This is a genomic window from Actinomycetospora sp. NBRC 106375 (genome assembly GCF_030269665.1).
Classification (GTDB): Bacteria; Actinomycetota; Actinomycetes; order Mycobacteriales; family Pseudonocardiaceae; genus Actinomycetospora.
In genome coordinates, this window is sequence record NZ_BSTS01000021.1 from 1 (window position 1) to 55,593 (window position 55,593).

General features: G+C 71.5%; 54 protein-coding genes and 1 tRNA gene (1 of these 55 only partly in view). 19 read left to right on the forward strand and 36 right to left on the reverse strand.

The genetic code is table 11. The features are described 5' to 3' along the window. Positions 1-519: 519 nt before the first annotated feature. Complete coding sequence (locus QSK03_RS26990; RefSeq protein WP_285658520.1) at positions 520-726, forward strand: hypothetical protein; 207 nt, start codon at positions 520-522, stop codon at positions 724-726. 117 nt (positions 727-843) lie between these two features. On the opposite strand, the gene QSK03_RS26995 is transcribed toward QSK03_RS26990, so the two are convergent. Next, positions 844-1,170 (reverse strand): hypothetical protein, encoded by a 327-nt coding sequence (locus tag QSK03_RS26995; RefSeq protein ID WP_285658522.1) that lies wholly within the window; start codon positions 1,168-1,170, stop codon positions 844-846. A 335-nt stretch (positions 1,171-1,505) separates the two neighbouring features. On the opposite strand from QSK03_RS26995, the gene QSK03_RS27000 reads away from it, so the two are divergent. Beyond that, positions 1,506-2,237, forward strand: coding sequence for a TIGR02391 family protein (locus QSK03_RS27000; RefSeq protein WP_285658524.1), 732 nt, complete (start codon positions 1,506-1,508; stop codon positions 2,235-2,237). A 92-nt stretch (positions 2,238-2,329) separates the two neighbouring features. Here QSK03_RS27000 and QSK03_RS27005 read toward each other — a convergent pair whose 3' ends face one another. Further along, on the reverse strand, positions 2,330-2,842 hold the full coding sequence (locus QSK03_RS27005) for a hypothetical protein (protein ID WP_285658526.1): 513 nt from the start codon (positions 2,840-2,842) through the stop codon (positions 2,330-2,332). A gap of 181 nt (positions 2,843-3,023) precedes the next feature. Here QSK03_RS27005 and QSK03_RS27010 point away from each other — a divergent pair, with 181 nt between their 5' ends. After that, the gene (locus tag QSK03_RS27010; protein WP_285658527.1) at positions 3,024-3,707 is read left to right on the forward strand and encodes a hypothetical protein; all 684 of its coding nucleotides are present in this window, start codon (positions 3,024-3,026) and stop codon (positions 3,705-3,707) included. A gap of 521 nt (positions 3,708-4,228) precedes the next feature. Here the strand turns inward: QSK03_RS27010 and QSK03_RS27015 are convergent. After that, a complete protein-coding gene (locus tag QSK03_RS27015) occupies positions 4,229-5,089 on the reverse strand; it encodes a hypothetical protein (protein WP_285658530.1) in 861 nt (286 codons plus the stop codon). A 1-nt stretch (position 5,090) separates the two neighbouring features. Next, a complete protein-coding gene (locus QSK03_RS27020; RefSeq protein ID WP_285658532.1) occupies positions 5,091-6,002 on the reverse strand; it encodes an HTH domain-containing protein in 912 nt (303 codons plus the stop codon). Between the two features lie 428 nt (positions 6,003-6,430). Here QSK03_RS27020 and QSK03_RS27025 point away from each other — a divergent pair, with 428 nt between their 5' ends. From QSK03_RS27025 to QSK03_RS27040, 4 genes are all read left to right on the forward strand, one after another. Continuing rightward, positions 6,431-7,588: a hypothetical protein gene (locus tag QSK03_RS27025; RefSeq protein ID WP_285658535.1), complete on the forward strand. Its 1,158-nt coding sequence runs from the start codon at positions 6,431-6,433 to the stop codon at positions 7,586-7,588. 416 nt (positions 7,589-8,004) lie between these two features. Continuing rightward, positions 8,005-9,792: a caspase family protein gene (locus QSK03_RS27030; RefSeq protein WP_285658538.1), complete on the forward strand. Its 1,788-nt coding sequence runs from the start codon at positions 8,005-8,007 to the stop codon at positions 9,790-9,792. 993 nt (positions 9,793-10,785) lie between these two features. Further along, positions 10,786-11,055 (forward strand): hypothetical protein, encoded by a 270-nt coding sequence (locus QSK03_RS27035; RefSeq protein ID WP_285658541.1) that lies wholly within the window; start codon positions 10,786-10,788, stop codon positions 11,053-11,055. A gap of 344 nt (positions 11,056-11,399) precedes the next feature. Next, positions 11,400-11,822 (forward strand): hypothetical protein, encoded by a 423-nt coding sequence (locus tag QSK03_RS27040; protein WP_285658543.1) that lies wholly within the window; start codon positions 11,400-11,402, stop codon positions 11,820-11,822. A gap of 9 nt (positions 11,823-11,831) precedes the next feature. On the opposite strand, the gene mobF is transcribed toward QSK03_RS27040, so the two are convergent. From mobF to QSK03_RS27100, 12 genes are all read right to left on the reverse strand, one after another. Continuing rightward, positions 11,832-16,301 carry a MobF family relaxase gene (gene mobF / locus QSK03_RS27045; protein ID WP_285658545.1) on the reverse strand — a complete coding sequence of 1,490 codons (4,470 nt, stop codon included), beginning with the start codon at positions 16,299-16,301 and terminating at the stop codon, positions 11,832-11,834. 289 nt (positions 16,302-16,590) lie between these two features. Further along, positions 16,591-17,403 (reverse strand): hypothetical protein, encoded by an 813-nt coding sequence (locus QSK03_RS27050; protein ID WP_285658547.1) that lies wholly within the window; start codon positions 17,401-17,403, stop codon positions 16,591-16,593. A gap of 6 nt (positions 17,404-17,409) precedes the next feature. Further along, positions 17,410-17,817, reverse strand: coding sequence for a hypothetical protein (locus QSK03_RS27055; RefSeq protein ID WP_285658549.1), 408 nt, complete (start codon positions 17,815-17,817; stop codon positions 17,410-17,412). Then, positions 17,814-18,554, reverse strand: a complete 741-nt coding sequence (locus QSK03_RS27060) for a hypothetical protein (RefSeq protein WP_285658550.1) — start codon at positions 18,552-18,554, stop codon at positions 17,814-17,816. Before QSK03_RS27060 ends, QSK03_RS27055 begins: the two co-directional genes overlap by 4 nt. Beyond that, the gene (locus tag QSK03_RS27065; RefSeq protein WP_285658552.1) at positions 18,551-19,417 is read right to left on the reverse strand and encodes a hypothetical protein; all 867 of its coding nucleotides are present in this window, start codon (positions 19,415-19,417) and stop codon (positions 18,551-18,553) included. Before QSK03_RS27065 ends, QSK03_RS27060 begins: the two co-directional genes overlap by 4 nt. Then, positions 19,414-21,330, reverse strand: a complete 1,917-nt coding sequence (locus QSK03_RS27070) for a type IV secretory system conjugative DNA transfer family protein (RefSeq protein WP_285658554.1) — start codon at positions 21,328-21,330, stop codon at positions 19,414-19,416. The genes QSK03_RS27065 and QSK03_RS27070 overlap by 4 nt, the downstream gene beginning before the upstream one ends. Then, the gene (locus QSK03_RS27075; RefSeq protein ID WP_285658556.1) at positions 21,327-21,665 is read right to left on the reverse strand and encodes a hypothetical protein; all 339 of its coding nucleotides are present in this window, start codon (positions 21,663-21,665) and stop codon (positions 21,327-21,329) included. Before QSK03_RS27075 ends, QSK03_RS27070 begins: the two co-directional genes overlap by 4 nt. 52 nt (positions 21,666-21,717) lie before the next feature. Then, complete coding sequence (locus tag QSK03_RS27080) at positions 21,718-22,266, reverse strand: hypothetical protein (RefSeq protein WP_285658558.1); 549 nt, start codon at positions 22,264-22,266, stop codon at positions 21,718-21,720. Beyond that, a complete protein-coding gene (locus QSK03_RS33255) occupies positions 22,263-22,742 on the reverse strand; it encodes a WhiB family transcriptional regulator (RefSeq protein WP_352232057.1) in 480 nt (159 codons plus the stop codon). Before QSK03_RS33255 ends, QSK03_RS27080 begins: the two co-directional genes overlap by 4 nt. Further along, positions 22,735-23,172, reverse strand: coding sequence for a single-stranded DNA-binding protein (gene ssb, locus QSK03_RS27090; protein WP_285658561.1), 438 nt, complete (start codon positions 23,170-23,172; stop codon positions 22,735-22,737). Before ssb ends, QSK03_RS33255 begins: the two co-directional genes overlap by 8 nt. 304 nt (positions 23,173-23,476) lie before the next feature. Beyond that, on the reverse strand, positions 23,477-23,707 hold the full coding sequence (locus QSK03_RS27095; protein ID WP_285658563.1) for a hypothetical protein: 231 nt from the start codon (positions 23,705-23,707) through the stop codon (positions 23,477-23,479). Then, a complete protein-coding gene (locus QSK03_RS27100; protein WP_285658564.1) occupies positions 23,707-23,910 on the reverse strand; it encodes a helix-turn-helix domain-containing protein in 204 nt (67 codons plus the stop codon). The genes QSK03_RS27095 and QSK03_RS27100 overlap by 1 nt, the downstream gene beginning before the upstream one ends. A 265-nt stretch (positions 23,911-24,175) precedes the next feature. On the opposite strand from QSK03_RS27100, the gene QSK03_RS27105 reads away from it, so the two are divergent. Both QSK03_RS27105 and QSK03_RS27110 read left to right on the forward strand, forming a co-directional pair. Next, positions 24,176-25,204: a hypothetical protein gene (locus QSK03_RS27105; protein ID WP_285658565.1), complete on the forward strand. Its 1,029-nt coding sequence runs from the start codon at positions 24,176-24,178 to the stop codon at positions 25,202-25,204. Next, positions 25,188-25,940, forward strand: a complete 753-nt coding sequence (locus QSK03_RS27110) for a class I SAM-dependent methyltransferase (protein ID WP_285658567.1) — start codon at positions 25,188-25,190, stop codon at positions 25,938-25,940. The genes QSK03_RS27105 and QSK03_RS27110 overlap by 17 nt, the downstream gene beginning before the upstream one ends. A 47-nt stretch (positions 25,941-25,987) precedes the next feature. Here the strand turns inward: QSK03_RS27110 and QSK03_RS27115 are convergent, their stop codons facing one another. The 4 genes from QSK03_RS27115 to QSK03_RS27130 all read right to left on the reverse strand — a co-directional run bounded on the left by QSK03_RS27115 (position 25,988) and on the right by QSK03_RS27130 (position 28,883). Further along, the gene (locus QSK03_RS27115) at positions 25,988-27,361 is read right to left on the reverse strand and encodes a tyrosine-type recombinase/integrase (protein WP_285658569.1); all 1,374 of its coding nucleotides are present in this window, start codon (positions 27,359-27,361) and stop codon (positions 25,988-25,990) included. Between the two features lie 94 nt (positions 27,362-27,455). Beyond that, positions 27,456-27,529: transfer RNA gene (locus QSK03_RS27120), tRNA-Thr, on the reverse strand. A gap of 64 nt (positions 27,530-27,593) precedes the next feature. Then, a complete protein-coding gene (locus QSK03_RS27125) occupies positions 27,594-28,364 on the reverse strand; it encodes a thermonuclease family protein (protein WP_285658571.1) in 771 nt (256 codons plus the stop codon). Between the two features lie 147 nt (positions 28,365-28,511). Then, on the reverse strand, positions 28,512-28,883 hold the full coding sequence (locus QSK03_RS27130; RefSeq protein WP_285658713.1) for a hypothetical protein: 372 nt from the start codon (positions 28,881-28,883) through the stop codon (positions 28,512-28,514). A gap of 99 nt (positions 28,884-28,982) precedes the next feature. Here QSK03_RS27130 and QSK03_RS27135 point away from each other — a divergent pair, with 99 nt between their 5' ends. Then, positions 28,983-29,408, forward strand: a complete 426-nt coding sequence (locus tag QSK03_RS27135; RefSeq protein WP_285658572.1) for a TlpA family protein disulfide reductase — start codon at positions 28,983-28,985, stop codon at positions 29,406-29,408. Further along, the gene (locus QSK03_RS27140) at positions 29,405-29,824 is read left to right on the forward strand and encodes a DUF4395 domain-containing protein (RefSeq protein ID WP_285658575.1); all 420 of its coding nucleotides are present in this window, start codon (positions 29,405-29,407) and stop codon (positions 29,822-29,824) included. Before QSK03_RS27135 ends, QSK03_RS27140 begins: the two co-directional genes overlap by 4 nt. 1 nt (position 29,825) lies before the next feature. Here the strand turns inward: QSK03_RS27140 and QSK03_RS27145 are convergent, their stop codons facing one another. Next, on the reverse strand, positions 29,826-30,572 hold the full coding sequence (locus QSK03_RS27145; RefSeq protein ID WP_285658577.1) for an arylamine N-acetyltransferase family protein: 747 nt from the start codon (positions 30,570-30,572) through the stop codon (positions 29,826-29,828). A gap of 20 nt (positions 30,573-30,592) precedes the next feature. On the opposite strand from QSK03_RS27145, the gene QSK03_RS27150 reads away from it, so the two are divergent. Next, the gene (locus QSK03_RS27150) at positions 30,593-31,381 is read left to right on the forward strand and encodes a carbon-nitrogen hydrolase family protein (protein ID WP_285658579.1); all 789 of its coding nucleotides are present in this window, start codon (positions 30,593-30,595) and stop codon (positions 31,379-31,381) included. Between the two features lie 12 nt (positions 31,382-31,393). Here the strand turns inward: QSK03_RS27150 and QSK03_RS27155 are convergent, their stop codons facing one another. Then, a complete protein-coding gene (locus QSK03_RS27155; RefSeq protein ID WP_285658581.1) occupies positions 31,394-31,762 on the reverse strand; it encodes a hypothetical protein in 369 nt (122 codons plus the stop codon). 122 nt (positions 31,763-31,884) lie between these two features. Then, positions 31,885-32,715 carry an alpha/beta fold hydrolase gene (locus tag QSK03_RS27160; RefSeq protein WP_285658582.1) on the reverse strand — a complete coding sequence of 277 codons (831 nt, stop codon included), beginning with the start codon at positions 32,713-32,715 and terminating at the stop codon, positions 31,885-31,887. Positions 32,716-32,801: 86 nt separating this feature from the next. On the opposite strand from QSK03_RS27160, the gene QSK03_RS27165 reads away from it, so the two are divergent. Then, positions 32,802-33,338 carry a CGNR zinc finger domain-containing protein gene (locus QSK03_RS27165; protein ID WP_285658584.1) on the forward strand — a complete coding sequence of 179 codons (537 nt, stop codon included), beginning with the start codon at positions 32,802-32,804 and terminating at the stop codon, positions 33,336-33,338. 22 nt (positions 33,339-33,360) lie between these two features. On the opposite strand, the gene QSK03_RS27170 is transcribed toward QSK03_RS27165, so the two are convergent. Then, the gene (locus QSK03_RS27170; protein WP_285658586.1) at positions 33,361-33,843 is read right to left on the reverse strand and encodes an ArsR/SmtB family transcription factor; all 483 of its coding nucleotides are present in this window, start codon (positions 33,841-33,843) and stop codon (positions 33,361-33,363) included. Between the two features lie 12 nt (positions 33,844-33,855). After that, a complete protein-coding gene (locus tag QSK03_RS27175; protein ID WP_285658715.1) occupies positions 33,856-35,007 on the reverse strand; it encodes a serine hydrolase in 1,152 nt (383 codons plus the stop codon). An 88-nt stretch (positions 35,008-35,095) separates the two neighbouring features. Between QSK03_RS27175 and QSK03_RS27180 the strand changes: the two genes are divergently transcribed. Further along, entirely contained in the window at positions 35,096-35,644 is a 549-nt protein-coding gene (locus QSK03_RS27180) for an SRPBCC family protein (RefSeq protein WP_285658588.1), read from the forward strand. Here QSK03_RS27180 and QSK03_RS27185 read toward each other — a convergent pair. Together QSK03_RS27185 and QSK03_RS27190 are read right to left on the reverse strand one after the other, a co-directional pair. After that, entirely contained in the window at positions 35,622-36,827 is a 1,206-nt protein-coding gene (locus QSK03_RS27185; RefSeq protein WP_285658589.1) for a DNA polymerase III subunit delta', read from the reverse strand. The two genes, QSK03_RS27180 and QSK03_RS27185, sit on opposite strands and share 23 nt — an antisense overlap. Beyond that, positions 36,824-37,810, reverse strand: coding sequence for a GlxA family transcriptional regulator (locus QSK03_RS27190; protein WP_285658591.1), 987 nt, complete (start codon positions 37,808-37,810; stop codon positions 36,824-36,826). The genes QSK03_RS27185 and QSK03_RS27190 overlap by 4 nt, the downstream gene beginning before the upstream one ends. Positions 37,811-37,881: 71 nt before the next feature. Between QSK03_RS27190 and QSK03_RS27195 the strand changes: the two genes are divergently transcribed. Continuing rightward, positions 37,882-38,073, forward strand: a complete 192-nt coding sequence (locus QSK03_RS27195; RefSeq protein WP_285658594.1) for a hypothetical protein — start codon at positions 37,882-37,884, stop codon at positions 38,071-38,073. On the opposite strand, the gene QSK03_RS27200 is transcribed toward QSK03_RS27195, so the two are convergent. After that, positions 38,070-38,672 carry a TetR/AcrR family transcriptional regulator gene (locus tag QSK03_RS27200; RefSeq protein ID WP_285658597.1) on the reverse strand — a complete coding sequence of 201 codons (603 nt, stop codon included), beginning with the start codon at positions 38,670-38,672 and terminating at the stop codon, positions 38,070-38,072. The two genes, QSK03_RS27195 and QSK03_RS27200, sit on opposite strands and share 4 nt — an antisense overlap. Positions 38,673-38,738: 66 nt before the next feature. Here QSK03_RS27200 and QSK03_RS27205 point away from each other — a divergent pair, with 66 nt between their 5' ends. After that, positions 38,739-39,575, forward strand: coding sequence for an alpha/beta fold hydrolase (locus QSK03_RS27205; RefSeq protein WP_285658599.1), 837 nt, complete (start codon positions 38,739-38,741; stop codon positions 39,573-39,575). Here QSK03_RS27205 and QSK03_RS27210 read toward each other — a convergent pair. Both QSK03_RS27210 and QSK03_RS27215 read right to left on the reverse strand, forming a co-directional pair. Continuing rightward, positions 39,572-41,503, reverse strand: a complete 1,932-nt coding sequence (locus tag QSK03_RS27210; RefSeq protein WP_285658601.1) for a bifunctional MFS transporter/dTMP kinase — start codon at positions 41,501-41,503, stop codon at positions 39,572-39,574. The genes QSK03_RS27205 and QSK03_RS27210 overlap by 4 nt on opposite strands. Before the next feature lie 148 nt (positions 41,504-41,651). Continuing rightward, the gene (locus tag QSK03_RS27215) at positions 41,652-42,140 is read right to left on the reverse strand and encodes a MarR family winged helix-turn-helix transcriptional regulator (protein ID WP_285658605.1); all 489 of its coding nucleotides are present in this window, start codon (positions 42,138-42,140) and stop codon (positions 41,652-41,654) included. 102 nt (positions 42,141-42,242) lie between these two features. Here QSK03_RS27215 and QSK03_RS27220 point away from each other — a divergent pair, with 102 nt between their 5' ends. After that, positions 42,243-42,908, forward strand: a complete 666-nt coding sequence (locus QSK03_RS27220; RefSeq protein WP_285658608.1) for an FMN-dependent NADH-azoreductase — start codon at positions 42,243-42,245, stop codon at positions 42,906-42,908. Positions 42,909-42,960: 52 nt separating this feature from the next. Here the strand turns inward: QSK03_RS27220 and topA are convergent, their stop codons facing one another. The 3 genes from topA to QSK03_RS27235 all read right to left on the reverse strand — a co-directional run bounded on the left by topA (position 42,961) and on the right by QSK03_RS27235 (position 47,974). Next, positions 42,961-45,948 carry a type I DNA topoisomerase gene (gene topA / locus QSK03_RS27225; RefSeq protein WP_285658610.1) on the reverse strand — a complete coding sequence of 996 codons (2,988 nt, stop codon included), beginning with the start codon at positions 45,946-45,948 and terminating at the stop codon, positions 42,961-42,963. 215 nt (positions 45,949-46,163) lie between these two features. After that, complete coding sequence (locus QSK03_RS27230) at positions 46,164-47,066, reverse strand: hypothetical protein (protein ID WP_285658612.1); 903 nt, start codon at positions 47,064-47,066, stop codon at positions 46,164-46,166. 53 nt (positions 47,067-47,119) lie between these two features. Beyond that, positions 47,120-47,974: a helix-turn-helix transcriptional regulator gene (locus QSK03_RS27235; RefSeq protein WP_285658615.1), complete on the reverse strand. Its 855-nt coding sequence runs from the start codon at positions 47,972-47,974 to the stop codon at positions 47,120-47,122. A gap of 100 nt (positions 47,975-48,074) precedes the next feature. Here QSK03_RS27235 and QSK03_RS27240 point away from each other — a divergent pair, with 100 nt between their 5' ends. Then, positions 48,075-48,773, forward strand: a complete 699-nt coding sequence (locus QSK03_RS27240) for an SDR family NAD(P)-dependent oxidoreductase (protein ID WP_285658618.1) — start codon at positions 48,075-48,077, stop codon at positions 48,771-48,773. A gap of 69 nt (positions 48,774-48,842) precedes the next feature. Here the strand turns inward: QSK03_RS27240 and QSK03_RS27245 are convergent, their stop codons facing one another. Then, positions 48,843-51,161, reverse strand: coding sequence for a sodium-translocating pyrophosphatase (locus QSK03_RS27245; protein ID WP_285658620.1), 2,319 nt, complete (start codon positions 51,159-51,161; stop codon positions 48,843-48,845). Positions 51,162-51,465: 304 nt separating this feature from the next. Between QSK03_RS27245 and QSK03_RS27250 the strand changes: the two genes are divergently transcribed. Continuing rightward, positions 51,466-53,754 carry a DEAD/DEAH box helicase gene (locus tag QSK03_RS27250; protein ID WP_502872227.1) on the forward strand — a complete coding sequence of 763 codons (2,289 nt, stop codon included), beginning with the start codon at positions 51,466-51,468 and terminating at the stop codon, positions 53,752-53,754. Between the two features lie 572 nt (positions 53,755-54,326). Here QSK03_RS27250 and QSK03_RS27255 read toward each other — a convergent pair. Next, the gene (locus QSK03_RS27255; RefSeq protein WP_285658622.1) at positions 54,327-54,971 is read right to left on the reverse strand and encodes a bifunctional DNA primase/polymerase; all 645 of its coding nucleotides are present in this window, start codon (positions 54,969-54,971) and stop codon (positions 54,327-54,329) included. Positions 54,972-55,158: 187 nt separating this feature from the next. Further along, positions 55,159-55,593, reverse strand: the 3' portion of a protein-coding gene (locus QSK03_RS27260; RefSeq protein WP_285658624.1) for an Rv3654c family TadE-like protein. Its footprint extends 75 nt past the window's final position; only the last 435 of its 510 coding nucleotides appear in the window; the start codon falls outside the window, past its right edge — the gene reads right to left on this strand; it ends in the stop codon at positions 55,159-55,161.

Below are 55,593 nucleotides of genomic sequence, written 5' to 3' on the forward strand. Positions count from 1 at the left end.
AGGAGCGAGCGATCGCCGGATACGTCCGCTGGCACAACCGCCACGCCACCCCGAAACGCCGCTTCGCCGCCAACTCCAAGATCCGCAGGCCCGATTACCTACCCAACGTTGCCTGACGCAGCACTAGCGTTCGGCACGGACGTCCTCCTCGATGCGTGGGAAGCCAAGCCCGATCACCGCATCAGGAGGACGTCCCCGCCTCCGCCCGACGCGCCGTACCTGCAGGTCTGGGCCACTTACTACCGGGAGGGGCGGCCCGATCAAGCTCTCGGGGCCCTCCAGCACCGGCCGCCGCGAAGCGGCGTCCACCTCAGCGCCGCAGGCGCCCCGGCCACCCGGCCTTGAGGAGCTGCCCGAGACGAGGGCGCGCCGAGATCACGCGCGCGGGCGCCGGTGGGCGTGTCGTCTGCCCGGGGTGGGCACAGGACCGGCGCAAGGAACCGCACCGGGCTACCGGCCGCCGAGAGGCATCACCGTCGCGCGCGGCCGAAGCCGCGACTCCAGGGAAGGGAGCCAACGATGGGTGACATCGCCGGCAAGGTCGACAAGGCCTACGAGAACAAGAGCATCGCCGAGCTCGCCCACGCGCCGGTCGACGCGCTGCAAGGGGTCAGCGAGGGCGACGCCCAGCACCTCAAGGACGCGTTCAACATCAAGACTGTCCGCGACCTGGGCACCAACAAGTACTTCCTCTGGGCCCAGTCCATCGCCAAGCTCGCCGAATAGCCCGCGAGCAGTCAGCAAGCAGGTAGCCGGCCCGGTCCCCCGCGCGCGACGAGCGGGCGGGGGACCTGCCAGCCGCAGTCGGGCCGCCGGTCAGCCGCCGGTCGGCCGAGGCCCGGGTCAGTCGACCGGGAACCCCTTCTTCAGGTTCGGGTTCTCGCGGCCGGCCGGGGCCGGTCCCGGGAAGTACGGCGCCGGATCCCGGTCGCCCTCGGACACCCGGTCCGCCACCCGTGTGGCGGCCTCCCAGATACGGGGCGCGGCCGGCTTCTCTCGCCATCCAGCGGCGATCTCGACGAGCAGCTCCGAGACCGCGGCCGCCGAGGCCTCGTCGAGACCGGCGTAGCCGCCCGGTCCGCGGACCCGCACGGTCTCGGCCGCAGACCGCATCTGACCGGCCTGCGCCTCCCGTGCGGCCTGGCGATGTAGGTCACGGCGACTGCGCATCGCTCTCCTTGGAAACAGACATGCCGGCCTGCCGTGCGGGAAGCACGGCGAAAGGGACACTCTCGCACCGCTGGACCAGCCCGCCCGGCAGCCGACGGCTGTCACGGACACCTGCCGGCGCGCGCTGGTGGTCGAGGGTCGCCACCTTCCCGGCCGCCGCACCATCCTGCCCGCCAGACGTGACGGTCCTGGGGGTTATCGGATCGAGCCGGCCGACTGGCGCCTCGCGTCACGGTGACGACCGCTTGGCCCGGGACCTCCAGCAGCGAGAAGGTTCCGTGGAGCCACGCCGCGCAGCACAGGTGCTGTCGGAGCCGTGGGGCACGATCGTCGCCATGGCCATCGACACCCAGTGGGCGACCGAGGTGCTGGAGCATTTCCTTGGGCTTGCCGAGCTCTACCGCCCGCCGGACCCGCCCGGGATGACCATCATTGGACCAAGCCTCTCGAACCGGGGGACGCAGGCCGACATTACGAGCGAGGCGGCCGTGGTCGAGCAGATCCTCGACCGAACGCTGCCGGGCTGGCGCCAGAACGTGGAGCACGAGCCCAAGGTCAACCGGTGGTACCAACACCTCGAAGCCAGTCGGCGGGCCCTGGCGGTCATCCGCCGCCAGCCCGAGATTGACGCCGCGCTCGGTGATGATGCACCGCGACTCTCCGCGAGCAGCCTGCACCCGTGGGTGTGGGACGGTGCGCGGTCGCTTTGGCAGAGCGGGCACTTCCGCGAGGCCGTCGGCGCGGCGGCGCGCAAGCTCAACGCCGAGACGCAGAACAAGCTCGGCCGTCAGGACATCTCTGAGACCGACCTGTTCAATCAGGCGTTCAACACCGAAGCGCCCAAGCCGGGGACGCCGCGGCTCCGCCTCATGAAGGATGAAGACTCCAAGACCTTCTCGAGCGTGCACCGCGGCGCTCGAGCGCTTGCCGAGGCCTGCTACGCGGGCATCCGAAACCCGATCAGCCACCTCGAGGGCGAGCTACCCGAGGCGCTGGCCCTCGAGCAGCTCGCCACTTTCTCTGTGCTCGCACGCTGGGTCGACGGCGCCGAGGTTCTTACCATCTGAGTAGATCACAGAGCGACGTTGCGTCAACCCGCATACACCGCCTTGCAAAGATGGCCGACCACGTTCACCAGGCCCTATACCAGCAGCAACGTTCATGCGTCAGGTGTCTCGATGCTCCTCGTCGTCACCGCTGGCTCTCGTTTCGTGTCACGGGGCGTGCCATGTAGGACCGCGACCACGGATGTCGACTCCAACGGGCGGCAACGGTAGGGCCCGGCGTCGCGAGCTGTCCGGGAACGCGGGCTCAGTGCAGTGCGGCGGTGAGCCACTTGGTTGTGTCGGCGAGGAGCCCGTCGAGCTTTGTTGAACGCGCAGTGCGCGCCTCCACGGACGAGTTGCACGTCGGTGTCGGGGCGGCCGTCGAAGACGGTGGTGTCCGCGAGCGGGACGTGGACGTCCTCGTCTCCGTTGATCACCAGCATGGGGCTGTTGGTGTCCTGCGCCAGCAGGTCGTCGATCGCGAACGACGCGGCGACCTCGATGACCTGCTCGGTGGTGGGGACGGTCGTGAAGCCGACGGCGTTGCCGAAGATGTCCTGCATGCCGTGGAGCAGTGCGCGCGCGTGCTCGCTGCTGAAGGCCGGGGAGACCGGGCCGCTGACCACGACGGCGGCGTCGACGATCGCGGTGAGGCCCGCGTGGGCGGAGAGGTACGCCCGAGGGCTGCCAGACCGCCCGCCGCAGGATAGACCCCGCGCCGCCGAGGGAGAGACCCCAAGGGGCCATGCTCGCCGAGAATCAGGCGATCGCGTCGGGAACACGAGTCCGACTGTCTAGGGTCGCCCCGTGAGCCCGACAGCGACCTTCGTGTTGGCCCTCATCGGCGTCATTCTTGCGACCCTCAGCCTCATCGTAGCGAGTGCGAGCCTCGGATGGCAGGTACTGAACTTCTTGCTCACAGGGCCCCGTCCAAAGGTGACGATCAAGCTGGGAGTCGCAGGCGCGGACGGCGTGCCTGTCCTCTACTGGTCTCCCGACAACGGGCAGGGCAAGGAGGACATCGAGGCACTCGGTCTTCCGACCAGGGAGGTCTTTGTCGTGGAGGTGACCAACCGTGGTCGGAGCGACATCGTCCTGCTGACCATCGGGCTGTCGGACACGAGCTTCCCGTGGAGGACGCGCTACGCGACGGTCGTGAGCACTGGACGGGAGCCCGGGTCGAAACTCGAAGGCGGTGCCGTGCGCCGTTGGCATGCCGACGTGTGGCCCCTGCTCAATCAACTCCGCAACGCCCGCCCCAATGCGACCCTCCGCGTTCGGGGATGCGTTCGGATCGGCGCAGACAGAGTGGTCGTCTCGAGGGGCCCGCGCGGCCTTTGGAAGGTGCCTCCTGACGCACGCACCATGTTCGACAAGAGGCTGATCAAGGAACACAGCGGGAGCGCCACTCTTCGAGGCGTTGTGCGTCCTGGTATCGCAACCGTGGAGTCCGAGCACGAGGTGCCGAACCCGCCGAGCACCGATAAGTGAACCAGAGCGCCTCGCGATAGCGAACACTTGTTCGATGGACTCGGTATCGCTGGCGCGGCAACCTGCGTCGCCGTCGAGGATCTCCGTGGTCTCGCGTGGCCGGGTTCGCGCGGACGCCGACCACGGGCAAGGTCGGCCAGCTCGGCATGAGCTTCGGCGGCTGCGTCGTCGTGGGTGAGGCCCCGTCCCGACCACCACTCCCCCGCTACGGAGCTCGTCGCTGTCGGGGGCTCTCCTCAGGTCGGTGCCCTGGTCCAGGTCGGAGCGGCTGGCCGCCAGGGGCCGAGCCTCGTCCTGCGGCCGGTGCCCACCGGGGGTCCAGGTCGTCGCTGTCGTCGTCGGTGGCCGGGCCACGCCGGTCGCGCGAGCGCCGGCCCTGACCGCTGGTGGCGCCCGGTGAGCGGGTGGGTTCTCGGTAATGGACGAACAGGTCTTCACAGGACCAGGCATTGCTGAGCGCCCGGCGCATAGGTTGGCGGTTCGATTGGCTCACGCGGTCACCTACCGCGAAGGCCTAAGCACTAGATGAAGTCGCTGTAGTTCCATTCAATAGCGTCGTCCCATTGGCGCTCGAAATAACGTTCGAAGCCCCAATAGAATGACTTTGTCTCCTTGCTTGCATCCTTTGAGAAGAATAGCTGTGGTACGGCCATTTCATCTTCGGTGCCATAAACATTGTACGAAAATACACAGACGCGTTCGTTGATGAACATCAAGCGGAATAGCGTTGCGTTGTCGTAGAAGCGGACTTCGATGTCGAACTTGCGCTTCAACTTTAGGTCTGCAATTACTTGTAAACTTCCTTTCACGGCATCCGCGAATTGCTCCTCAGGCTTGTTGGCTCGCTGAGCAGCAGTTCGGAGATTGGCTGAATCGGGTCGACTCAACAGGAGACGTACCGTATTGCCGCTTGCGGTGCATGCCGCAACGGTCTGCGCGAACGTATCAGCGTTGCTGGTTAGTTTGCTCGCGCCTGTACCTAGAAACGATAGTCCACTGGTACACGAACGCAATGCCTTCTTTGGGTGCAGTCCAGTCCTCATCTTTAGGTCTACTCCACCCACACCGACCCACCAGAACTTCAAGTAAGGCCACGCTAGGCCGCCCGAGGTGACGAGAACCCCGGCGACAAGCAATACAATTCCGAGCCAGGGCGATTCGTTCCATCTCACGATTAGACTCGCGCTGATGGCGGACGCCAGGCCGAACACAACGAAGCCGAGCAGCTGAATGATCTTCGACCGACGCCGGCGGAGATTCTGGGTCCTACGCCTGCTTGTCCACAGGGCTCCAATTAGGAAGCCAATTAGGTTGCTGGCGAGGTTGACTATCAGCGGAATGGCAATGTCGCCGGCGACACTGACACCCTGTTGGGCGGACAAGTTAGCCGAGAGCCTCTCGTTCGTGTGTGTAGATGAGCTCCGACCAATTCTCGAAGTCCTCTATGCGAGCGTCGATCTCACCTAGCGTCTCGAACTTGCTGTTCAGGAAGTTGCCGCGCTCCGCCACCGTGTATTCGGCACCACGCAGCTGGGCTTTATAGACAATCGCAAGGTGTTGGCGGCTAACTTCCCGTCGGTCGTCATAGATGAGACCCAGATACTGGCAGGCAGGGACGTAACTGAGCGCCACCTCTTCTACTAGTTCGCGAGCAAGCGCAACGTATCCATCCCTAGGGTCGAAGGGATCGATCAGGCTTGATGCCGCCTCCGCCAGAGAGCCCGTTCGCGAAAGGTCTTCTGGCGTCACGTGACCGCCGAAGTTAAGCGAATACTGGCCCTTCAGCCGCTTCTCCGGTAGCCGACCACTACGCTGGAAAGTGAGGTAACGCCCTTCGAATTCGAGGACGAAGCTTGAGACAAGTTGGACTACCTCAGTGTCCCTCTCAGCATCCTCACGAAGAAGAGGCCTGCAATGTGACAACAGCTCGGAACCCGTCACTAAGGGCTCATGATTGAAGCCTGGCTGCTTGATGATGCTGTCGATCAATCCGATGTCGAAGACAACCGCGTCTTCCTCCAACGGCGACTTCGAGAATCTCTCGGCGTGGAACTCGACTAGGACGTCGTCCCACTTCCGAAGAGCGAAGACGTTAGGCGCCGTCCGCATGAAGGCGGAGTCGTCCCTTCTTGCAAGAATATCGTCACTCAGACGTGCCTTCATGGTGTTCTCAGGGGTCTTGCCCTCGCTGAGGAGGTCCCCCTCGTCTACCGCGATACGAGCTAACTCTCTAGGGTGCATTGGGCGACCATGACGCTCTAAGACTTGCTCGGCCGCCCTGAGAAAGGTGGACATCGAGGAAACCACCTCCCCCACGGGCTAGCCTTACAGTCGCCTAATTGGGTAAACCTACCCTATAGGCACCTACGGCCTGTCAAGCAGGCTCGCCGACTACCGCGACCCCAATCTGTAGCTGGTAGTGGCCCCTCGCTCGCTGACCCTTCGTGACAGGTCTCGGGTACGCGGAGGAGGACTCCTCCGCGCCTGGCGATCGAGGCTGGCCCGATGACTAGATGGGCTCCTCCGGGTGGTGAGGTGCGTAATGGGCGAACAGGTCTTCACAAGACCAGGTGCCGCCGGGGTGCCAACGAGCGACTGTCTCCGGGTGAGCGGGTGGCGCAGGCCCAGCACCGACGCGAGACACGGGGGCGCGCCGATCACAGCTGCGCAAGGTCACCAGCCTCCGCCGGAACTGCGGTGTGCCGCTGGACCGCGAGTGCGGGGTGACGCTCGCGGTCACCGAGAACACCGACGACACGAGGGCCGCCGGCTACTCGGGGTTGGCGCCGGGCGGGTCGGTATGGCGCTGCCCGCAGTGCGCCGCGAAGGTCGCCACACGACGGGCCGATGAGCTGTCGAAGGTGATGCGTGCGGTCGACGAGGCCGGCGGCTCGGCGTTCCTGCTGACCTTGACGATGCGCCGCGACCGTGGCGACCGGCTCGGGCTCACGAAGGACGAGCGGGCGCAGCTGCGCCAGCTCAATGAGACCGCGCCGGCTACGAGGCGGCGAACGCGAACCGGTGGGACTTCGACGAGCACCAGGCCGAAGCCGATGCGATCGAGGAGAACACCCTGCGTCAGCGCAAGAGCTGCTGGGACGGTCTTGTCCGACGCCTGCTCGGGTCACCTCCGGTGGCGCGTGGAAGGCAGACTGAGAGCTGCTCGGGTGGGCGCCGGTCGTGGAGGTCGCCGACGGCGACCACGGGTGGCACGTCCACATCATGCTCTGCTGTGCTTCGGCGATCCGGTCTCCGCCGAACTCGTCGCCGCTAGCGTGGGCGCGCGCAGGTTCTCCCGGTGGCGGTCCGCGTTGGAGCGCAAAGGGTTCGACGCCTCCGACGACCACGGGTGGGACCTGCGCCGCGTGCAGCTCGGGGACGGCGATCTGGCCGAGTACTTCACCAAGATCGCCCACGAGGTCACCGGCTCCCACCGCAAAGAGGGCCGGCGCGCCGGGGGCCGGACCCCGATGCAGCTGCTCGCCGACGCCGTCGACACGTACGAAAAGGCGGCGCTCGCGCGCTGCTGGGAGTGGGAACAGGCCTCCGAGCGCCGACGACAGCTCACCTGGTCCACCGGAGCCCAGGACCTACGCAGGCCGGCTGAGCTGGCGGCCGAGGCCAGCGACGAGGACGTTGCCGCGAGGAGTTTGGCACGGATACCCGCGACGCAAGACCAGTCGACGACTGGATATGGCTCACGAACGCGGGCTACCCGGCACTGCTTCTATCCGTCGCAGAGGCTGGCGGCGCAGGCGCGGCCCTTGCGTGGCTCGCGACGAAGCGAGCAGTCTCGGGTCGACAAGCGCGGTGCCGCTGCATCTCGGAGTGTCCCGACGGGCTGTCGAACGTTGATCGATAGGATGCTCCCTGTTATGTAACGGGGCCTTGCGAGGAGACCGATGGTGTCGACGACGATCGTCGTTCACGTTGAAGTTGTTGAGAACGATAAGCCGTTTCGCACTGTGGACCCACAGGACTTTCTTCAAGACGCACTCTTAAGCAAGATTGGGGACGTACGACGAGCTACTCGACGTCTTCCGCAGTCGCCTGGAGCGAAATCAGCGACCTACGACGTTGTCGCAACAGTCGCGGTCACACTCTCCACGGTAGGAGTTCCCGCGTTCGTCCGACTAGTACGAAACTATCTTGATCGACAGAAGGCGCGCCATATCAAGCTAACAGTAGATGGCAATACGATCGAGATTGATGCGTCAAGTAGACGGCAGCAGGACGCTGCTCTGCGAGCATGGATCGAAGCCAATCGAGCCGTTGAGAATGATTCGACAGAGACTCAATGAGCAATCGTCGCAAGGCCCTGCTTATCGCTTGCGACACCTTCGACGACGATGAGCTAGAGGATCTCCACTCCCCGGTGTCGGATGCCGAGCGCCTCAAAGCCGTTCTAGGAAGAGAGGATCTAGGGGATTTTGATGTACACCTCCTCTCGAATCCCCACCTGAGCGATCTTCACGAGTCGATTTACGACTTCTTCAATAGAGCGAGCCGAACTGATGTACTCCTCCTTTTTCTCTCCGGGCATGGCCTCCGGGATCACAGAGGTAGGTTCTACTTCGGTGTGCCCACTACCAAGCCCGGCGCCTTGCCTCCGACGGCTCTCCCTGGCAGTTTCCTCAAGGACCAACTAGAGGACACACTTTGCCAGCAGGTTGTTGTCATTCTAGATTGCTGCTACGCGGGTGCGTTCGCGAAGGATCTAGACGGCAAGTCCGCTTCAGACCTCTCGGCGGTGGCTGTCGAGGAGTTCGAGGGCCACTGTAGAGCAATCCTGAGCGCCTCTAGTGCGGTTCAGATCGCTCTGGAGGGGCTAGACGACGAGAGTGGCGAAGTCGTCTCAGTCTTCAGCGCAGCGCTCGCCGGAGGGATTGAGTCGGGAGACGCGGACCTTAACGGAGATGGTCTTGTCGGGGTCGAGGAGCTCTTCTCGTACACAAAGAGCGAGATCAAGCATCGGCGGGCCCCTCAAACTCCTGAGATCAGGGTTTCTGGTATCGACGCGAATCTGACGATATCGAAGGTTCCGTCGACGACTGGCGACATCACCAGGGACGAGTCGGTGCGTCACGCAATGACGAGCAAGCACCACGAGCTCCAACGCGCCGGCCTTATGGTCGTTCGACGACACTTGGCTGCTGGGGCTCAGATCGACTACCAGGCTGCGCAAATCCTAGTCTCTCCCATGGTCTCTAGCGAGAGCCGGGAACTCCGCAGGGAAGCGCATCGGACCTTGCAAGGCTTTCATGTCGCTCAGGCGGTGACCGTAGATCGAGTACCTCGCGAATTCCACGTGAAATCTCTCCGGGTAGACACCCAGAAGCTGAGGGCGGCATTGAATCGTGCCGAGGCGTTCGCCTCAGTTGACTATAAGCCAGATACCTTGGTGGTCAACGAAGTCCGCATCTTCTCTGGCTCCGGCCGCGGTGTCGTTGCGAGCGGTACGGACGGATTTCGAATGAGCCTTGAATTTGTCCCCGCACCTGGCGGCTCCTTCGTATTCGACGAGATTTTGCCCCGTGGAACGGCCGACATGATACATACGTCTTCGCCATACACGGTCATCTACAAGTATCGCGGAGTTCTCTTCTTGCTCGGAGAATCTGACCGTCACGGGGTATCCGTCCCTACCCTGAAGCACAGATTTCCTCGTCTTGCAAGGATTGTCGTTGGCCGATCGCGCCAGAATCCGGGATTTGAAGTAGAGGCCGCCGCTATCCGCGTCGCGCTTGAGCAGCTCGAGGCTCAGCGTAGTCCCGGGGATCGCAGCCTGGCTTCGACTGTACTCGCCAAGATCGACGGCGCGACCCTCAATTTGGAGATGGATAGGGGTCCAGTCTCAATAGCAATACCGGTCCTGTCTACATCAGAGGATGTCGAAGACGTCTACCTGAACATGAATTACTTGCACGATGTCGTCACGTGGTTCCCGAGTGACGGTCGCTTATGGTTTGAAGTCGTCGGCTCCGCACGCCCACTTGCGGTAAGAGATCGAGCGCTCTCAGGGCGTCGGGCAATATTGATGACTATGCAGCCGCCGGAAACGACCCTCACAAAGTTCAGATTCTGACGAGTGGTCACGGACTCGATCGTCGAGGCCGACACTTGCCCTCGACCTGGCTTCGCAAGCCTGAGCCCTCGAGGATCGGTCGAAGGCGGCCTCATCGCCAAGAGTCGCCGGAGACGGTCGACTATCACCATTAGGGACTTGGCGCCATGCGCGGCTTGCGATGATCTCGTCAGAGAGGCCAATTCACGTCGGCACCAATCCAACTCGACATCAGCCGGAAGCCTCGTCAGAAGAAGCCGTAGGCGATGCACCTCCGATATAATCTATGAGGTTCCACTGCACTGCAGTTTCCCACTGCCGTTCGAAGCACTCTTGGAACGCCCAGCAGAAGGACTTCGTCTCGTTGCTGGAGTCTTTCGAAAGGAAAGGCTGAGGCGCATCTATTCCATTGTCATCAACATGAACATTTGTACGAGAAGACGCAAACGTGCTCGTTGATGAAACATCAACCTGAACAGCGTCGCGTCGCCGTAGAACTGAACCTCGATATCGAGCTCTCGGCTCAATTTCAGATCGACGATCACCTCAAGATTGCCCTCCACAGCCTCCGTTAACTTGATCTCCGGTTATCCGCTCGACGGGCGGCGTTCTTCAAATTGTCGGAGTCTGAGCTGGCTCAGGAGTAACCGTCCCACTTCAAGCTCCAGCGCCCGCCCCGGCCCGACCGATGCCTCGCCGGCAGTGGCCAGCATCGGAGCCACCCGCGCGAGACCCGAACGCGGGGAGCTTCGCGGGCGGGACACCGCACCGGGTCTACACGACGACGCCCGAACGGGTCCGGCCGCAAAGTGCGGCTCACGCTGTCGGGTCCGGCGGCTACAACGGGCACGGCGTCCACAGCCCGCAGCCGGCGCCGGCCAGCACCTGGTGTGCCAACCTGGTCGTGCCGCGCTCCCCCGCGGCAGATCCCTGGCGTCTGTCCGAAGAGAGAACGGCGATGGCCACCACCGGGACCTGCGTCGGCGAGCGGAGCGCGAAGCCCAGGCCGCCGAGATGCGCCGGGCAGCCGAGAAGGTCCGCGTGCGCGGCCCCGGCGGTTTCGCCGGCCTCGACCGGGCGTCCGCCGCCGCCGTGTCCGAGCTGCTCGAAGAGCTCGCCTCGGGGTGGCGCGACAAGCCCACCGCTCCGCGGGTCTGGGAAGCCGCGACCCGCGTCGCCGACAAAGTGCTCGGACCCGAGTTCGACCCCGCACCTCAGTTCCCCAGACCGGCCCCGGTAGGGCACGAGAACCCGAACATCCGGCGAGGTCTCCTCGACGGCTGACCCGAGCGCGACGACTCGCCCGCCCCTGGAGGGTGAGTCACGCGCGGCGCAACCGTCCACTGTCGGACGGTCGACCTAGCGTCAGGTCGTGACCGACACCGACGCACCTCCGACGACTCCGGCAGCGGCGACAGTGCTCGACCGACTTCTGGCGGCCGGGCTCTCGGAGGACCGGGCTCGGAACGGATCGCCGGCGGTGGCACGCGGGTGGACGGTCAACCGGTCACCGACCCCGCCCATCCGGCCGCGTTTCCCGCCAAGGTCACCCTCCACCCCTGACTCGTGCCGAGCGGTGCCCGAAGCGTGACTTCCAGCTGTCGGTGCCAGGTGTCACCGTCGTGGGCGTGGACGTGACCGACGCGGATGTTGCGGCGATCCCGGTACGCAACGTCCGCGTGCCACGAAGCGAGTTCGTGGCCGTGTGGCGGGCTGCTTCGGAGCGAGACGTCCACGATTTCGCGCACGACGGCGGGGGCTGGTACGCGGCCGGCGTGGCTGCCACATGCCGCTGGCTCGCGACAGCGCCGTCCAGGCTGAGCAACGGCCTCACCGACCCGACGGCTTCCCCTGCTTCGCGTCGGACGGCGCTGGCTTACGAGGAGTTGATCGAGGCGGAGTTCCTGGCCGCCGAGCGGCTCGAGGAGCGGCGGCCCGACCTGGCGCGGTCCCGCCCCGGTTGGTGTGACGGGGTGCGGGCCACCTTGCAGTGGGCGTGGCGTCGGCAGGGTCCTCCGCCACTCGAGGTCGACCTGCTGGCCGACAGCTGACCGCAGCGGTTATGCGTCGACCTCGTCGAGGTCATCGACCTCGCCTGGGTTCGAATCGCCCACCGGCTCGCTCGAGTCGTCGGAGCTTTCCACTGCCTGGTCGCGGGCTTGCCATTGCGCGAGTTGCGCCTCGCGATGTTCGGATTCAGCTCTCGCGTCGCCGTCTTCGCGCGCACGCATCTCCGCGAGGGCGCGGTTGGCCTTCTCGACCGCGGCCGAGGTCTCGTCGGCGGTGGGTACGCGCACGTGGTCTTCGGCGACAGGGCTCGGCTCTGACGTGGCCACCTCGCGAATGTCGGGTTCCGACGGCTCGATATCCGTTGGCTCGTCAGATGCGGGATCGACCCGGCCGGTCTTGTCGTCGTGCTCCTCGGCGTCGGGTCCGAGCTCGTGGAGATCCTCTGGTCGGCTGGTGACGTCGTCCTCGGTGACGTCGCGATGGGCCTCGTCTTCCGAGATGGCGGCTCGGTGCGCGGCGAGCCACTCCGCGGCGGTGGTGCGTTGCTCGGGCTCGGCGTCGTCGACGTGGCGAGCGGCGAGCTCGGCCTTGGCGCGCTCCGCAGCGGACCGGGTGCCCGCGGTGTGGGCCAGCCACCGCGAGCGTGCCTCGTCGAGCGCGTCGAGCTCGGTAGCTCGCGCACTGAGGGTCGTGGCGAGCGTCGAGGTCTGGTCGGCTTCGGCGCTGAGCCTGTGTCGTTCGTCCGGGTCGGTGGCGGCGTCGGCTTCGGCGCGGCGGAGCTGGGCGTCCTGGTCGGCGCGCGTCGCGGCTTGGTGGGTGCCGGCGAGCTCGTTGGCGACGTAGCGGGGCGCCCATGCGGATTCGCGTTCGTGGGCGCGTACGCGGACGCGGAGCTGACCGTCCGACATTTCGAGTTCTTCGCGGTCGATCTCGGGACGTCCGAGCGCGCGCCAGGCGGCTCGGTAGGAGGCGTAGGCCTCGACCTTGCCTGGTCCGGGCGCGGCGCCGAGGGCGTCCTCGGCGTCGTCGTAGCCGCTGAGCTCGCGCCACGCAGCGACCGTGCTCGCGCGGTCCTGCCATTGATCGCGTTCGGCGAGAGACTCGGGTACCGGTCCGAGGGCGTCGGTCAGCCACGTCGGCGAAGTGGATGCGAGCTCTTCGCCGAGCTCGGCGCTGCGTCGGTCCGCCGCATCGGCAAGGGCGGTGAGGTACTGGTCCCAGTCGGCCCGCCCGGTGCTCGGGGTCCAGTCGGCCCAGCTGCGGCCGTCGGGATCGAAGGTGTGGGCGTCGCGGATGCGGCCGTGGACGACGTTGGTGAGGTTGCGGGCCCCGTCGAGCGGCCGATCGGTGACCGCTTCGCGCAGGACGTTCTCGGGGTCGCGACCTGCGATCTCAGCGCGGCGCAGGATGCGCGTCAGTGAGACGGCGCCGTCCTCAGCGGCGAGTCGGGCGCGGTCGTGGCCGGTGATAGTGCCCTCGGCGACGAGCTGGTCGAGCCAGCGTCCGGTGCGCTCGGTGGCGGCCAGGTGCGCGGCATCGCTGAAGAGCTCCCCGGCCGTGCGAGTGCTGCCCGACTCCGTCGCGGACTCGGTCGCGGTCGTGAGTGCGGAAACGGAAGCGCCGCCGTCGTCGCGGGTGACGATCCCGGCCATCACGGCGACCGGGTCGCGGTGCAGGGAGTGGTCTACGTGCGAGCCGTCGGCGGGGTCGACCGGCCCGTTGATGGTCGCCACGTGGGCGGTGTTGGCCTCGCGGCCGCGGGTGAGCCCGACGTAGCTCGCGGCTCGGCTGGTGCTGGGGCCGGCGACGAAGTGGCTGGTGTCGACGGTGAGGCCTTGGGTCGCGTGGACAGTGCCGGCGTAGGCGAGCGTTACGTCGGCGTCGACGTACTCGCGGGGCAGCACCATCGGGTCACCGAGCACTTCGCTGCCCTCGTTGTCGCGGCCGTGGACGGGGGCGACGGTCAGCGAGCCGTCGTCGCCGATACCGGTGACGCGGTAGGTCTCCCGGTTGATCGGGCCCCGTCGGTTGACGTGGTCGCCTGTGTCGGTCGTGGTGCGGTGTCCGGCAAGCTCCCAGCCGTTGCGGCGGGCGGCGACGAGGTCCCCGACGCCGGCGTCGTTGCCGTCCCGTCCGAGCACCACCCCGTGCTCCTCGACGCGTCCGAGGCGCACCAGTTCAGCGCGCAGCGCGCCGGCAAGGCGATCAGCCTGGTCGTTGGTGTCGACCACGAGCACCGAGCGGCGCCCGGCCAGGGTGTCAGCGAGCCAGGCGCGGCTGGCGGACGCCTCGGCGTCGTCGAGGGTGCCGGCGTCGATCAGGCGCCCGTGGCGTTGGTAGTCGCGCAGCACGCTCTCATCGCCGTCGCGCAGGCGCAGTGACGCCGGCCCTTCCCAACCTTCTCGGAAGCGGCGGGTCTCGGTGAGCTCGTAGCGGGCTCCGGCGTGGGCCAGCAGGTCCATCGCCCCGCCGGCTCCGACGGCGGCGAGCTGGCGGTGGTCGCCGACCAGCAGGAGCTTGGCGTCGGCGGCCTCGACGTGCTCGCAGATTGCAGCCAGGGCCGTCGTGTCGGTCATCGCGGACTCGTCGACCACGACAAGGTCGCCCGCTCGCAGCCGCCACGCCGAGGCGTCGTCGACCTTCGCACCCTGGGCGAGCCGGTCCTGTGTGTCGAGCCAGCGCTTGACGTTGCGGGCGTCAAGTCCCTCGTCGGCGAGGACTCCGGCAGCGATCTGGCTGGTGGCGAGCCCGAAGACCCGCCCAGCAGCGGCGCCGCGGAGCTCGGGATCGGACCATGCTCTGGCGAGGGTGCCGACGACGAAACTCTTCCCGGTGCCCGCGGGGCCGACAAGGGTCTCGATCCGCGCGCCGGAGGTGAGCACCCCGCGGACAGCGGCGACCTGGTCCACGCCGAGCTCGCGGCCGGATTCCCGAAGCTGACCGAGGAACCGGTCCGCGACAGCGGACGGGGTCGCGGCGGCGTCTCCGCGACGGGCGGCAGCGGTCATCGCGCGTTCGGTGTGGACGTGGTCGGGGGTGGCATAGAGCTTCGCGCCCGGGGCGTCGTAGGCCGGCCGGCCATTGGCCAGGCGCAGCTCGTCGGGCAGGGCGTCGTCGCCAGGACGGGCCGCGTCCAACGGGGTGGAGAGCGCGAGGCCCTCGTCGGTGAGCCAATCCAGCAGGCCCGCGACGTCCTCTCCGCTGGTCAGGCCGAGCGTGTCGGGCAGAGCGTCGTTCACCGCACGGGTCAGGTCGGCGCGGGTCCAGGCGGCCTTGCGGGTCTGCACATCGGCCAGGGCGGTCTCCAGGACCTCGCGCGGGGACCACTGTCCTGCAGCCGGCGGGTCCTGCTCGCGGGCACCGAGGACGGCCTCGGCGACGCCGCGCAGTCCGCCGGCGACCTCGTTCCGGAGCTGGGCGTCGATGCGGTCGAGGAACTGGGTGCGGGTCTCGCCCTCGTGCGACTTGGCGCGGCGGGTGGCCAGGGTGGCTTGGCGGGAGAGCCGGTCGCGTTCCAGGCCGTTGGCCTCGCGGCCGTGGTGGGCCTCGAACTCCGCGATCAGCTGCTCGGCCTTCTCCGACAGCGCACGTCGGCGCGACGAGAGCAGGTCAGTCACCGTGTCGTCGATGCCGATGACCTCGCGCGCTTTCCCGTCGGGACGCATGGCCAGCTTCAGGCCGAGCGCGTGAGCGAGGTGCTCCTCGGTGGTGCGCTCCCCCACCGCGGCCGCCGCCGGGCGGAACTTGTGGATCGCACGCGAGTCCAGGGTGCGCCACTCGTCGTCGGTGTCGCCCGGGGCTCGGTTGAGGATCGGGTTGTGGACGTGGAGCTGCGGGTCGTGGTCGCGGGAGTCGTGCTGGAAGAACGACGCCACGACCCAGCCGTGCGCGTCGACCCACCGCCCGGCGGCGCCGCCGTGATGTCCGACTCGGGCGTAGCCGGCCTTGTCCTGTAGGTAGGACAGGGCGGCGTTGTTGCCCGCCCAGATGGCGTCCTCGACCGCCTGGCGGTACTCGCCCCACGCCGCTGCCGTGTCCTCGTCGCCGGCGTCCCGGGCTGTGACCTCCTCGGCCTCGAACGCTGTATGCAGCACAGTGACGCTCTTCTGAATGCTGAACGTGGCGTCCAGGAAGTCGACGTTGTGGCGAGCCTGCTTGCCTGCCTCGACCTGGAGTTCAGCGCGTCGTTCAGCCGAGGCGTCGGGCTCGTGTTCAAGCGCTGAGGCGTACAACTCGTCCTCGGTCGCGTAGCGGCGCCCGGTGTGACCGAGGGTCGGGACCTCGTCCCATCGCTGCGGGTCGGCGAAGCCCTCGTGGCGGGGGTCGAGGAACCGCTCGTAGATCCCGCGCATGTCCTGGGCGTCGACGAGCCCGCTCAGACCGAGCTTCTCCGCGCCGGCGCCCCACCAGCGACCCGGCGGCTCGCCGTCGGTGACCGCACCGGTGTAGTAGGACTCGCGGCCCATCGCGACCTCGTTGAGCAGATAGTCCGGCGAGTATCCGGAGGCGACGCTCAGCATCCGGACGACCTCGCGAAGATCGACCGCGGCAACGCCGCGAGGGCGTCGATCGATTGCTGCTCTTCCGGCCGGCCGCAGGCCGGCCCGGACCCTCGGATCGTGATGCCTAGGTGTGCGTCTCTTGATCTTTCCCTTGATCTTTTCGTCTTGGTGTCTTGTTGGTCGTGTCTTGTCGTCTGTTCGGCGTAGTGATCGGTGTCGGGAAGTGGTCCTGGTTCTGTCGTTGGTTCTTGGCTCTTGTTCTTGCTCTGGTTGTTGCTCGTGGTCGTGGTGATCGGTGGCTGGGTGGTCATGGGTGGGCCTCGTCGGTCGTGTCGGTGGGGTCGGTTTCGGCGGTGTTGATCAGCCGGAGGGGCAGCGGCCGGTCGCGCAGCGCCTTGAGCGCGGCCGCCGCGGTGCCGCGAGAGACCTCGGCGGCAGTCTCGAGCTCGGTGACCGTCGGCCAAGCCCCGTGGCGCTGGGCATGGCGGGCGGCGGCGGTCTCGGCGCGGTCGCGGGCCGGTGAGGCCACCGGCCGCGGCGGCGGACCACCCGCCGCGTCGTCCCCATCGCCTTCGGGATGGTCGGGGCCTCCGGGCGCGCCGGGGCCGAGCTGAACAGCGCCCGCGAGGGTGTTCGGCTGAACGTCGGGGGCGTTGAACGACCCGGGCTGAACGCTGCCGGGCTGAACGGTGACCCGATGAACGTCGCGGGGGGGCTGGTCGACGGCGAGGAGGTAGAGCAGGTGGGCGACCACGGCGGCGGCGACCGCGGGCCAGGCGCCGACCCCGAACCGCAGCGCGGGGGCGACCTCGACGGTGGGCCCGCCGGCGAGGTAGGTGGCCTGCCCGAGTCCGGACAGCCCGGCCGCGGTGACCACCACGGTCCAGGCGTAGCCGGCGGCGCTGCCGCGCAGCCGGGCGGTGGCGCCGTAGGCAACCAGCGCGAGCCCGTCAGTGATCAGCGGGTAGAGCCACGCGATCCCGCCCGGCACCCGCGCCGCGACCGCGACCTCGAACAACCCGTGCGCGGTGGCGACCGCGGCACCCAGGGCGACCGCTAGGCCCGGTAGCCACAGCACGGCGGCGCGCCCACCGGGGCGGGCAGCTCGGTTCTCGACCATCGAGCATCACTCCGCGCCTGCGTCAGCGGCGGCGTGGGTGCTGTCCTCGCCGACGCTCTCCTCGCCGGCGCGGTCCTGGGCGTGCCAGCGAGCGAGCTGCTCGCGTCGGTCGTGGTCACCGTCGGCTGACGCGTCGCGGGCGTCAGCCGAGCTGCGGTGTGCGGCGCGGCCGGTGGAGGGCCGTCGTGCCGGGTCGCGTACTGGGTCGCGTGCTGCCCGTCGGTCGAGGTCGGCGACCGCCCGGCGCAGATCGTCCAGCGAGCCGCAGAAGCAGTGGAACTGGCCCGGGGCGATCGCGTTCCAGTGCGCGAAATAGATCTGGCTGAGCCGGTCGAACTCGGCGCGTTCCGCGGCCTCCCGGGCCCGCTCCTGAGCACGGGTCTCAGCCTCAGTTCCGGCGCGATCTGGGGTCATCGCGACCAGCCCTTCCGATCGCCGTTCACCGCGGCGCTGATGCCCGAGCCGTCACGGCCCGCGGCGTTTCGGGAGCTCTCGGGGTTCTCCGACGCTGGTTCGGGTGGGGGCTGGTCGCGGGCATCGGCCCACCACCGGGCGATCGCGGGTGCGGCGTCGACCCCGGGCACGGGGATGGCGCCGGTGGGTGTGGTGTTCCAGCCGGGGCGGGTCTGGTGACGTTCGCGGGAGCAGGACCCGACGGTGGTCTTGAGCCGGCGCACCACGCCGGGGCGTTGGCGGTCGTGCCAGTCCCCGGCGAGCTGCACCGAGGCGCCGCGGTCGTCGTAGGCGGCGCGCCAGGCGTGGGAGAGCCACAGCAGTTCCTCGATCACCTCGGGGTGCCAGAGCCAGCACTCGGGCAGCACCGCCGCGCCGTCGGGGTAGCGCAGGAACACCGTGTGCAGCCACCGGCACAGCTCCTCGAGCAGACCCGTCAGCGCTTCGCCGTCGCCCGGGGCGGTCAGCCACGACGGCGCCACCATCGGACCTGGCCGGGCCGGGGTGGCGGCGAGGGCGTCGGCGAGCTGAGCGACGGTGCGCGCCAGGTCGTCGACCCGGGTCGGGGTCCCGACCAGCACCTCGAGGCCACGGCGCAGCCCGTCGACCTCACGCGCCAGCCCGGCCAGGGCCTCTACTCGAGCGAACTCGCCCCCACCGTCGCCGGCCGTGGGCGGGCCGGGCGGTCGGCGGGTCACCGACCCCACCCCGCTGTCCCGAGACCGTCCCCGCCGTCATCGGTCTCCGGGAGGGAGTCGAGATCGGCGCGGGTGTCGGTGGCGCGGTGATCCTCGTCGTGCCAGCGGGCCAGCTGAGCGCGCCGCTGCTCATCCTCGTCGGGCACGCTCCCCGCCGCCTGCGCGGCTCGTGAGGTGCGCAGGTTCTCGATGCGTTGGCGCAGCCGTTCGGGGTCGTCGGGGGCTTCGAGGTACCCGCTGTCGTGCGCTCGGCTCGGGTCGCAGGTTCCGGCGGCCCAGGCTCCGGTGGAGGGCCACCACCGTCCCTGGGTGTTGAGGAACGGGCCATCGCGATCCTCGGCGGGGTGATCGTGGGCGAGGTCGCCGCTGGTGGCGCCGCCGTCTCGTCCGTCGAAGGCGGACCCGGCTGTCGGGTCATCGCGAACGATCTGATCCTCGTGCTGCCAGTTCGTGACGGCGAGGGTGTCCGGCGCGCCGTGCCCGTCACGGGGGAGGTCATCGAGCGCGTCGTGTGCCGGTGGCGGCGCGAGACCCTCGAGACCGAGCAGCCGTTGGTACTCGGCCCAGGCGTAGGGGTCGTGATCGTGGGCGCGGTCGGAGAGCACCGCGCGCTCGGCGGCGTCCTCGAGCGCGTCCTCGCCCGCAGTCGGCGGCCGCGGCGTCCATCCAGTGATCGGTGCCGCGTGCTCGGCGAGCCACGTGGTGCGGGCGGTCGCTTCGGCATCGGAGGCCGGTTCGCGCCAGTCCGGGTCGCCGTACTCGGCGGCCGGGTTGTAGGCCCTGGACAGGTCAGGCCGGTTGTCGAGGTAGGCCTCATGTTGGGCGGCGGTCCAGCCCGCGGGGCCCTGCCGTGGGTGGCTCATTGCAGCCACCTCTCGTCACCGCGATGGTTGGGGTCGTGGTCGCCGAGGACGGGCGGTGCGGCCGGCTCGACGTCGATCACCAGCGGCGGGCGGGCGTCCGAAGGCCTACGGGGCGCTGGCACCGTCGTCCTGCTGCTGCGCGAACGGGCCGCGCGCCGCCACAGGTCCGCGCTGCGAGCCCGCCATGTGCGGTGCCGCGGGGTCGCGACCCGTCGTAGCCCGGCGGTCAGGCCGACCTCGAGCCAGGCGCGGGCGCGTAGCCCACGGCCCCGCAGACCCGCGGCCGGCTGCTCGCGGAGGGCGCGGACATCGGGGCGGGTCCAGGCCATCCGGGCCCGCCCGATCACCGGGGCGATCCCGCGCCGATACACGACGACCTTCCCGGCCGGCAGGTTCGCCAGCTGCGCCGGCGCCAGCACCGGCACCTTGCGCACCGTGCGGCTGGCGACGCGCCCGTGCAGGTCGGTGGTGGTGATGCGCTCGTCGCGCTCGCCCGCGAGGGTGGACCAGAACTGCAGGTCGTCGCGGTCGCGGGTGCCGCCGAACAGCATCACCGAGCCGGTGTTGTTCAGGATGGTGGCGGTCTTGTGCTCCCCGTAGCGGGCCAGCAGCTGGGCGCGGGACTGGAACGGGGCGATGATGGTGACCCCGCGCCCGCCCATGTCCGCGGTCCAGTTCTCCAGCGGCACCGGGCTGATCAGCGCCGCCTCGTCCAGCGCGAGCAGCAACGGCGGGTCCAGCCGGCCGGCGGGCTTTGCGGTGGCGAGCCGTCGGGCCTCGCGGGCGATGTGCCCGGTCAGCGCACAGACCAGTGGTCCGGTGTCGGCCTCCTCGGCACCGAGCAGAAACACCGTCGCCCGCGACTCGAGCAGCGCCTCGACGTCGAAGGGCTGGTCGGTGGGGGCGGCGGCGGCCGCGGCGTCGGGATGGTTGAGCCACCCCAGCGCCGGCATGATCGAGTTGGTGATCGAGGTGCGGGTGCGGTCGTTGGTGGTGACGAACTGCTCGGCCGCCTTGTCGAACGTCTCCACCGCAGAGCGCCGGAGCAGGGCGGGGACTTCGCGGGCGGCGCGGTCGTTGTCGGCGACCCAGCCGAGCACGTCGCGCATCGACCCACCCCCGAGCGCCGCCGCATGCAACAGGGCGGCGAGGACCCGGCGAGCCTGGGCGTCCCACCGCTCCGCATCCCCATGACTGGCCCGGGAGGTGGCGGCGACCATGTCGGTGGCCCGCTCCACCGCGGTCACCGGATTGGCACACCCGGTCAGCGGGTCGAAGCCGATCGTGGAGCGGATACCGCCCAGCCCGACCGGGTTGAACACGAACACCGGCCCACGGGACTTCTGCCGGATCGGGGCGCACAGCTCCAGCAGGTCGGTGCGCGTCGAGGTCACCACCGCGGCGCCGGGGGCGTCGAGGACGCGGCCGGCGAGCCAGCCGGTCTTGCCCGTGCGCGGGCCGCCGAACACGAGGGTGACGTCCTCGATCGAGGACCAGACTCGCTGCGCCCCGACCCGGCACAGCTCCACCCCCACCGCCGAGGTCGGGGTCGCCCAGCCGTCCCGGCGGGTCAGCGACCCCAGCGACGGGCGCACCGTCGCGGCCCGACGGCGCGTCGCCACCGTGCCGGCTTGGCGGGCCACGTCGAGGGTGGAGGCCACCCCGGCGCGGCGGCGTGACCGGGCTGACCAGCGGGTGATCGTGGCCCGTGATCGCGACCAGCGGTGCCACACCACCACCGCCAGCACGACGGCGATGGCGAGCAGCGCGGGCCAGGACAGGGCCTTCAGCAGCGTGGTGGCCGGCAGCCCGGCCAGCGCCCCACAGCACACGGCGTGGCGGACCGCGCCGCGCAGCACCAGCACCACCGCCGCTGCGAGCAGCCCGACCAGGATCAGGAACGTAGCGATCACCGCGACCACCCACCCTCACCGGACCGCAGACCCTGAGAGCCCTCGGGGCCGGGCTGGTTGGTGGTGTCGGTGAGCCAATAGCCACCCGCCGGGTGAGCGAGCTCGAAGCGGGCACCGTCCCCGATGATGCGTCGCGCCCAGCGTTGGGCGTCGTCGTCGGTCATCGGCTCATCGGTCCGCCCCCGCACCACCCCGTCGATGAGCAGCGCCCAGGTGATCGGGCCGCCGCACGGCGCGTCCCCGAGCTCCAGCCCCAACGCGGTCTTCGCGACGTCGGCGCGGACCAGCTCGATCCCCAGCAGCAGCGGCAGCGTCGCGTGCACCCGCTCCCCCAACCTCGACACCCCGCTCGAGGTCCCGTGGGTCGTAGCGGTGGTCGTTCTGCGGCTACGCATCAGGTCCTCCCTCCTCGTCATCGCGCGCTTGTCGCTGCCAGGCCTCGAGCGCCGCGAGACGGCGGGCGCAGTCGTGTTCATGGCCGGCTTCGCGGTCGTCGGGGTGCGAGGCGAACGGGCCGCGATCCCGCACCCGAGCCCGGCAGGTGGTGCACGTCCACACCGCCGAAGCCAGCCCGGTGCCAGCTCTCGGGGGTGGTGGTCGGTGCTCGACCAGCCACTCCCACGCCGCCTCGCCGCGCGCCTCTCCGCCGGCGTCGGCCGGGAGCTCGAGGGCGTGGCCGACGGCGTCCCAGCTGTGTCCGGCGCCGCGGGCTCGCAGCGCGCAGTCGCGCAACGCGCCGTGCGCGACCTCGGCCACGAGCCGCCCTGCCCGCACCCCGGCCAGCGGGTCGGTCAGCACCGGACGCGACACCCCGTGGAAGCCCTCGATCGGCTCCCGGTACTCGGTCGTGTCGAACGCGGTGACCGCGACCCGCCGGACGTGCTCGCGGGTCGACCACGCCGCCTGCTCGCGGCGGGACACCTCCAGCCCGCTCACCGCGGCCCACCTCCCGCAGCATCAGTCGTCTGCGTCGGCGAATGCTCGAGCTGCGTGGTCTGTGCGGTGGGGTTGCGGGCCGCCCACCGGGCGATGGTTCGAGGGCTTACTCCGTACTCGGCCGCCACCTCCGGCTGCGAGCAGCCAGCCTCGAGCAGCACCAGCCACCGCGGCTTCCGCGCACCCGCGTGATCGCCGGACCGTCCGCCGGGATGTTCGTGCTGTGCCCGGGCTCGTCGACGCTCCTGCTCGGTCATCCCGCCCGCGATCCCGTGCGGCATCCGCTCGAGCGCCTCGGCCAGGCAGCGCTCACGCACCGGGCAGCGCCGGCACACCGCCTTCGCCGCCTCGACCTGCCGGCGCACCAACGGCTCATCCAGCGCGCCGTCGCGAAGTTCGTCGGTGGCTTCCGGGAAGAACAGCTCCGGGTCCACGCCCCGGCACGCGGCCAGAGCCTGCCAATTCTTGTCAGTCATGGCCGCCCACCAACTCGTTCCCCGGGTCCGGCACGCTCTCCGCATCCGCGTGGTGATCCGCAGCGGCGACTGTGGTGCGGTGGGGGCGCGCGGTGGCGTAGCGCAGCGACACCCCCACCTCGTCGACCTCGAGCTCGATCACCTGCCGGCGAGCGCCGTCGGCGGTCTCGAACGAGCGCTGCCGCAGCCGCCCGCACACCACCACCCGGTCGCCCTTGGACAGCGACTCGGAGGCGTGCTCGGCGAGCGGGCCCCACGCCACACAGCGCAGGAACAGCGCCTCCCCGTCGACCCACGACCCCGCCTGGCGGTCGAAGCGCCGCGGCGTCGACGCCACCGTGAACCCCGCCCGCGCCGCCCCGCTGGGCAGATACCGCAGCTCCGGAGCCTCGGTCAGATTCCCGACGATGGTCAGCGTCGTCTCGTTCATCTCGATCTCCTTCGGAAGTTGCCCAGCCGCGACAGCCGCAGCTGGGTGTTGGTGGGTCCCGCCGGACTGGCGGGTGGAGGCGTCCTGGCTGCCTCCACCCCGCGTGCGGGCGCCGCCGGCCGTCGAGGTCTCCGGGGTCAAGGGCCGGACGCAGTCCGGCCGCGCAGCGGCGCCACCGGCGCCCTTGAGGCCGGAGGAACGGCCGGCTCACGCTCGGCGGGACACACCAGGCCTGCGTCGCCCCCGGCGACTCCGTTCCAGTCCCTCGGCCCTGCGGCCTTGAGCGCCCGCGCTCGGGCGGCCTCTAACCGTCCGCAGGCGCTCCTGCGCCGCCCTCCAGGGCAGGTGTCGTGGCCTGGTCCACCGCCGACATCAACCCGCCGATCGCCGCCGGCAAGCCTTGGCCGACCGGGGTGCCGATGAACAGCACCAAAGCCACCAGCGAGAACACCACAGCACCCGCCGCCGACCGGGTCTTAGCGCAGATGAATGCGCCCAGGATCGCGAATAAGATCAAGAGTCCGACGCTCGACATCAGGAAGCGCCCCCTTCGACGGCTCCTGACACAAGTGCGTCGATGACTGGACCGGGGATCAGCCATCGACCCCGGATTCGAACCGCGCGGAGCTCGCCGGAGCTGATCGCCCGGTAGACGGTCATCCGCGACATCTTGAGCATCTGCGCGACCTCGGCGACGTCGTAGAACGTCGGTGCCCTCTCGCTGCTTCTGATCGACAACGCTGACTCCTCGCTGCGGACGCTGGCCCGACATGGCGGCGTCTGTGCATCGAGAGTCAGGGAGGGAGTCGATGCCAGTCATCGATCCTTGCTGGCGGCCAGTGGTGGACGGTGAGGCTTAAGGGACTTGCTTGCGCGCAAGTGTCGTCATTCGCCGCAAGCGGCGTGCTACGGTTGCTCATAGGATCTTCCAGATTTGCAGGTGCAAACTATGGCGATCTCGCCCCGCTCGCTCGCCCGGATAGCGGAGTCCTCTGGATTCGGCATGGCGGACGTCGCTTTCCTAGCCGGCCTAGACGAGAGCACGGTCTGTCGGCTGTGGGACGACCCAGACTGGCTTGACAGGATCAAGGGCCGGACGCTTCAAGCCCTTGTCGCGGCGTTACCTGGGGTCGGTGAGTACGTGCTTGGTTACTCACTCGCCGACCGTCGGAGCCGACTCGCAGACAGGCTCAGCTCGAAAGGCGTGGAAGTCGACACGGCAACGTTCGGGAGACTAGCGAGCGAAAGGCGGGTCCCGGAGCAATACCTTAGCAATGCCCTAGAGACCGCAGCATGCGTCCTTGACGGGGACGCCAAGCGGGCGGCCGCTCATCTTGCCAGATTCTGGGGACGCGACCAGGACTACGCGATGGGTGCTGTTTTCGGGTCCACTGCTATCGGCGCCTTACTGGTCGACTCTAGCCCTCTGCACGACGCCGCCCTGGGAATGGCGGACGAGCTCGGCGAGCGTCCCAATTCGTTCCACGCCATCCTTGCGCAGGCGAACCTTCTCCACCACCTATCCCTGAGTACTGGGGAGACGCCGCGAGCGCTGTCGCCCGACCTAAATCGCAATACCGCACTCGCCTTCCGTAGCTCGACCATGGGTCGACTCATTTCGACGAACGACCCCGAGATAGCGTTCGCCTACTCACGCAAGGTGGACAAATCACCGGTGCTCAAGATGGTGGAGGAGTGGGCGTTTCCCACCTACTGCCACGACGTGAAGCCGTCGCAAGACTTCTCCCTCCCCCGGTCATTGCTGATGAGACAGACCGCACCTGAAATAATCCGGGAGATCGAGACCTACAACGATGCGTACCTCCTATATCTCGCCCTCACCGCCTTACCGACGCTCCTTGCCCGTGACGGCACCTTCGGCTTGAGGCGAGACGAGCTCGGCGCGCGCCTAGCTGCGAGAAGGGAACGCGTGGTGCTCCCGGAGACGGGTGGAGCCTGCGACGCTATCCTCTCCGAGCTAGGCAAGGACGATCGGGATCTCGGAGGCACCAATATTGAGTACGCCTGGTAGCTCCACGGATACCTACGCTGCCAACGCCGACTTCTGGATAAAGATCATCCGCGAGCAGCTCGACAGATACCGGACCGAGCTGACCGATGGAAGCGTCCTCGAAGCGGTGGGTGAATGCTCCGGCGCCCGAGTGTTGGACGGCGGCTGCGGCGAAGGCTATATGTCCCGGCTGCTCGCGGAGCGCGGAGCCTCGGTGGTAGGCGTCGACACATCAGAGACGCTAATTGCATCTGCACGAGATCACTCCGACGCCCGCAAACTTCAGATCGAGTATAAGGTCGCAAACCTAGAGGACCTTCCAGACTCTGACGCGACATTCGACATCGCGGTGTGCAACCACGTTCTCAGCGACGTGGCCGACCCGGCGTCGGCGTTACTCGAGTTGGGTCGGGTGCTACGTCCAGGCGGTCGGCTGGTCGCCCTGATGCTTCACCCATGCTTCTACACCGCCCACGCTGAGCGTGACGCTTCCGGCAGCATCCCGATTACCACGTATTTCTCGCAGCGACGCGTAGATCAGCCCTTCGTTGTCGCGGGCCTAGAGTCACCAGCTGACGTTCACATGAACTTCCGCCCGCTTGAATTCTACTCGCAAGCGATTCTTGACGCTGGATTTCTGATCACCGGCCTGTCGGAACCACATCCGCCGGCGGAGTGGCTCAAAGAAGATACGTGGTGGAAGAAGAACTTCGTGAAACCGCTCTTCCTGCTCATATCGGCGAAGCTTCGATCTTGAACGTCTAATCGTCAAGACTAGAGCTGGGCACGCTTACATAAGGCTCGCTAATCGGCGTGCAGCGTCGCAGGGCGCTCTATCGGCGTTCGACGATTCGGTGGTCGGACCCGCCGATCAGCGAGCGCGGTAGCCGCTCGCTGATCGGCCTCGTTGACGAATGCCGTGTAGATGCGCAGCGTTGTCGACCCTCCACCGCTATGGCCGAGCCGCCCAGCGACGGTGCGGACGTCGACGCCAGCTGCGATGAGTTCGGTAGCGGAGTAGTGACGCAAACTGTGGAGCCGAGTAGAGATGCCGAGGCGCGCCGCGAGGCGGAGGTATCGCTGTGTGACGCTGTCCGGCTTGGTGGGCACCGAGCCATCGGGCGAAGGCGAGAAGACGTAACTGTCGGGCGCGATCGAGACGCCAAGCTCCGTCGCACGCTGTTCGCAGCGCGCTCGGTGCTCCTTGAGTACCTCAATGATCTCGAGGTCGAGCGTGACCCGCCGGTCCTGGTGAGTCTTAGTGTCCTTCTCCCACACACGACCACCAATCTGACCGGTGCTTCGCTTAAATATGGCCACGCCCGCATGGTCGAGGTCGAGCCGCGACCAGCGAAGGCCGCAAACCTCCCCGCGGCGGGAGCCGGTCGTCATCATGAGCCACACGAGCGTGCCCCAGTCGGGATCGGCGTCCCATGCTTCGTTGAGGAGTAGCGCAGCCTCGGCGGGCGTCGGCGGGTCTGGATTCGACCGCGGAGTCGCCGGTGGCTCGGTCTGATCGACAGGGCTGACCGCAATCCATCCCCATCGCACGGCTCGACCGAATGCGCCGCTGAGGATTGCATGGACGACGCGAACGCTTCCGGCGGAAAGGGGGCGGCAGATATGCGTCCTACATGCTCTCGCGCACCACCGGCACTCGGCCTCGGGATCGCCCTGGGCGACCTTCGCGCATCTGCGGCGAGCGGTGTGCTCGTCGCACGCGTGCTCTTGGTGGGTGCGATGCTGGACGAAGACCCGTCCGTTGCAGTGGTCACGGCACCGGCGCAGCTGTGCGTAGAGGCGCTCGATGTTCTCGGCACTGACAGCTCCGACCGGCCGCCCTCCGAGCCCCGGCCGGATGTGTTTCTCGATCTTACCGACGTAACCAGCTCGGGTCTTGCGGTCGATCTCGACGACCTCGAGATAGCGGTCGATGAGCATGTTGACCGTTGCACCAGTCCGAGGGCTGCGCCGTTCGTCAACTTGATTCAGCAGACGCGTGCGAACCTTCTCGGCCTCCCGCTCGGTCTCCCGCCGGGTCGCGCGGGCCGACACCGTCGCGCGAAGCCACATCTTCTCGCCGGTGAGTTCATCGATCCCGGCGTAGACCTTCACCCGCGCCGACCCGCTGGGCAGCCATCCGATCGAGCCACGCTGCCGGGTCTTCGCGGGAGTCACGAGACCACCATAGGCGGGTCAGAGGCCACGAAGGAGGCCACGAACTGGACACAAGTAGGGCCCTGTCGCGCTGCGACAGGGCCCTGACCTGCGGAGCCGCCTGTCGGAATCGAACCGACGACCTACGCATTACGAGTGCGTTGCTCTGGCCGACTGAGCTAAGGCGGCAGTGTGGCCAGTGTAGGCCAGCCCCGCCCGGCGCCGACTCGCGGGTGGCCCCACGAGCCCGGCGCTACTCGCAGGCGACGCCGTCGCCGTCGCGGTCCAGGGCGCTGCGGTAGCCGGCCTGTCCGGCGTGGAGCGGAGCGGCGCCGGCCGCGCGGGCGGCGGCGCAGTTCTTGTAGTACCCCGAGCCGCCACCAGAAGAGGACGAGGACCCGGAGGACGAGGACGAGGAGGCCGACGGAGATCCAGCAGCCGGGCGGGGGGTCGCGCGGTGGGAGCTGCTCGACGAGGAGGAGGACGACGAGGACGGCTCGTCCCGCACGGGGGCGGGGTCGTCGCAGACGCGCCCGTTGGTGTCCATCCCGCTCAGGAGCGCCACGTACGTCGGCGCGGCGTCGTTGCGGCCGGCGTAGACCGCCGTGTGGTCCGCGGTCACCATCGCCTCACCGAAGTCCCCCGTGCCGGTGGTGACGTAGCGCAGCTCGCGGCCGTAGCGGTCGAGGTCGACACCGGGCTCGGAGCGGAGCGAGACCGACGAGCCGAGGAGCAGGGACCGGGCCTCCGACGTCGCCCGCGCGCCGGCGGCCGAGCCCGCCTCGCACGAGTCGATCCCGAGGACCCGCACCGTGCGTCCGCCGCTGATCTCGAAGGTGTCGCCGTCGACGACGTGGGTCACCGTCACGCCCTCGGAGGTCGCGGGCGCCGAGACCGGGGAGACGGGTGCGTCGGTGACCGGCGCGGCAGCCGGCGCGGTCGCCGCCGCCGGGAACGGAGCCGGCGTCGGCGCCGGGGACGCCGCGCGCTGCACCGGGTCGCAGCCGCTGAGCAACGCCACCACGGCACACACCCCGACGACGACTAGTGCCCGGCGCGAGGACCAGGTCCCGACCCGACGCATCCCCACGAACTCCTCCACCCCGACGTTGGCCTGTTCAGCCGTGATGTCGCTGGGGCGTTCGGCCGTGTTGCCACTCGATCGGGTGGGTCAGGCGAGTAGCAGGACACCGAGCAGCAGGAGCGCGAGGACCTTGACCACTTCCAGCGCGATGTAGACCAGGTGCAGCCGCGAGCGCGGGCCGCTCCCGCCCGCGAGGACGCGGTCGGAGCGGCGGTTGAGGCGCGGCCGGACGACGGCGAGCTGGACGATCAGCAGGACGGCGAGGACCGCGATCAGCACGCCGGCCGCCACCGGCACGCCGCCGAGGAGGGCGCCGGCGGCCACGGCGACGAGCAGGACCACCTCGGCCACGTTCAGCGCCCGGAACACCAGCCGCCCGATCCCGAGGCCGATCACCGTCGTCACGCCGGGAGCCCGGAACTTCAGGGGCGCCTCCAGGAACGAGATCGCCGCCACCATGCCGAGCCGGTTGAAGGTCGCCGCCGTCGCCACCGCCACGACCGCCGGTATACGCCGCGCTCGGGGAACATCGGCGCCGGTCGGAGGGTTGCGGTGATCGTGAGCGTGATCGGCGCGGTGGTGCTCGTGGTGGTGCTGGCCGTCGCGACCGTCATCGGGTTCGTGCTGCGGCGCCGGAACGGCACGATCCGGTCGGCAGCCACGGAGGAGCGGCACGGTTGGGACCTCGCCGGCACGGCGCCCGGCCCCGACGACCGCGTCCTGCTGCTCCAGCTCTCGTCGCCGATCTGTACGCCCTGCGAGCGCACCCGCGAGCAGCTGGGCGCCCTGGCCGCCGAGCACGCAGGGGTCCGCCACGTCGACGTCGACATCGCCGAGCGGCCGGAGGTCGCCCGCGCCCTGTCGGTGATGCGCACCCCGACCACGGTCGCCTTCGACCGCACCGGCACCGAGCTGCTGCGGGTCGGCGGCGTCCCGCGGCGGGACGAGCTGATCGCCGCCCTACCCCTCGAGGAGACCGCGTGACCGAGCAGCTCGATCCGCGCGGCGTGCGCTTCGCCGCCGCGGTGACCACCGTCGTGCTCGCGGCGATCCTGCTGACCGGCAGCGGCGTGCTCGCGGTGCTACAAGCGGTGGTGTTCGCGATCCCGGTCGCCGCCGGCATGCGGTTCTCGCCGTACGGCGCGCTCTACCGGATGCTGCTCGCGCCGCGCCTGGGCCCGCCGAGCGAGCGGGAGGACGCGACGCCGGTGCGCTTCTCGCAGGCCGTCGGCCTGGTGTTCACCGCCGTCGCCGCCGTCGGCTACCTGTCCGGTGTGATCGCGCTCGGCATCGTCGCGACGGCCTGCGCGCTCGTGGCGGCCTTCCTCAACGCGGCCTTCGGTTTCTGCCTGGGCTGCGAGATGTACGGGCTGATCGCGCGAGTGCGCACCGCCCGCTGACCTACGACGGCGGGCAGAGCGGCGGCGGGACCTCCTCGAGCACGATCCCGAACACGTCCCGGTAGACGTCGCGCTGCTCGGCGGCGGTCAGGGTGCGCTCGGTGCGGGTCCCGTCGTCGGCGGTCTCGATGAGCTTCGGGCCCGAGATGGTCACGCGGCCGGTCGGCGTCAGCATCGAGCACGTCACCTCACGCGTGAACGGCGAGGTCGGCGACGTGCGGTGCCACCAGGCCATCGGGACGAAGTCACGCAGCGACCGCGTGCGCGGGTCGAGGCGGTACTGGGCCCTGTCGCCCCACCACACGTCGAGCTCCCCGTCCGGGGCGTCGCGGACGGTGAAGACGCCGGACCGGTCGGGCTGGTCGGCACGGGAGTCCAGGTCGATCGGCCCGACGGCGAAGCGCCCGAAGCCGACGTCGACGAGAGTGTGGCCGTCGACGACCAGCGCCATGTGGTCGCCGGGGAAGGAGAGCCCGTCCGGGGTGGCGACGCGCGCCGAGCACCGCGCGACCTCGTGGCCGAGCTCGCCGAGCAGCCAGGCGAACGCCCCGTTGAGCTCATAGCAGAACCCGCCGCGGCGCCGGTCGACGACCTTCCCGACCAGCGCCTCGTCCTCCAGCGGCACCGCGTCGCGCTCGTGGATCGAGACGTTCTCGAACGGGACGGTCTCCAGGTGGCGGCGCATGAGCACGTCGAGCGGATCGTCGCCCGCCGCACCGATCCGCATCAGGTAGTTCGTCGCGTCCACGCGCCCGGTATACACGGGTCATGCGTGTCGCCCTCGCCCAAATCCTCGCGACCGACGATCCGGCCGAGAACCTCGAGCTGGTCCGCGACCACGCCGCGCTCGCCGCCCAGCAGGGCGCGACGGTCGTGGTGTTCCCCGAGGCGACCATGTGCCGCTTCGGGGTGTCGCTCAAGCCCGTCGCCGAACCCGTGGACGGGCCGTGGGCGGGCGAGATCCGGCGCATCGCCGAGCAGCACGGCGTGCTCGTCGTCGCCGGGATGTTCACCCCGACCGACGACGGCCGGGTGACCAACACGCTGCTCGTCACGGGCCGGGGCGTCGACACCGCCTACGACAAGATCCATCTCTACGACGCGTTCGGCTTCGCGGAGTCCGACACGGTCGCGCCGGGGGCGAAGCCGCTGACGGTCACCGTCGACGGGACGACGCTGGGGCTCGCGACCTGCTACGACATCCGCTTTCCCGAGCTGTTCCGCGCCCTCGCCGACCAGGGCGCGACCGTCACGCTGCTGCCGGCGAGCTGGGGCGCGGGCCCGGGCAAGGTCGAGCAGTGGCAGCTGCTCGTGCGCGCCCGGGCCCTGGACGCGACGACGTTCGTGCTCGCCGCCGACCAGGCGGACCCGGCGAGCCGCGGCATCGACGCCGGCAAGGCCCCCCGCGGTGTGGGGCACAGCCTCGCCGCGTCGCCGTTCGGCGTGACGCTCGACGAGCTCGGCGCGGAGCCGGGGCTGCTCGTCGTCGATGTCGACCCCGAGCAGATCCCCGACGTCCGCGCCGCTCTCCCCGTCCTCGCGAACCGCCGGCTCTGAGGCGGCCTCCGGCTACGCGGCGGCCTGCTCCGGGCGGCTCATCCAGCGCACGCGGTTCTGGTAGGGCGCGAGGCGGTTGATGAGGTCGCGCCGCGCCCCCGCGGCCGCCGGAGCGGTGAAGGCACGGTCACGGGTGAGACGCGCGCGCACGCCGCCGGGATCGAGGACGATCACCTTCGCGGCGGCACGCACCGCGGCGTCGAGGCCCTGGGCGCCGCCGTGGGTGGCCTCGGCACCCATCCGGTCGGCGAGGACCTGCGCGGCCGCGAGGCCGGTCGCATCGGGTCGGGCAGCCACGACGAGGACGGGAGCCTCGTCGGAGCTCTGGCGGGGCGCGGGGACGGTGGTGTCGGGGGCAACGGGCCGCGTGGGCGAGCTCATCGTGCAGTGCTCCAGATCGGTCGCCGCGTGCCGGCGGCGACGTGAGGGTGTGACGTCTCTGAAGACGCCTGTGAGATGCGTGAGTTGTCCGTCGTCGAGGGTGACGCGCACCTCCCCGTACCTCACGGCAGCACCTCCTCGAGCACGGCGAGGAACGCCTCCTGGGCGTCCTCGGTGAGGAAGTGGCCGGCGCCCGCGACGAGGTGGCGGCGGGCACCCGGGATCGCGTCGCCGAGGGTCGCCGCCGCGGCGGGCGCGATCCAGGTGTCCTCGGCGCCCCAGACGACGTCGGTCGGCACGGCGATCGCGCCGAGACGGGCCACGACGTCGCGGGTGTCGTCCTCGCTGAAGCCGGCGACCTGGTCGAGGTAGCGCTGCTGGCCGTCGGGGCCGGCGTAGCGGTCGAGATAGGCCCGTTCCGCCTCGTCGGACAACGCGCCGGCGACGGTCGTGCGCACGTGCGCGGTGATCATCGCGGTGAAGAGGTGCGACGGCATCTCCCGGTACGTCGGGAGGTGCGCCTGCACGTGCTGGGTGGCGCCGGTCAGCCACGGCGAGAGCACCGCGGCGTCGGCGAGGACGAGCGCGCTCGCGGGCGCACCGTGGACGAGGTGCGCGCGCAGCGTCGTCGCCGCGCCGATGTCGTGGCCGACGAGCACGGGCGCGTCGAGACCCCAGTGCTCGACCAGCGCCGCGAGCGTCCGGGCGTGGCCGTCGACCGACGGACGATCACCGGTCGAGTCCCCGTAGGTCGGCAGATCCCACAGGTGGACCGGGCGTTCCCGGGCGAGCGCCGGCGCGACGTGGCGCCAGAGATACGACCAGGACGGCGTGCCGTGGGTGAGGACGACGGGGGCGCCGGGGCGGTCGGCGCCGAGCACGTCGACGGCGATCGTCCCGGTCGGCAGGGCCACCCGGTCACGCAGCGCCCAGGTCGCGAGATCGGTGGTCACGGTGCACCTCCACAGGGTTGTACTCTTGCTTCGAGCCTTACCGTAGGAGAGGTGCGTAAGGGTTGCAAGCTATATTTGACGATTACGTGGCGGGTGCCGGGCTCGCCACCGAGCTCGTGAACACCGGGCCCGGCGTGTGGCACGGCGACGACCAGCTCCCCGACGTCGCCGCGCTGAGGGCGTTCCTCGACGAGCACGGGGTCGCCGCGGCGCCGACGACGGGCGACCTGACGGCGGTGCGCGATCTGCGCTCTCGCCTGCGCGCGGTGCTCGACCTCCGGGACGCCGCCTCCCTGGCGGACGGCGCCGCGGACCTCGTGGCCCCCGGGCTCGGCACGGTCGGCCTCGTGCCGGACGAGCGCGGGCGGCCACAGTGGTCGGCACGGCCACGTCCCGACGCCGGCCTCGCCGACCGGCTCGCCCTGCTCGCCGGCGTCGGCGTGCTCGGCGCGCTGCGCACGCTGGGCCCGGAGCGGTTCCGCGACTGCGCGTCGGACACGTGCTCGGGCGTCTTCATCGACACCAGCCGGCCCGGCCGGCGGCGCTACTGCATGCCCGACCTCTGCGGCAACCGCGCCAACGTCGCCGCCTACCGCGCGCGGCAGAAGGCGGGTGGAAACTGACAATTCGTGTCAGTTCCGCAGGTCAGCGCAGCGTTCCCGACAGGTCCGCCGCCGCGAGGACGGCCACGAGCACCGGGACGACGCCCGTGGGCGGGACGCGGTAGCGCCGCCCGTCCTGCTCCACGACGCGCGCGGCGGTCAGCGTGCGCAGGTGGTGGTAGAGCTGGCCGCTGGAAGAGAGCTCGGCGGCCTCGACGAGCTCGTGCGTGCCCGCCGGCCCCGCGAGCAGGCGACGCACCAGGGCGAGGCGGACGGGGTGCCCGAGCGCCGCGAGGACCTCGCTGACCGGGCCGGCCGGCAGGTCGAGGGTCGCGGCCGCGTCGTAGCCGATCGTCCACGTGATCGGGCCGGCGTCCTCCTGCAGACGGACCGCACCGTGGTACCCGACCTCACCCCCGTCGCCGGCCGGCTCGTCCGCGGCGGGACGGTGCCCGGAGCGTCCCTCGAGCGCGGCGACGCGCGCCTCGAGGGCCTCGAGGCGCCCCGCGTCGTCGGCGTCCGGCATCTCGCGATCGTCTCAGGCCGAACAGAGGACCCGGGAGCGCTCGACGGGGTCCTCCACCGCCCCGGCGAGGAAGCGGAGCTGGGCGAGGCCGACCTCGGTGAGGTCGGCAGTGGGGCGGAAGCCCCGACCGAGGAGCACACCGATGCCGAGCGTGCCGTCGGGGCGGCGCACGCTGAGCGCCATCGTGCCGATCCCGGGGAACGAGCCGCCCTTGAACGCGCGGACCTGCCCGTCCGGTCGCGGTCCCGCGTACTCCAGCTCGGCGCGGGCGACGTCGGCGCCGGCCCCGAACGAGCCGCCGATGAGGGCGCGCCACAGCCCGGCGACCTGCGCGGGCGACCCCGTCGAGGTCCTCCGGGCCCACCGCTCGCTCTCGAGGAGGTAGGCCTCGGTGTCGGCGGCCTGGGTGACGAGCCGGCGGCGGGAGTCCTCGCGGAACGCCGGGTCGGACGCGAAGCGCCGCGCCAGGGCCAGCTCCGCCGCGCTGCGCTCGGCGCGCGGCGCGGTCGACGGCGGCGCCTCGCGCGGCCGGACGAGGGCGAGCTGCGCACCGAGCTCCGAGGGCAGGTCGAGGTCGTACCACCCGCCAGCCGCGGCGGCATCGACGAGCGCCTGGTCGCCGAGGCGCTCGCGCAACCAGTCGGCGGCGGCGTTGTCGCTGACCTGCACCATCGAGGCCACCATCTGCTGGACCGTGACCGTGCGGTCCGGATCGACCGCCCCCGCGACGCCGCGGCGCAGGATCCCGAGGGCGTCGAGCGCCATCGCGTGCGCACCGGCGTCGGCGGCGAGGTACCAGTTCTCCCAGTCCCCGACGCGGACCGCCTCGTCCGGGTTCAGGCGACCCTCGGCGACGGCCCGCCCGTACGCCGCGACGTGGACGATCTTCGCCGCCGACGCCAGCGGCATCTGCCGGTCCGCCGCGTGCGAGACGACGGCGCCGCGACCGTCGTCGACCACCAGGCCCACGTCGTCGGGCTCCGCCGCGAGCAGCCCCAGCCACCCGCCGGCGCTCGTGGGGTCGGCCGCGGGCGCCCGGGAGCAGTCGGCGGGCCGCGGCGGGTTCGCCGGGACCGACGCCGCGGGGACCGTGGTGCCGGGGTCCTCGCCCGAGGTGCCGGACGAGCACGCCGCGGGCAGCACCAGCGCGGCGGCGAGCACCATCGCCACGATTCCGTTATTCCGAAATTCCGGCACAACGGAGAAGCTAGCACACTCGGCCGCCATCTCTCCCGGGCGACAGGATGGCCGCGTGGGTCTCTTCGATGCGGTCGCGGCCACCCCGGCGGAGGTCCGCGAACCGCGGCGCGGCGACGACCTCGTGGCGCCGGCCGCCGTCGTCATGGACCGGGCGTTCACGGTGCCCGGGGAGCCCGCGGCCGTGTGGCCGTGGATCGTCCAGCTCGGCAAGCGCCGCGCGGGCTGGTACCTCCCGGCCCGTGTCGAGCGGCTCGTCCCGCGAGCGCGCCGGGCCGCCCGCCGGATCGAGGACCGCTGGCAGCACCTCGCGCCGGGCGACGTCATCCCGGACTACGGCGGGCGCGACGAGACGTTCGTCGTCGACGAGATCGAGCCGCCGCACGTCCTGGTCCACCGCTCGCGGCGGGGCCGCACGGAGGTCTCGTGGTCGATCACCCTGCGCGCGATACCGGACGGCACGCGCGTGCTGCTCCGCCTGCGGCTCGGGCCGGTGAAGCACGTCCGGCTCGCCGAGACCGTCGGTGACGCCTTCGACGCGCTGACGATCGCCGGGATGGCCGCCGGACTGCGGGAGCGGCTCAGCCCGCCCGCAGCGCCGTGACGAGTGCGTCGATCGCGATCTCGGGCTTCACGTTCGCGGCGAGGGCGTCGCGGCAGGCGAGGATCGCCTCCAGGCGGCGCAGGGACGCCTCCGGCGTGCTGTCGCGGGCGGCGTGGCCGACCTCGGTGGCGCGGTCCGGGTGGGTCGAGGTGACCGACGCGCCGATGCCGCGGGCGAGGACGTCGCGGTAGTAGCCCGCGAGGTCGACGAGCGCGCGGTCGAGGGCGTCGCGCTTGGTGCGGGTGAGGCGGGAGCGCTGGCGCTTCTCCAGGTCCTTCTCCGCGGCCCGGGCCGAGCGCTGGGCCTGCGCGGTGCCCTTGCCCGTGCCGCCGGCGCCGAGGGACACCGCGAGCTCCTCGCGCTCGGCCTCGTCGCGCGAGGCGGCGAGCGCGGCGGCCTCCGACTCGGCCGCGCCCACCATCGCGTCGGACGCGGCGAACGCGTCCGCGGCCGAGCGCAGCGCGCGGGGCAGGGCGAGGACGGCGTCGCGCTCCTCCCGCGCCTCCGGCACGCGGGCCAGCCGGCGGGCCCGGCCGATGTGGCCCCCGCAGACCGACGCCGCCCACGTCGCGTCCTCCGGGGAGATGCCGTCGCGCTCGACCAGCACCGCGGCGATCGCCTCGGGGGCCGGCGTCCGCAGGCGCACGGCACGACAGCGGGACCGGATCGTCACCGAGATGTCGTCGGGGTGCTCCGACGGGCAGCAGAGCAGGAAGACCGTGCGCTCGGCGGGCTCCTCCACGGACTTGAGCAGCGCGTTCGATGCCTGCTCGGTGAGCCGGTCGGCGTCCTCGACGATGACGATCTGCCAGCGCGCCGTCGTGGGGCGGCGAGCGGCGACGTCGATGGTGCCGCGCACCTCCTTGACGCTGATCGACAGACCCTCGGGGACGATCTCGCGCACGTCGGCGTGGGTGCCGGCCATGACCGTGTGACAGGCGGGGCAGTCGCCGCAGCCCTGGTGGGGGCACTGGAGCGCCGCCGCGAACGCCCGCGCGGCCACCGAGCGCCCCGATCCGGGCGGGCCGGTGAAGAGCCAGGAGTGGGTCATCCCCGCGGCCGGGCCGGAGGCGTCGGGATCCTCGAGCTCGTCGGAGAACCGCACCCGCGTGGCGCGCTCGGCGGCGGCCTGCAGCTCCGCCACCGCCGCGGGCTGGCCGACGACCTGGGACCACACGCTCACGCCGTCGATGATGCCGCACCGGTCCGACGGCTCCCGAACGTGCGCCGGTACTCCTGCGGGGTGGCCCCGACCTCCCGCAGGAACGGACGCCGCAGCCCGGCGGCGGTGCTGAACCCGCAGCGCGCCGCCACCGTCTCCACGGGCAGGTCGGTGGCCTCGAGCAGCTCCTGCGCGCGTCGCACGCGCTCGCGGGCGAGCCAGCGGCCCGGTGTCGCCCCGGTGGCGTCGTGGAACCACCGGGCGAACGTGCGCGGGCTGGTCCCGGCGACCCGCGCCCACTCGTCGACCCCGATCGGACGGTCGAGGTGGTCGCGCGCCCAGTCGAGGCTCACGGCGAACGACGAGGGCGGGAGCGTCGGCGCAGCGGTGGGCACGAACTGGGCCTGCCCGCCCTCGCGGTGCGGCGGCACGACGCTGTGGCGGGCGACGATCCCGGCGACGCGGCTGCCGTGGTCGCGGCGCACGAGGTGCAGGCACAGGTCGAGGCCGGCGGCCGAGCCCGCCGAGGTCAGGACGTCGCCGTCGTCGACGTAGAGGACGGTGCGCTGCACGTCGACGAGCGGGTGGCGGCGGGCGAGCTCGTCGACCGCGCTCCAGTGCGTGATCGCGGGCCGACCGTCGAGGAGCCCGGCCGCGGCGAGGACGAACGCGCCGGTGCAGACCGACGCGATCCGCGCGCCGCGCGCGTGGGCGGCGCGCAGGGCCGCGAGGAGGTCCTCCGGGAACGCGACCCGCCCGTCCCGCGGCGGGGCCACGACGATCGTCTCGGCGTCCGCGAGCGCCTCCGGGCCGTCCCCCGGGTCGACGACGGCCCACCGGTCGAGCCGCAGCGGCCCCGGTTCGCCGGCCACCAGCCGGACGTCGTACCAGTCCTCGCGCGGGACCCCGGTGGTCGCGGACCGGTCGGAGGCCAGCACCTCGAGCACCGTGGACAGCTCGAACATCGGGGTGCCGTCCGTGACGGGGACGGCCACGGTGTGCATGGCAGGAATGTATCTGATGACGACGTTCCTGCCACTGGTTCTGACACCCCTCCCCGGCCAGGGTCGACGTCATGGAGATGCGGCGGATCGGGCGGGCGCTGGCGCGGGCCTGGGCGCGGTACGTGGACGCCTGGGAGCTCGTGGGTCGCCAGCAGCGCGGGGAGTGGGAGGACGAGGGCCCGCTGCGCTGGCGGCGGGTCCTCGGCGAGGGCTGGGAGCTGCACGGCAGCGTGCTGCCCGACGAGCCGCCGGTGCGGCGCTAGTCGCCGCGCAGCACGCCGTCGAGCAGCCCGAGCAGCACCTCGCGCACGTCACGGCGGGCCGCCTCACGGTCCGGGGCCTCGGCGATGACCATGGCCCCCTCGTCGAGCGCCCCGATGAGCACGTGGGCGAGCGGCCGCAGCGGCTGCTCGCGCAACTGGCCCGCCTCGACGGCGGCCGCCAGCAGCTGCTCGGTGAGCCCCAGGGTGTAGCGCTGGGTCAGCTCCCGGAAGCGCGCCCAGCCGAGCACGCTCGGGCCGTCGAGCAGGACGATCTGGCGCACCTCGGGGTCGACGCACACGGTCAACCAGCTGTCGAGGGCCGCGCGCAGGACCTCCGCGGGCGTCCGGGCCCCGGCGGCGACCACGGCCGCGGCGAGCTCGTCCACCACGCGCTGCTCGACGTCCTCGAGCACCGCGACGAAGAGCGCCGCCTTGTCGGCGTACTGGTGGTACATCGCGCCGCGGGTCACGCCGGCCTCGCGGGCGATCTCCGGGGTGCCGACGTCGCCGTACCCGTGCTCGCCCCACAGCCGCCGCGCGGCCGCCTTGAGCGCGTCGCGGGTCGCGGCGGAGCGCTCCTCCTGCGTGCGCCTCTTCACTTCCATACATCCTGCCGGTAAGTTACGAACAGCCTGCACGTAAGTATGCGATCCCGGGAGGCCCCGATGCCCACCGTCGAGCTCGACCACACGACGATCCACTACGAGGTCGCCGGCGCCGACACCGGCCGCCCGGTGGTGTTCGTCCACGGCTACGCCATGGGCGGCTCCCTCTGGGCGGACGTGAGCGCACGGCTGGCCGCGCGGGGCCTGCGCTGCCTCGCGCCCACCTGGCCGCTCGGCGCCCACCCCACCCCCTTGCGGCCCGGCGCCGATCCCACGCTGCCCGGGGTCGCCGCGACCATCGGGGACTTCCTCGCCGCCCTCGACCTCACCGACGTCGTGCTCGTCGGCAACGACACCGGCGGACTCGTCACGCAGCTCCTCGCCGTCGGCCACGGCGACCGGCTCGGCGCCCTCGTGCTGACCAGCTGCGACGCCTTCGAGCACTTCCCGCCCCCGATCCTGCGGCCGTTCATCCTCGCCTCCCGCAGCACGGTGACGTGGCGCGCCGCGGTGAAGCCGCTGGCGCTGCGGGCCGTCCGGCGGCGGGCGTACGGCGACCTCGCCCACCGCGACGTCGAGCCGTTCGCGGCGGCGTGGGTCCGTCCCGCGCTCGACGACCCACGCGTCGCCGAGGACCTGCGCCGCCTGACGGCCTCGCTCGACCGCCAGGTGTCGCTGGACGTCGCCGCGCGGCTCGGCGAGATCACGGTGCCGACCCTGGTCGCGTGGTCGGCCGACGACGCCTTCTTCCCCCTGGCCGACGCCCACCGGCTCGTCGACGCGATCCCCCGGGCCGAGCTGACGGTCCTCGACGGCGCCCGGACGTTCTCGATGCTCGACCGGCCCGACGCGCTCGCCGACGCGATCGCGGGGCTCGCGGTGGCACCGGCGCGTTAGCCGGTCCGCGCCTCCTCGGGCGCCGGCAGCGCGCGGGCGACGAGTGGGGCGAGCAGCTCGCGGACCCGCGCGGCGACCTCGTCGGGGTCGCCGTCGGCGTCGACGCGCACGTAGCGCCCGGGGTCGGCGGCGGCCATCTCGGTGAGCGTGCGCTGGACCTGCCAGGTGTCGACCACCCCGCCCGTCACCGGTGCGGCGTCGTGGGCCGGGTCGCGGTCGAGCAGGACGGTGACGTCCGGGCGCAGCGAGCCCGTGGCCCACGCCCCGAGGCGCTGCAGGTCGGCGGCGTCGAGCTCGTCGCCGACGCGGGCGAGCGGCGAGTCGAGGCACCCCTCGAGCACGACGACCTTCCCGTCGCGCAGCGCCGGCAGCACCTCGTGGGCGAGGACGTCGGCGCGCACCGCGGCGGCCACGAGCGCCTTCGCCCGCTGCCCCGCGACGCCGCTCGCCCCGACCGCGGCCGAGACCCGCGCGGCGTCGCCGGCGCTGCGCCCGGCGAGGACGACGTCGGCCCCCTGCCCGCGCAGCCAGCCCACGAGGCGCTCGCCCTGCTCGTCGGTGTCGGTGCGCGACGCGCCCTCGACGGCGACCAGGAGGCCGGGCTCGCCGTGGCGGCTGCGGCGCAGCGCCCGCCGGACGTCGGCCATGATCGTCCGTTCGCGCCGGTCGTCCATCTGCCGGTAGGCGAGCACACCGACCGCAGCCGCCACGATGCCGGCGCCGAAGAGCACGAAGCGCGTGCCGTCGACCTGGGCACGCTCGCCGAGGAGCGTCAGCGTGCGCGACTGCACGAGCCCGACGAGCAGTGGCACCACCGACATCGACGCGAGCAGGTCGACCCGCACGATCGACTGCACGAACGCGACGACCCGGCCGCGCACGGCGTCCTCGACCTGCGCGCCGATGATCGTCAGGCCGGTGAGCAGGGCCGTGCCGGCGAAGAACCCGACCATGACGACCATGACGAGCGCGACGTAGAGGTGCCAGGCGACGGCCACCGCGAGCAGGGAGAGCCCGGCGCCGACGATCGCGACACCGAACAGGCGGTTGTGCGGCATCCGGCGCGCGACGCGGGGCACCGTCGCCATCCCGAGCGCGAGGCCGGTGAACAGGGCGATGAACAGCACCGAGTAGGCCGCGTCGCCACCGCCGAGGCTGGTCGCGTAGAGCCGGGCGCTGGCGATCACCGCCCCGCCGGCGGCGAAGGCGCCGATGATCCCGACGACGAGGCCGCGCACCAGCGGCGTCGTGGACACGAACTGCGCGCCGTCGCGCAGCATCGCGAGCAGGCCCGGGGCCGCGGCCCGCCGCTCGGCGCTCCGGCCGGAGATCTCGGGGATGCGGAACGCGACCGTGAGCGCGGTGAGCAGTGCGGCGAGCCCGTTGACCACGAGCGCGAGGTAGACCGTCGTCGTGGGACTGGGGTGCCAGCCCGCGATGTTGCCGGCCTTCGAGATCAGCGCGAACGCCCCCGCGGCGCTGATCACCGCGACGCCGTAGGTCATCACGAGCGAGAGCTGGTTGGCAGTCTCGACCTGGTCGGAGCGCTTGAGCAGGTTGGGGACCGAGGAGTCCTTGGCCGGGATCCACACGAGCGCGCACAGCTCGATGAGGAACGTCGCCGCGAACAGCCACCACAGCGACCCGACCAGCGGGATCGACAGGAAGAGCAGGGCCTTGCCCACGTCGCAGGTGACCATCACCGTGCGCCGGTCGAACTTGTCGGCCAGCACGCCGCCGAGCGGGGCCATGAACAGCGCCGGCAGCAGCTTGGTGGCGACGACGCCGCCGAGCGCGAAGCTCTGGGCCTGGTAGCCGCTGGTCAGCTGGGTGGCGAGCGCGGTCAGCGCCAGGAGCGAGAGCCAGTCACCGAAGCTCGCGACGGCCGTGACGGCCCACAGCCGCCGGAACGGCCGGATCGCGAGCACGCTGCGGATCCGGTGCGTCGCGGACGGCGCCTCGGCGCCCGCTCCGCTGGACTGCGCGTCGATCCCGGCCCTCCCCTCGCCTCACCCCCGCCGCGAGCAGGGTATCGGGGGCAGCGAGCAGGTCGGCGACGGATCACGCCGCGGGGTGTCAGCAGGTGCCACCGTGGTCCATCTCCTGGATCTCGGCGGCCACCTGACAGGCGGACGCACCGTCCGAGACGACGGCGAGTCGCTGGAGGAGCGCGCGCAGCACGTCCCGCTCGGCGGGCTCGAGCGGCGCGAGCAGGTCCTCCTCGGCGTCGCGCAGACGCCGCTCGAGGTCGCAGAGCCGCGCCCCGCCGGTGTCGGTGAGCAGGACCTGCCGGGCGCGACGGTCGGCCGGATCGGGACGTCGCTCGACCAGCCCGGCCTTCTCGAGCTCGTCGAGGAGGTAGGTCATCACGGTGCGGTCGACGCCGAGCGTGCGCGCCAGCGCGAGCTGCGTGCGCGGCGGTCCCTCGGCCAGCCCGGCCAGGACCTGGTAGCCGCGCGGGCCGCCCGGGAGGCCCGACACGACGTCCTGCGCGGTCCGCAGGTGGGCGCGCGCCACCCGGCCCAGGGCCCAGCCCAGGTCGGCCTCGACGCGCGGCGTGGTCATGCCCACAGACTAGCGGTCCGCGAGCACTTCTGTTGACAAGAACGTCTGTTGAGCAGAACATCTTGGGAGCAGCGCTTACCGCTCCCGCTTCCGGAGGACCTCGTGACCCTGTTCCGTCTCGACAGCAGCATCCGCACGGAGGGCTCGGTGAGCCGCGAGGTCGCCGACACCCTCGAGCGCGCCTACCTCGAGGCGCACCCGTCCGACACCGTCGTCCGCCGCGACCTGGCGACCGACCCCGTGCCCGCCGACGCCTGGCCGACCGCCGCGCTCGCCGGGTTCACGCCCGAGGACCAGCGCTCGCCCGAGCAGCGGGCGGCGGTCGGTCTCGCGGCCCGGCTGGCCGACGAGGTCGTCGAGGCCGACGCGGTGGTCGTCGCGACCCCGCTCTACAACTTCGGCGTCGCGCAGCAGCTCAAGATGTGGATCGACCTCATGATCACCGACCCGCGCTTCGCGCCGGGGACGTCGCCGCTGGCCGGCAAGCCCGTGACGCTGGTGATCGCCCGCGGCGGCGGGTACGGCGAGGGCACGCCCCGCGCCGGGTGGGACCACGCCACCGGCTGGATCGTGCGGATCCTCGCCGACGTGTGGGGCGGCGACGTGACGCTCGTGGAGGCCGAGCTGACCCTGGCCGACACCGTGCCGGCGATGGCCGAACTGCGGCCGCTGGCCGGCGAGATCCGCGCCCGGGCCCACCAGCTGGCGGGATCGGCGGGCGCGGACATGGCCCGCGCGGTGGTGGAGTCGCTGACGTCGGTGGCCTGAGCCCCAGCCAGATCGAGGAGCCGTGTCCTCAGGACACGGCTCCTCGTCGCGTCTAGCTGGTGGGCGTCCCGCGGCCGCCCTTCGAGCCGGTGCCGCTCTTGGCGGTGGTCTTCTTGGCCGTGCTCGTCTTCGCGGCCGTCGTCTTGGCCGGCGCCTTCTTCGCTCCGGCCTTCGTCGGCTTGGTGCCGTCCTTCGCGCGCTTCTCGGCCAGCAGCTCGGCCGCCCGCTCGTCGGTGAGGCCCTCGACCGCGTCGCCCTTGCGCAGCGAGGCGTTCACGCCCGCGCCGTCGGTGACGTACGGGCCGAAGCGCCCGTCCTTGACGACCATCGGGTTGCCCGACGCCGGGTCGGTGCCGAGCTCCTTGAGCGGCGGCTTCGCCGCGGCCCGCCCGCGCTGCTTGGGCTGGGCGTAGAGCTTCTGGGCCTCCTCGAGGGTCACCGTGAACAGCTTCTCCTCGCTGTCCAGCGACCGGGAGTCCTTGCCCTTCTTCAGGTAGGGCCCGTAGCGCCCGTTCTGCGCGGTGATCTCCTCGCCCGACTCGGGGTCGGTGCCGACCACCCGCGGCAGGCTCAGCAGCTTCAGCGCGTCGTCGAGGGTGATCTCGGCGAGCGTCATCGACGCGAACAGCGAGCCGGTGCGCGGCTTGGACTTGTCGCCCTCGGGCAGGACCTCGGTGACGTAGGGCCCGTAGCGGCCCTCCCTGGCGAGGATCTCGTGCCCCGACGCCGGGTCGGTGCCCAGCGAGCGCCCCTCCTGCGGGGTCGCGAAGAGCTCCTCGGCGTGCGCGAGGTCGAGCTCGTCGGGCGGGAGGTCCTCGGGCAGGTTCGCCCGCTGCGACTTCTCCTCGCCGTCCTCGGTGACGACCCGCTCGAGGTAGGGCCCGTAGCGCCCGACGCGCACGACGACGTCGCGGCCCTGGTCGTCGGCGAACATCCGCAGCGAGTTGACCTCGCGGGCGTCGATGCCCTCGAGCTTGTCGCCGACGAGCTTCTTCAGCCCGCCGAGGTTCGACATCGACGCCTCGACGCCGTCGCCGTGCGCGGCGCCGTTCGAGCCGTTCGAGCCGTTCGCGCCGGTCGATCCGTTGGCGCCGAAGTAGAAGTGCGACAGCCACGTCTCACGCTGCGCGTTGCCCGCGGCGATCGCGTCGAGCTCGTCCTCGAGCGCGGCGGTGAAGTCGTAGTCGACGAGGCGCCCGAAGTGCTGCTCCATCAGCCCGACCACCGCGAAGGCGATCCAGCTCGGGACCAGCGCGCTGCCCTTCTTCCAGACGTAGCCGCGTTCCTGGATCGTGTTGATGATCGACGCGTAGGTGGACGGGCGGCCGATGCCGCGCTCCTCCAGCGTCTTCACCAGGCTGGCCTCGGTGTAGCGCGCGGGCGGGTTGGTGCTGTGCCCCTCGGGGGTCAGCTCGTCCGCGGCGCACGCGTCGCCCTCGGCGAGGCGCGGCAGGCGGCGCTCGGCGTCGTCGGCCTCGCCGCCGGCCTCCTCGTCGACGGTCTCGACGTAGGCGCGCAGGAAGCCCGGGAACGTGATGGTGCGCCCGGACGCGGAGAAGGTGCACTCCTCGCCGGTGGCCGCCGTGCCCGTGATCCGCACGCTCATCGTCGTGCCGCGCGCGTCGCGCATCTGGCTCGCGATCGTGCGCTGCCAGATCAGCTCGTAGACGCGGAACTCGTCACCGGAGAGCTCGTTCGCGACCTGGCCGGGGGTCCGGAACGTCTCCCCCGCCGGGCGGATCGCCTCGTGGGCCTCCTGCGCGTTCTTGACCTTGCGCGTGTACTGGCGCGGCTTCTCCGCGACGTTCTCGTCGCCGTAGAGGTCGCGGGCCTGGTTGCGCGCGGCGTTGATCGCGGTCTCCGACAGCGTCGTGGAGTCCGTGCGCATGTAGGTGATGTAGCCGTTCTCGTACAGGCGCTGCGCGGTGCGCATCGTCCGCTCGGCCGAGAACCGCAGCTTGCGGCCGCCCTCCTGCTGGAGGGTGGAGGTCATGAACGGCGCGTAGGGCTTGCGCGTGTACGGCTTCTCCTCGACCGAGGAGACCGTGTAGTCGCGGTCGGCGAGGGCCTCGGCCAGGCGCCGGGCGTCGCCCTCGTCGAGGCGCCGGACGTCCTGGGTCTTGAGCTGACCGAGCGAGTCGAAGTCGCGGCCGGTGGCCACGCGGGCGCCGTCGACGGCCGTCAGGGACGCCTTGAAGCTGCGCGGGGCCTGATCGTCCTTGGACTCCGTGGCACGCAGCTGCGCGTCGATGCCCCAGTAACCCGCGGACACGAACGCCATCCGCTCGCGCTCGCGCTCGACGATCACGCGGGTCGCCACCGACTGCACCCGGCCCGCCGAGAGCTTCGGCATGACCTTCTTCCACAGCACGGGGCTGACCTCGTAGCCGTAGAGCCGGTCGAGGATGCGCCGGGTCTCCTGCGCGTCGACGAGGTCCTTGTCGAGCTCGCGGGGGTTCGCGGCGGCGGCCTGGATGGCCGACTCGGTGATCTCGTGGAACACCATGCGGCGGACCGGGACCTTCGGCTTGAGGGTCTCGAGCAGGTGCCAGGCGATGGCCTCGCCCTCGCGGTCGCCGTCCGTCGCGAGGTAGAGCTCGTCGACCTCCTTGAGGGCGTCCTTGAGCTCGGTGACCGTCGACTTCTTGTCCGGCGTGACGATGTAGAGCGGCTCGAAGTCGTTGTCGACGTCGACGCCCAGGCGGGCCCAGGACTCGCCCTTGTACTTGGCAGGGACGTCGGCGGCGCCGCGCGGGAGGTCGCGGATGTGGCCGCGGCTGGACTCGACGATGTAGCGCGAGCCCAGGTAGTCGGCGATCTTGCGGGCCTTCGCCGGCGACTCGACGATCACGAGCCGGCGGCCGCCGTCACCGGCCGGGGTGGCGCCGCCGTTGCCGGTCTTCTTGCCGCCACCGGACGACTTGGCTCCGGACTTCGCGCGCGTGCCGGACCGCCCCGCGGACCCGTTCTCGGTGGGGGTCGCGGTGTCGGTGGTCGCGCTGCGTGCCGTCGTCGAGCCCTTCGTCGATGCCACGGGCATGCCTCGTCTCGTCGTACAGGTGGCGGGTCGCCACTGGCGCCAGTGTGCCTCACGGTGGTCGTCGCGCCAGGCGCGACCGGTCGTTTCCCCGCGGCACACGGGTGGGGACCACGCTTCTCGAACCCCCGTCGGCGCCGCGTGGGAGGCCCGATCGGTGCTGGACATCGGGCCGTTCGGGCGCCTCCCGGCACGGTAGCGACGGGGTGTCGGCGGGCTCACACCGGCCAGACGCCGTCGGCCGGCCGCTCGGGCGGACGCCCGACCAGCTCACCCAGTCGGCCCTGCCGCCGCGCCCCGACGATACGCAGCGCCGGTGTGCGGCCGTGCCGGACGAGCCGCGCGCCGAGCCCCAGATGGCGACTCGCTGTGAGCAAGCGGTCGTCGAGCGTGCGCGCCTCGGGGTCGAGGCCGAGCGTGTAGCCCCGCCCCGCGTGCGCTCCCGCGGCGAGCACCCAGAGCCGCAACCGTGGTCCGTCCAGCTCGAACCCCGACGGCACCGTCTTCATTCCGGCCCCGCCCGTCCACGCCCGCGCCAGGTCCGCGAGATCGGTGCGGAAGGCCGTGCTGACCCGGTGCCGCCCGTCCTCGGCGCGCCCCACCTCCGCCGGCACCCCCCGCGCCCGCAGCGCGCAACACACGGCCTCCGCCCGCCACCGGCTGACCGGGTCCTCGGGGTGGGATGTGCACACGGCTGTGCGAGCAATGCGGCTTTCCTGGCGTCCCACGCCAGGATCGCCACACGCTCGCTCGCGCGACACGCCGTCCTGACGGTGCGCGCCGAGCCGGGCCGCGATCTCGTCGGGGTCGAGGTCGAGGAACGCGAGCTCCTCGGGATCGAGCGCGGGCGCGTCGTCGACCGGGGTCTCGTCCATCTCGGGGCCCTCGAGGTCCGCGACGCCGTCGTCCGCGCCGTCGACGCCGTCGCCCTCCGACCCCTCCTCCGGCTCCTGCTCCGGCTCGTCCTCCGGCTCGGGCGGCGGCGGGCCCAGCACGATCGTCAGACGCGCCGCGCGGCCGCGGCCGAACAGTTCCGCGCGCCCGGGCCCGCAGAGCAGGCCCTCGAGGTCGCCCAGGCCGCGCGGACGGGCGTCCGCCGACCAGAACGACAGCTGCCCCACACCCGCGGAGCCTAGAACATGCGTTCGAACAGACGAGGGACCCGACACGGGTCTCAGACGGTCTGCAGGCCCACCACGCGCAGGAGGTCGAGCAGCTCGGCGTCGCGCGACCCGGGCACCGCGGAGTACACGACGAGGCGCTGATCGTCGCCGGGGACCTCGAGCGAGTCGCAGTCGAGGGTGAGACGCCCGATCCCGGGGACCTCGAAGGTCTTGCGGTCGACGCGGCGGTCCTCCACGGGCCGCTGCGCCCACAGCTCGGCGAAGATCGGGCTGGTCCGGTTCAGCTCGTCGACCATCGCCCGCAGCACCGCGTCGTCGGGGTAGCGGCCCAGCGCGGCCCGCGCCCGCGCGACGGCCGCGCGATCGAGACCCTCGCGGCTGCCGTCCTCCTCGACGACGAGCGCGTGGCCCTCGCGCCCGCGGGGCCCGAGGCGCATCCACAGGAGGTTGCGCTGGTCCCGCGGGAGGGCCGAGAGGTCGCCGAACAACGCGTCCAGCAGCGGGTTCCAGGCCAGCAGCGTGCTGCGGGCGTCGACCAGCATCGCCGGCAGGTCGTGCATGCGGTCGAGCAGGCGCAGCACGCTCGGGCGCACGAGGTCGACGACCTGTCCGGACCCCGGCGCCTCGACGCCGGCGAGGTCGAAGAGGTGGCGGGTCTCGGGGGTCGAGAGGCGCAGGGCGCGGGCGAGCGCGCCGAGCACCGACGAGGACGGGTGCGGCCCGCGGCCCTGCTCGAGGCGCACGACGTAGTCGACCGACACCCCGGCCAGCGCCGCGACCTCCTCGCGCCGCAACCCCGGCGTGCGCCGGCGCGGCCCGGCGGGCAGGCCGGCGTCGGCGGGGGTCACGCGCTCGCGCCACTGCCGCAGCGCGGCCGCCAGCTCGGCGCTGTCACCGCGGCTCATGGCTCCAGGATGCCCCGCTCCCGCTCGCCCAGCCTGGTACCGCGGGTCCCCGGGTGCGAGGTCCCTGGCCGACGATCACCGCCCGGCGCATCGTGGGTCCATGAGCACAGCACTGATCACCGGAGCCTCCCGCGGGCTGGGGCTCGAGGCCGCCCGCCGGCTGGCGGAGCAGGGCTGGACGGTCCTCGCCGGCGCCCGCGAGCCCGCCCCGCTCGCCGCGGAACTCGCCGACTCCGGCCTCGACATCCGCCCGCTCACCCTCGACGTCACCGATGGCGCGTCGGTCGCCGCGGCGGCCAAGGAGGTGCAGGACGCCGTCGGGGCGATCGACGTCCTCGTGAACAACGCCGGCATCGCCGGGGCCGAGCGGGAGATCGCTCCGGCCGACACGACGGCCGAGGACCTGCGCGCCGTCTTCGAGACGAACGTGTTCGGGGTCGTGCGCGTCACCCACGCGTTCCTGCCGCTGCTGCAGCGGGGCGAGCACCCGCGGCTGGTGATGGTGTCGTCGAGCCTCGGCTCGCTGACCGACATGCACGCCGGGCGGTGGGAGCGCTACCCCCACCTCGCCTACCCGTCGTCGAAGGCGGCGCTGAACATGATCTCGGTGCTGTACGCGAAGACGCTCGCCGACGTCGTCGTCACCGTCGTGAACCCGGGATGGACCGCGACGAACCTCAACGCCTTCGCGGGCTCCCAGACCCTCACCGAGGGCACCGACGCCATCGTCGCGGCCGTCAACGACACCGAGGGCGGCACGGGGCGCTTCCTCGACCGCAACGGCGAGCTCCCGTGGTGAGCCACCCCTGAGACGCGCGAAGGGCCCCTCCGGTCGATCGGAAGGGCCCTTCGCCGTCGTACGTGCCCGTCAGGCCTGGGCGGCCGCCGGGGCGTCCTGGTTGGAGTCTGCGATCGCGGTCGAGCGGCGCTTCGACACGTAGATCGCGACGATGATGCCGATCAGCGCGACCACGGCGATGACGATGCGGACCGCCGGGTTGGCGTCCACACCGACCGACAGGGCCACAACGGCCGGGGCGATCAGCACCGAGACCAGGTTCATGACCTTGATCAGCGGGTTGATCGACGGGCCGGCGGTGTCCTTGAACGGGTCACCGACGGTGTCGCCGATGATCGTCGCCTCGTGGGCGTCGGAGCCCTTGCCGCCGTGGTTGCCGTCCTCGACGAGCTTCTTGGCGTTGTCCCAGGCGCCGCCCGAGTTGGCCAGGAAGATCGCCATCAGGGTGCCGGCGGCGATGGCGCCGGCGAGGTAGCCCGCGAGGGGCCCGACACCGAGACCGAAGCCGACCGTGATCGGGGCGAGGATCGCCAGCAGGCCCGGCGTCGCGAGCTCGCGCAGCGCGTCGCGGGTGCAGAGGTCGACGACCTTGCCGTACTCCGGCCGCCCGACACCGTCGCCGCCGCGGTACTCCATGATCCCGGGGATCGAGGCGAACTGGCGCCGCACCTCGAACACCACCGCGCCGGCTGCGCGGGACACGGCGTTGACCGCGAGGCCCGCGAACAGGAAGACGACCGCCGCACCGATGACCACGCCGACCAGCAGGTTCGGGGCGGTCACGTTGTAGATGTCGCCGATCGTCTGGCCCGCCTCGCGGTAGGCCAGGGTGATCGCGTCGTTGTACGAGCCGAACAGCGCCGTGGCGGCGAGGACGGCCGTGGCGATCGCGATGCCCTTGGTGATCGCCTTCGTGGTGTTCCCGACGGCGTCGAGCTCGGTGAGGATGTCCGCGCCGGCGCCCTCGACGTCGCCGGACATCTCGGCGATGCCCTGCGCGTTGTCCGAGACCGGGCCGAAGGTGTCCATGGCCACGATGACGCCGACCGTGGTCAGCAGGCCGGTGCCGGCGAGGGCCACGGCGAACAGCGCGACGAACACGGAGCCGGACAGCAGGAACGCGCCGTAGACGGCCGCGCCGATGACGATCGCGGTGTAGACGGCGGACTCGAAGCCGACCGAGATGCCGGCGAGGATGACCGTCGCGGCACCGGTGAGCGAGCTGGTGCCGACGTCCTTGACGGGCTTGTCCTCGGTGCCGGTGTAGTAGCCGGTCAGCGACAGGATGACGATCGCGAGGACGATGCCGATGATCACGGCGACGAACGCGATGATCTGCGGGTTGCCGGCGGCGGCGAGGTCGCCGATGCGCGCGGCGTCGACGCCGGGCAGCTCGGCGAAGCTCGACGGCAGGTAGGTGAACGCCGCGATCGAGCACAGGATGATCGAGATGACCGCGGACACGTAGAAGCTGCGGTTGATGGCCCGCAGCGCGTTCTCGCCCTCGCGGGTCCGCGTGATGAACACGCCGACGATCGCGGTGAGGACACCGATCGCCGGGATGATCAGCGGGTAGGTCAGACCGAGGGTGCCGAACGCCACCGAGCCCAGGATCAGCGCGGCGACCAGGGTCACGGCGTAGGACTCGAACAGGTCCGCGGCCATTCCGGCGCAGTCACCGACGTTGTCGCCCACGTTGTCCGCGATGGTCGCGGCGTTGCGGGGGTCGTCCTCGGGGATGTTCTGCTCGACCTTGCCGACGAGGTCGGCGCCGACGTCCGCGGCCTTGGTGAAGATGCCACCGCCGACACGCATGAACATGGCGAGCAGGGCGGCGCCGAGGCCGAAGCCCTCGAGGACGCGCGGGGCCTCCTCGACGAAGATCAGCACGACGATCGCGGCACCGAAGAGGCCGAGGCCGACGGTGGCCATGCCGACCACGCCGCCGGTGCGGAACGCGATCCTCGCGCCCTTGTCGCGCCCGCCCGGCTCGTTGGCCGCCGCGGCGACGCGGATGTTCGCCTTCGTCGCGAGGTTCATCCCCAGCGCGCCGATGGCCATCGAGAACAGCGCGCCCACCACGAAGGCCACCGAGCGGCCGATGAGCTCGCCCGTGCTCGACGCGGGCAGGGCGAACAGCACCAGGAAGACCACGACGATGAACGGCGCGAGCGTCTTGAACTGGCGGGTGAGGAACGCGTTCGCGCCCTCCTGCACCGCGCGGCCGATGTCACGCATGCCCTGCGTGCCCTCGTCGGCGGCGAGCACCTGCTTGCGCAGCACGAAGCCGATGGCGAGCGCGATGACGGCCACGACTGCCACCACGACCACCACGATGTTGTCGCCGGCGGAGAACGAGATCCCCGCGGCGAGGACGGACGCTTGCATCCAGCCTCCCGGTTGGCACATCTGCTCGACGCGCCCGGCCCGGCCTCGCGGCGACCTCGGCGCGTGATGAATCAGCCACCGCCCCGACACGCCGGGTGGTGGACAGGTGCCGCAGTGTAGGAGGTGGGAGTCACCCGGTCGCACGGCAGTTCCCCCGAGCGCTGTGAGGTGTACGTCTTTCTCGAACGAGAGTGCTAGGGGAGGGCCTGTGTCAGGGTCGGCGCGCGTGGGGGCCGAACGCGATCTACGGTCGCGCGAGGAGGCGCTCGAGACCGTCCTCGAGGGCCGGACGCGGGGCGCTGTCCTGCTGCGGCGGGTGCTCGCGGGCACGCCCGACGGCGAGAGTCCCCTGACCCACGCCGAGATCGTCCCCGCGCGGGAGGGCACCACCGAGGGCTGGCCGGACTGGGTGCCCGAGACGGTGCGCGCCCCGTTCCTCGCCCGCGGCATCGACCGCCCGTGGAGCCACCAGGCCGCGGCCGCAGACCGCGCGGCGGCCGGCGAGCACGTCGTCGTCTCCACCGGCACCGCGTCCGGGAAGTCGCTGGCCTACCAGCTGCCGGTGCTCACCGAGCTGCACACCGACCCGCGTGCGACCGCCCTGTACCTCTCGCCGACCAAGGCGCTGGGCGCCGACCAGCTCCGGACCGTGCTCGACCTCGGCGTCGACGGGGTGCGCGCGGCGTCCTACGACGGGGACACCCCGATCCCCGAGCGCGACTGGGTCCGCCAGCACGCCAACTGGGTGTTCACCAACCCGGACATGCTCCACCGCGGCGTCCTGCCCCGGCACGGGCGCTGGACGACGTTCCTGCGCCGGTTGCGCTACGTCGTGGTCGACGAGTGCCACACCTACCGCGGCCTGTTCGGCTCCCACGTCGCGCTGCTGCTGCGACGCCTGCGCCGGGTGTGCGCGCGCTACGGGGCGCACCCGACGTTCGTCCTCGCGTCCGCCACGGTGTCCGAGCCCGCGGCCTCCGCGTCGGTGCTGACCGGGCTCGACGTGTCCGAGGTCACCGACGACGGCTCGCCGCGCGGCGCCCGGGCCGTCGCCCTGTGGGAGCCGCCGCTGCTGGAGGAGGTCACCGGGGAGAACGGTGCCCCGGTGCGGCGCTCGGCGGGCGCGGAGACCTCCCGGATGCTCGCCGACCTGGTGCTCGAGGGCGCGCGGTCGCTCGCCTTCGTCCGGTCGCGGCGCGGGGCGGAGCTCACCGCGCTGGGCGCGCGCCGGGTGCTCTCGGAGATCGACGCCGAGCTGGCGACGCAGGTCGCGGCCTATCGCGCCGGCTACCTGCCCGAGGAGCGCCGCGAGCTGGAGCAGGCCCTGCTGTCGGGGTCGCTGCGCGGCGTGGCGACGACGAACGCGCTCGAGCTCGGGGTGGACATCGTCGGGCTGGACGCCGTCGTCGTGGCCGGCTTCCCGGGCACGCGGGCGTCGTTCTGGCAGCAGGCCGGGCGCGCCGGGCGGTCGGGTGACGACGCGCTGGTGGTGCTCGTCGCCCGGGACGACCCGCTGGACACCTATCTCGTGCACCACCCCGAGGCGATGCTCGGCGCGCCCCTCGAACGCTGCGTGCTCGACCCCACGAACCCGTACGTCCTGGCGCCGCACCTGGCGTGCGCGGCGTCGGAGATCCCGTTGACCCGGGAGGACATCGCCGCGCTCGGGGGCGACGCCGCGCTGTCGGTGGTCGACGACCTCGTGGCCGAGGGACTGCTGCGGCGCCGCCGGGGCGGGTGGTTCTGGTCGCACCCGACCGATCGCCCGCACGCCGGCGTCGACATCCGCGGCAGCGGCGGCGAGCAGGTGGTGCTCGTGGAGTCGGAGACCGGGCGGATGCTCGGCACCGTCGACCCCGGCGCGGCCCCGGCGACCGTCCACCCCGGCGCCGTCCACCTGCACCAGGGCGAGAGCTACGTCGTCGACACCCTCGACCTCGACGAGGGCCTGGCCCACGTGCACGCCGAGGACCCCGAGTGGACCACCCAGGCGCGCACGGTGATCGACATCTCGGTCGAGGAGACGGAGCGGTGCGCGGCGTACGGCGACCTGCAGGTCTGCCTGGGGTCGGTGGAGGTCACCGAGCAGGTGGTCGGCTACCTGCGGAAACTCCCCTCGGGGCGGGTGCTCGACTCGACGCCGCTCGACATGCCCGCGCGGAGCCTGCAGACCCGCGCGATCTGGTACACGCTCACGGAGCCGGCCCTGCTGGCGGCGGGGCTGGCGCCGGCGCGGTGGCCGGGCGCCCTGCACGCGGCCGAGCACGCGGCGATCGGGCTGCTCCCGCTCGTCGCGACCTGCGACCGGTGGGACATCGGCGGCGTCTCGACGGCCCTCCACCCGGACACCGGGCACCCGACGGTGTTCGTGCACGACGGCCACCCCGGCGGCGCGGGGTTCGCCGACCGGGCCCACGAGGCCCTGCGGGAGTGGCTCACCGCGACCCGCGCGGCCATCGCCGACTGCGAGTGCCCGTCGGGCTGCCCGTCGTGTGTCCAATCGCCGAAGTGCGGCAACGGCAACGACCCGCTCGACAAGGCCGGCGCGATCCTCGTGCTCGACGCCGTGCTGGGGCGGTTGGCCGAGGGTTGAGCGGAGGGTTGAGCGGAGGGTTGAGCGGAGGGCTGAGCGGAGGTCGACGGGCGCTGCGGCACCTCGGGGTGGGAGCGAGGGCGTCCTTCGCTGCGTCCCACGCAGTCAGGGCGTCCCTCGCTCCCGGTGGGCGCGGCGGTCACGAGCGCGCAATCGAGCGGCGGGGAGTCGGGCTGCGCCGAGCGGCGGGGAGTCGGGCTCCGCCGAGCGGCGGGGAGTCGGGCTCCGCCGAGCGGCGGGGTGGGCTCCGCCGCGGGTCGGGGGTTCGGGGTCCGTCCCGACCCGCGGCGAGGTCTGGAGCGCCGCAGGCCGGGGAGATCGTCGACCCGGCCTGCGGCGCCGTTCGGGGCGGCGGCGGGCGCGCGAATCGCTCGCGGGCGGCCCACCGCCGCGGGGGCCCTCCCCTGTGTCCCGGACCGACAGCCGGTCGCGACGGGTGCACCGGCGCGTCGGCTGGGGTGTCCGGGTGGGGCGGCGGGCGCGGCCTCCCGGTCGGGAGGCCTCGCTGGTCCGGCGTCGCCCCGAGGGGACCCGAAGTCTGGAGTTGTGGGGGTGTCGCGCGAGGCCTGCTGCTAGGAGCGGACCCCGGTGGCGACGGTGGCCAGGCGGTAGGTCGATCCGCCACCCGCGACGGCCGGTCGCTGGGCCACGGCCTCGACCAGGGCATCCTGGACGCGGAACGGGTCGGGCAGGTTCCAGCCGCAGGCCGACGGGCGGACCCGCCAGTGCACCGAGCCCTGCGGGTAGGTCGACGGCGGCGCGGCGAACCAGCTGCCGCGGCCGTGGAGCACGATGCCGGCCCGCTCGGCGAGGTCGGGGCGCAGCGGCTCGCCCGCGCCGACCGGGAACAGCCACTCGCCCGTGGGCGTCGCGGCGATCGGGACCGGGACCCCGATCGCGCGCAGCACCGCGGCGGCGCGACGGCCGACGGTGGCGGGGACCTCGAGGACGTCGAAGGTCAGGCCGGTGGGCAGCAGGATCGAGTACGGGAGGCCCGACCACCACTCGGCGATCTGGCCGCAGTCGGTGGACGCGCGACGGGCCCAGTCGTCGAGCACCGGGCACGGCCCGTCCTGGGCGGCGTCGGGGCATCCGCTCCACGCCTCGCCCTGCGGGAACGTTCCGGGGACGACCGCCCAGCCGTGGTCGGCGAGGACCATCGCCTCAGCGCGGAGCTCCGTGCCGTAGACGGCTCGATAGCTGTCCCACCACTGCATCGGTTCCTCCTGGTCCGGGTGTCCGTCCCGGTGTGCTGTTCCCAGTAACGGCATGCACACGTGGCTTCGCCACCCGTCATCGCCCATCGGCCGTGATCACACGTTGAGCGTGCTCGTCGGCCCCGTTCAGCGGGCGAGCGCGCGACGAGCAGCCGACCTGCGCCCGTTTGCTCGTCCGGGGCGCCGCTCACCCGGGACCGCCCTCCGCTCGTCCCGGGTCGAGCGCCGCATGGTCGCCCGCCGTCACCGCCGCGGTGCCGGTCGGGGCGTCACCGCCGGCGACCGGTCCCGCCCGTGCGCGTCCGGTGGCGTCACCGGACACGCTCGGCACACATCGGCACGGCGCGGCCGCGACGACGGTCACCGTCCACCCCCGCGCGGTGCAGGCCAGCACCCGGGCACCGTTGCCCGCGGCGACCGTGGCCGCCCGGGCGCAGGCCACGTCGACGCCCTGGACGACCGCGCGTGCCGCGGCGAGTGCCGCGAGGTCGGCGGCCGCCTCCGCGCGGTGCCGGGCGAGCGTCGCGGCGCCGAGCTGCAGCCCGAGCCCGAGCAGCAGGACCAGCACGCCCACCGCGGCCGCCGCGAGCACCGTGGCCACCCCGGCGTCGTCGACGGCGCA

What these genes read in the sequence shown, in the direction of transcription:
- QSK03_RS27240 (WP_285658618.1), top strand. Translation starts at nt 48,075, where the DNA reads ATGAGCACAGCACTGATCACCGGAGCCTCCCGCGGGCTGGGGCTCGAG.
- QSK03_RS27215 (WP_285658605.1), bottom strand. Translation starts at nt 42,140, where the DNA reads ATGACCACGCCGCGCGTCGAGGCCGACCTGGGCTGGGCCCTGGGCCGG.
- QSK03_RS27050 (WP_285658547.1), bottom strand. Translation starts at nt 17,403, where the DNA reads ATGGTCGAGAACCGAGCTGCCCGCCCCGGTGGGCGCGCCGCCGTGCTG.
- QSK03_RS27000 (WP_285658524.1), top strand. Translation starts at nt 1,506, where the DNA reads ATGGCCATCGACACCCAGTGGGCGACCGAGGTGCTGGAGCATTTCCTT.
- QSK03_RS27195 (WP_285658594.1), top strand. Translation starts at nt 37,882, where the DNA reads ATGGAGATGCGGCGGATCGGGCGGGCGCTGGCGCGGGCCTGGGCGCGG.
- QSK03_RS27155 (WP_285658581.1), bottom strand. Translation starts at nt 31,762, where the DNA reads ATGAGCTCGCCCACGCGGCCCGTTGCCCCCGACACCACCGTCCCCGCG.
- QSK03_RS26995 (WP_285658522.1), bottom strand. Translation starts at nt 1,170, where the DNA reads ATGCGCAGTCGCCGTGACCTACATCGCCAGGCCGCACGGGAGGCGCAG.
- QSK03_RS27020 (WP_285658532.1), bottom strand. Translation starts at nt 6,002, where the DNA reads ATGTCCACCTTTCTCAGGGCGGCCGAGCAAGTCTTAGAGCGTCATGGT.
- QSK03_RS27095 (WP_285658563.1), bottom strand. Translation starts at nt 23,707, where the DNA reads ATGTCGAGCGTCGGACTCTTGATCTTATTCGCGATCCTGGGCGCATTC.
- QSK03_RS27245 (WP_285658620.1), bottom strand. Translation starts at nt 51,161, where the DNA reads ATGCAAGCGTCCGTCCTCGCCGCGGGGATCTCGTTCTCCGCCGGCGAC.
- ssb (WP_285658561.1), bottom strand. Translation starts at nt 23,172, where the DNA reads ATGAACGAGACGACGCTGACCATCGTCGGGAATCTGACCGAGGCTCCG.
- QSK03_RS27055 (WP_285658549.1), bottom strand. Translation starts at nt 17,817, where the DNA reads ATGACCCCAGATCGCGCCGGAACTGAGGCTGAGACCCGTGCTCAGGAG.
- QSK03_RS27170 (WP_285658586.1), bottom strand. Translation starts at nt 33,843, where the DNA reads ATGCCGGACGCCGACGACGCGGGGCGCCTCGAGGCCCTCGAGGCGCGC.
- QSK03_RS27150 (WP_285658579.1), top strand. Translation starts at nt 30,593, where the DNA reads ATGCGTGTCGCCCTCGCCCAAATCCTCGCGACCGACGATCCGGCCGAG.
- QSK03_RS26990 (WP_285658520.1), top strand. Translation starts at nt 520, where the DNA reads ATGGGTGACATCGCCGGCAAGGTCGACAAGGCCTACGAGAACAAGAGC.
- QSK03_RS27030 (WP_285658538.1), top strand. Translation starts at nt 8,005, where the DNA reads ATGAGCAATCGTCGCAAGGCCCTGCTTATCGCTTGCGACACCTTCGAC.
- QSK03_RS27235 (WP_285658615.1), bottom strand. Translation starts at nt 47,974, where the DNA reads ATGAGCCGCGGTGACAGCGCCGAGCTGGCGGCCGCGCTGCGGCAGTGG.
- QSK03_RS27255 (WP_285658622.1), bottom strand. Translation starts at nt 54,971, where the DNA reads ATGCAGTGGTGGGACAGCTATCGAGCCGTCTACGGCACGGAGCTCCGC.
- QSK03_RS33255 (WP_352232057.1), bottom strand. Translation starts at nt 22,742, where the DNA reads ATGACTGACAAGAATTGGCAGGCTCTGGCCGCGTGCCGGGGCGTGGAC.
- topA (WP_285658610.1), bottom strand. Translation starts at nt 45,948, where the DNA reads ATGCCCGTGGCATCGACGAAGGGCTCGACGACGGCACGCAGCGCGACC.
- QSK03_RS27105 (WP_285658565.1), top strand. Translation starts at nt 24,176, where the DNA reads ATGGCGGACGTCGCTTTCCTAGCCGGCCTAGACGAGAGCACGGTCTGT.
- QSK03_RS27065 (WP_285658552.1), bottom strand. Translation starts at nt 19,417, where the DNA reads ATGAGCCACCCACGGCAGGGCCCCGCGGGCTGGACCGCCGCCCAACAT.
- mobF (WP_285658545.1), bottom strand. Translation starts at nt 16,301, where the DNA reads ATGCTGAGCGTCGCCTCCGGATACTCGCCGGACTATCTGCTCAACGAG.
- QSK03_RS27205 (WP_285658599.1), top strand. Translation starts at nt 38,739, where the DNA reads ATGCCCACCGTCGAGCTCGACCACACGACGATCCACTACGAGGTCGCC.
- QSK03_RS27130 (WP_285658713.1), bottom strand. Translation starts at nt 28,883, where the DNA reads ATGGTGGCGGCGATCTCGTTCCTGGAGGCGCCCCTGAAGTTCCGGGCT.
- QSK03_RS27190 (WP_285658591.1), bottom strand. Translation starts at nt 37,810, where the DNA reads ATGCACACCGTGGCCGTCCCCGTCACGGACGGCACCCCGATGTTCGAG.
- QSK03_RS27035 (WP_285658541.1), top strand. Translation starts at nt 10,786, where the DNA reads ATGCGCCGGGCAGCCGAGAAGGTCCGCGTGCGCGGCCCCGGCGGTTTC.
- QSK03_RS27175 (WP_285658715.1), bottom strand. Translation starts at nt 35,007, where the DNA reads ATGGTGCTCGCCGCCGCGCTGGTGCTGCCCGCGGCGTGCTCGTCCGGC.